Source organism: Crenobacter intestini (assembly GCF_004919095.1).
In the GTDB taxonomy this organism is placed as follows: Bacteria; Pseudomonadota; Gammaproteobacteria; order Burkholderiales; family Chromobacteriaceae; genus Craterilacuibacter; species Craterilacuibacter intestini.
Genome location: NZ_STGJ01000018.1, coordinates 239 through 55,665, shown reverse-complemented (window position 1 = coordinate 55,665; position 55,427 = coordinate 239). Strand labels below are relative to the sequence as shown.

Below are 55,427 nucleotides of genomic sequence, written 5' to 3'. Positions count from 1 at the left end.
TACGAAAACTCGCCACACTGGGCGCTGTTGATCACCCCGCTGGGGCTTGCGCTGTCGGTCTACCTGTCGCGCCACGTGCTGGTCGGCGCCGGCGGCGGCGGTATCCCGCAGAGCATCGCCGCGCTGGAAGCGGACGCCGGCGTGCTGCGCGAACGCTTCCTCACCCTGAAAGTCGCCGTCGGCAAGACCTTCCTCACCCTGCTGGGCATCGGCTCGGGCGCGACCTTCGGCTACGAGGGTCCGATCGTGCAGATCGGCGCCGCGATCAAGTACCGGCTGGGCATCCGCAGCATCGGCGCCGGCGGCTACGGCCGCGGCCTGATCCTGGCCGGCAGCGCGGCGAGCGTCGCCGCCGCCTTCAACGCGCCGCTCGCCGGCATCGTGTTCGCGATCGAGGAGATGGGGCGCACCTTCAACCAGAAGGCAAGCTCGACCATCCTGCTCTCGGTGATCATCGCCGGCCTCACCGCCTACGCCTTCCTCGGCAACTACAGCTACTTCGGCACCGCGTCGGTCTCCATCCACTACCTGCGCGGCTGGACGGCGATCCTGGCCACTGGGCTTGCCGGCGGCGTCGCCGGCGGGCTGACCGCCCGCTTGATCCTGGCAATGAGCAGCGCGCTGCCCGGCCCGCTGGAAAAATTCCGCCGTTCGATGCCCATCCTGTTCGCCGCCGCCTGCGGCCTCGCCATCGCCGTCATCGGCATCAGCAACGACGGCGTCACCTTCGGCACCGGCTACTTCCGCGCGCGTGACATCATCGAAGGCCATACCGAGGGCCTGGAAAACTACGGCCTGCTCAAGCTCTCGACCCTGCTCCTGAGCTACCTGTCCGGCGCGACCGGCGGCATCTTCGCGCCGGCGCTGTCGGTCGGCGCCGGCATCGGCCTGAACGTGGCCGCGTGGCTACCCTCGCAACCGGAAACCGCGGTGGTGCTGCTGGGCATGGTCGCCTTCTTCGCCGGCATGACGCGCGCGCCGGTGACCGGCTTCGTGATCGTGATGGAGATGACCGACTCGTCGACCATGCTGATCCCGCTGATGGCCAGCGCGCTGATCGCCGCCGCAGTGTCGCGCCTCTTCAACCGGCACTCGCTGTACGACGCGCAGGCGCGCATGCTGCTGCGCACGCTGCGCGCGGCGCGCGTTCCGGCAAATTGACCCGGATGCCATGGCAAGGCTAGAATTTCCAACCGATGAGCTCGGGTATTCGGGCGTCAGACCACAATAAAGGGAACACCATGAACATCCAGGACACCATCCGCGACACCGTCACCCAGAACCCGGTCGTGCTCTACATGAAAGGCTCGCCGACCTTCCCGCAGTGCGGCTTCTCGGCGCGCGCGGTACAGATCCTCAAGGCGTGCGGCGTCGCCGACTTCAAGGCGGTCGACGTGCTGCTCGATGCGGAAGTGCGTCAGGGCATCAAGGAGTACGCAAGCTGGCCGACCATCCCGCAGCTCTATATCGGCGGCGAGTTCGTCGGCGGCTCGGACATCATGACCGAGCTCTACCAGAACGGCGAACTGCAACAGATGCTGGAAGCGCTCGCCAAGCGACCCGCCTGACATCGCGCGCGTCTGCTACCAAATCCATATGGATTTTGGCAGGCAAGGTGCGCTAGAATACGCCCCATTCGACCGGTTGCGCCCTGCGCAGCCGGTTTTGCACATCGAAAGCTGCTGATCCCGCCCCTCTGACGGCGCTGGAGACGCAGCTTTTTCACAAGGGCACGCCATGAACATCACCGTCGTCAAACACCCGCTGGTTCAGCACAAGCTCGGTCTGCTGCGCGAGGGCGACATCAGCACCATGAAGTTCCGCCAGCTCACCCACGAACTCGCGCGCCTGCTCGCCTACGAGGCGACCCGCGACTTCGAGCTGGAATCCGTCACCATCGACGGCTGGTGCGGCCCGATCGACATCGAACAGATCAAGGGCAAGAAGGTCACCGTGGTGCCCATCCTGCGCGCCGGCATCGGCATGCTGGACGGCGTGCTCGACCTGGTGCCGTCGGCCAAGATCAGCGTGGTCGGCCTCTACCGCAACGAAGAGACGCTGGAGCCGGTACCCTACTTCGACAAGTTCGTCGACAGCCTCGACGAGCGCATCGCGATCGTGATCGACCCGATGCTCGCCACCGGCGGCTCGATGAACGCGACCATCGAACTCTTGAAGCGCAAGGGCTGCAAGCAGATCAAGGCGGTGGTGATGGTCGCCGCCCCCGAAGGCGTGAAGGCCGTCAACGACGCGCACCCGGACGTCGAGATCGTTACCGCTTCGCTGGACAGCCACCTCAACGAGAACGGCTACATCATCCCGGGCCTGGGCGACGCCGGCGACAAGATCTTCGGCACCAAGCACGCCTGACCGCAAGAGATGCATATCAAACGCCGCCCGCTTCGCAGGCGGCGTTTTTTTGAGAACCACCATTTACAACACAAGGGGAAAACCATGTTTCAACACGTGAAACAGGCGGTGTCGGGGGCACAGATCCTGTTCGTCGCCTTCGGCGCGCTGGTGCTGGTGCCGCTACTCACCGGGCTCAACCCGGCGATGGCGCTGCTGGGCGCAGGCGTCGGCACGCTGCTGTTCCAGCTGATCACCGGCTTCTCGGTGCCGATCTTCCTGGGCTCGAGCTTCGCCTTCATCGGCCCGATCATCTACTCGATGCAGACCTGGGGCATGGGCGCGACCATGTTCGGCCTGTTTTGCGCAGGCTTCATGTACTTCGTGGTCGCCGCCATCGTGCGCTGGCGCGGCATGGCGCTGGTCAACCGCCTGCTGCCGCCGGTGGTGATCGGCCCGGTGATCATGATCATCGGCCTGTCGGTCGCCGGCGCCGCGTCGAACATGGCGATGGGCCGGGCCGGCGGCGCGCAGGTGATGCCGTACGAGAGCTCGCTCCTGTTGGCGGCTATCTCGCTGACCACCACCATCGTGGTGTCGATCTTCGCGCGCGGCATGTTCCGCCTGGTGCCGATCCTGGCCGGCGTCACCGTCGGCTACATCGCCGCCGCCTTCATGGGTGCGGTCGACTTCGCCAAGATCGCCAACGCGCCGTGGTTCGCCATCCCCGAATTCCACTCGCCCGAGGTGAACTGGGCGGCGGCCATGTTCATGCTGCCGGTGGCGATCGCCCCGGCCATCGAGCATATCGGCGGCGTGATGGCGATCGGCGGCGTGACCGGCAAGGACTACACCAAGACACCGGGCCTGCACCGCACGCTGGCCGGCGATGGCCTGGGCGTATGCTTCGCCGGCCTGGTCGGCGGCCCGCCGGTGACCACCTACGCCGAAGTGACCGGCGCGGTGATGATCACCCGCAACTTCAACCCGCGCATCATGACGTGGGCAGCCCTGTTCGCCATCTGCATGGCGTTCTTCGGCAAGTTCAACGCGCTGTTGCAGTCGATCCCGATGCCGGTGATGGGCGGCATCATGGTGCTGTTGTTCGGCACCATCGCGTCGATCGGCCTGAAGACCCTGATCGAGTCGAAGGTCGACCTGATGGAGCCGCGCAACCTGGTGATCATCTCGGTGGTGCTGACCGCCGGCATCGGCGCGCTCGAACTGAAGATCGGCTCGTTCAGCCTGGTCGGCGTCGGCCTGTGCTCGGTGCTCGCCATCGCGCTGAACCTGATCCTGCCGATGAAATCGGCCGCGCACGAAGGCATCGTCGAAGGCCAGGACGTCTAAGCCTTTGCCCTGCATGGCCGGCGGATCCGGCCGCGCAGGGCCATGTCGCGCCGCTGGCCGCCGATGTCGGCAATGAGAAAGACAAACGCCTGTTTTAAAAAGACAATCCCTCCATCACAGGAGAGATAAAATGACGACTCTGGTCGCGTGCGCGCTGGTCTACTTTTTCGTGCTGCCGATTGTCGGCGGCGCACTGGCTTACCTGAGGGGCGACGTCGCCGCCGAGTTCAAACAGGCTGGCGAAGCCGAGCGGGTGCCACTGTTCAACCCCTTCTACAGCAAGTCGCCGTTCAACCTCAGCTGAACGGCCCTCGCCAAAAAGGCAGACGCGCCGCGTCTGCCTTTTTTGTGCCTGCAAACTCAGCGGCTACGAGCGTCGCCACGGGGAACCCAGGCCCCTCAGGTCAACGGCAGGCCCTGGATGGCTGGCGGCGGGGATCCCCACGGCACCGATGCAGGGCCCGCTTCACGCCCGGCTAGCTTGGGTACGCGCGCTACAGGGGCGCGGGGTTTGCGACATCAGGCGTGCAGCCGGACTTCACGACTACTGCCGGATTGCCCGACACCACCGAATAGGGAGGGACGCTGTCCGTGACGAATGCGCCGCCGGCAATCCTGCTCCCGCGGCCAATGGTCACGCCACCGACAATGGTCGCATGCGGGCCTATCCATACTTCGTCTTCAATGACGGGATATTCCGTCAAGCGGGCGCCGTCGGCGGCAATGCGGTCACGCTGCCCGAGCGTGACCCCGTGAAACAGCGTGACGTTCCTGCCAATGACTGTACGCGGACTCAAGACGATGCACCATCCATGTGTCAGCGCGACCCCCTCCCCTATCCTGGTCTGCCACGAAAAATCCATCGCGGCCAAATGCGTCGCCACACTATGCAGCACCCGGAATGGAAAAAGCATCAAACGCAAAGGGCCCCGCGACGCCGCGGCGGCTTGGCATAAGCGCATGGTGACGACCACGCGGAAAGTTCTCCGCACGAGCGCCCCCTTGATCACAAGCCCCCAGCTGAACTCACCGTATTGCCGATGCGTATCGGCCCGCAGATGACGCCATTCCATCCTTCACCCTCGCTACAACGCGTTTGCTTTCCTCCGCATCCATACGCATTCCAATACGCATAGACCTGCCAGCTCTTGTTATACCGTATGGCTTACCGGATTTCAGGCGCTGTTCGGACCTGATCCGGCACCGCCACCCAGCCGTCGTGACCAGTCCATCCGCCGTGTCCCAGGAGCGCACCGCTGCGCCCTCATTGACCGGACGAGTAGCATCCGGCTTTATTGGGCGCCGTTCGCCTTCGCGCGTGTCGCGCGGTCGACCAGTACCATCAGGTGGCGGTAGCTCAGGCCCGAATGCTCGGCGAGGCCGACCTCGCAGGTCGCGCTGTTGCTAAAGCCGGCCGAGCAGCCGGCCACCTCTTCCTTGAGGGTGGCGAGCGCCGACGCGTTGAGCTCGGGGTGGCTGAAGCCCTTGTCGCCGGCAAAGCCGCAGCAGGTGACGCCGGCCGGCTCGACCACCTCGCGCGCGCAGCGCCGTGCCAGCGCGTTCAGCACGCCGGCGTGGCCGGTGCGCCGCATCGAACACACCACGTGCAGGGCGACCTTCTCGTCCTGCGGCTCGAAGACGAGCCACTCGGACGCCACCTCGTGTACGAAGCGCGTCACGTCGTACACCTTGAGCCTGGCGTCGGCGAGACCGTCGAGCAGCGCCGCCGTGCACACACCGTTGTCGACGACAATCGGCCAGCGCCCGCCCTCGCTCGCGTCAAACAGCGCGGCCGACAGCGCGGCGAGCTTGTCCGCGGCGACCGCAGCCGCCCCCTTCGACTTGAACGGCGTGCCACAGCACAGCCCGGACAGATCCTGCGGGTAGATCACAGCGTAGCCCGCCTTGGCGAGCACCGACGTCACCGCGTCGCCGACCGTGCGCGCGCCGGCGTCGCCCGGCGCCATCGCGCGGGTCAGGCAGGACGGCAGGTAGACCACCTTGCGCGCGCTGCCCGCCACGCCCGTGCGCGGCTCGAAATGCCCGACGCGCGGGAAGGACGGCGAGAAATGCGCCACCTTGCGGCCAAGCAGCGTGCGTGCGCCGGCAAACAGGCGGCCGGTGGCCTTGTCCCCCGCCACCGTGCGCAGCGCCGAGACCGCGCCCAGCGCGCCGCGCGCGACGCCAAGTGCGGCGCCGTAGTGGCGGGCGAGGCTTCCGGCAGCGCGCGTGCCGCCCTCGCCCAGTTGCTCGCCGCGCAACTTGAGCGTCAGCTCGCCGGTATTGATGCCGACCGGGCACACCGTCGCGCACAGCCCGCACGCGGCGCACGTCTCCTCGCCGGCGTATACGTAGTCCGCCTCAAGGCGGGCGAGGCGTGCCGGGTCTTCGCCGTCGCCCTCCAGCCGCGCGATCTCGCGGCGGGCGACGATGCGCTGGCGCGGCGTCAGCGTCAGCGCGCGGCTCGGGCACTGCCCCTCGCAGAAGCCGCACTCGATGCAGCGGTCGACGATGGCGTCGGTCGCCGGCAGCGCCTTCAGGTGTTTCATGTGCAAGCGGGGGTCCCCGCTCAGGATCACGTCGGGGTTGAGCAGGCCCTGCGGGTCGAACAGCGCCTTGATCTCGCGCATCACCTGGTACGCGTCGCGCCCCCACTCCATCTCGACAAACGGCGCCATATTGCGCCCGGTACCGTGCTCGGCCTTGACCGCCCCCTCGTATTCGACCGCTACCAGGTGGCAGACATCATTCAGGAAGGCCTCGTAGCGCGCGGCGCTGTCGCCCTTCGCGAAGTCCGGCGTGAACACGAAGTGCAGGTTGCCCTCCAGCGCGTGCCCGAAGATGATCGCGTCCCGGTAGCCGTGCTTGTCGAACAGCGCTTGCAGGGCCAGCGTGCCGTCGGCCAGCGCGTCGATCGGGAACACCACGTCCTCGATGATCACCGTGGTGCCGATCTCCCGCATGGCGCCGACGCTGGGGAACATCCCCTTGCGGATCGCCCACAACCGCGCGCTCTCGGCCGCGTCGTCGGTGAACGCCACTTCGCCCAGCACCGCCTCGCTGGCAAGCCAGCCGCTGACCTCGGCAAGCTGGCCGGCAAGCGCTGACGCATCGGCGGCGCGCGTCTCGACCAGCAAGGCGGCGGCACCGTCCGGCAAGCGGGCGATGTCCGCGGGCACGCCCGCCTTGTTTTCGACCGAACGCAGGCTCGCGCGGTCGAGCAGTTCGGCGGCGGCGACCACGTCCTTGTGGCCGGCCAGCCGCGCGACCACCCGGCACGCGGCGTGGATGTCCGGGTAGCACACCAGCGCGCTCGCCTTGCACGGCAACTCCTCGACCGTGCGGTACACCACCTCGCTGACAAAGCCCAGCGTCCCTTCGCTACCTATCATCAGCCGCAGCAACATCTGCAGCGGGTCGTCAAAATCGACCAGCGCGTTCAGGCTGTAGCCGGTGGTGTTCTTCATCTTGTACTTGCGCCGGATGCGCGCCGACAGCGCCGCATCGCTGCGTACCCGCGCCGACAGCGCGGCAAGCCCATCCAGCAGGCCCGCGTGGTGCTCGCGGAATTCGTCGACGCTGCCCTCGTCGGCGGTGTCGAGCAGGCTGCCGTCGGCAAGGATCAGCCGCAGGCTCTCGACGGTGCGGTAGCTGTTCTGCGCGGTGCCGCAGCACATTCCGCTCGAATTGTTGGCGACGATGCCGCCGATCATCGCCGCGCCGATAGTCGCCGGGTCCGGCCCGATCTTGCGCCCGTATGGCGCGAGCGCCGCGTTGGCGACCGCGCCGACCACCCCCGGCTGCAGGCGGATGCGCGCGCCGTCGTCCAAAACTTCACAGTCTTTCCAGCCGTCGGTCGCGACCATCAGGATCGAGTCGCTCACCGCCTGGCCGGACAACGAGGTACCCGCCGCGCGGAAGGTCACCGGCAGCGACAAGTCGCGCGCCGCCGCAAGCACCATCTGTACCTCGGCGTCACTGCGCACCCGCACCACCACCTGCGGGTTCAGGCGGTAGCACGACGCGTCGGTGCCGTAGGCCAGCGTGGAGAGCGGGTCGGTATGGATACGCCGCGCGTCGAGGTGGCCGGCAAGGCGGCGGACGAATTCGCGGTAAGCTTCGGACAGCATCGGACAGCCCCTGTGTCGCGGAATGACCGCACCATTATGACACCGGGGGCAGGTACACACCGTTAGGGGATGCCCCCAAAGCCGGCACGGGCTATGCTAGGCAAATAACGAGGAGAAACCCATGCTGATGAACCGAGCCCGCGCCACCTTGCTGGTGGTCGACGTCCAGGAAAAACTGCTGCCGGCGATCGACGGCGCCGAAGCGCTCGCCGCGCGCCTCGCCTGGCTGGTCGAGGCCGCCAACGACTGCGACCTGCCGGTGGTGTTCTCCGAGCAGTACCCGCAGGGGCTAGGGCCGACCATCGCCGCGCTCAAGGCGCTCGCACCGGCCGCGCAGACTGTCGACAAGCTGCATTTTTCCTGCACCGCCGCCGGCTGCCTGCCCGCCGGTCTGTTGGCACGCAAGCAGGTGATCGTGTGCGGGATGGAAACCCATGTCTGCGTGCTGCAGACCGTGCTGGGCCTGCTGCAACTGGGCAAGCAGGTGTTCGTGGTCGCCGACGCGGTCGGCAGCCGTGCGGACAGCGACAAGGCGCTCGGCCTGCAAAGAATGCGGGACGCGGGTGCCGTGCTGGTCAGCCGCGAGATGGTGCTGTTCGAGATGCTGGAAAAATCCGGCAGCGAGCACTTCAAGGCGATGAGCAGGAAATACCTGCAGGGCGCGCGCCCGGCCTGAATGCATGCCTGAGCCAGCCATGCTCCGGATCCGCCCCGCACGGGTAAACGACGCCAAGGCGCTGGTCGCCCTGCACTACGCGGCCGTCCACGCAGTTAGCCCCGGCCATTACACGCCAGCGCAGCTTGCCGCATGGTCGCCCCTCCCCGACGCCGCTCGCCACGCCTGGCTGCGCGGCGTGATCTGCACCCCCACGCTGCGGGTACTGGTCGGCGAGGTCGATGGCCAACCCTGCGGCTTCGCGATCGCCGACCTTGCCGAGGGCCGCGTGAACGCACTCTACGTAGCGCCCGCCCACGCCGGCTGCGGACTCGGGCGCGCGCTGCTGGCCGCGTGCGAACACGCCCTGCAGGCACAGGGGCACGCGCAGGGCACTGTCAGGGCGTCGCTGAACGCCGAGGCTTTCTACGCCGCTGCCGGCTACCGGGCGCTCGGGCCAGCCCTGCAGCCGCTCGCCGACGGTAGCGCGCTGCCTTGCGTCGAAATGTCGAGGCCTCTTATCTGAGCGCACCTGCTGCCCCTAAGCCATCAGGCTGCCACCCGCCCACCGGTCAGGCTCACCTGCAGCTTGCAGGAGCCAGCGAGGCGCGATTGATCTACAAACGCGTCCGCCGGGACACAAGACACCCGCGGCACAATGTAAAAGGGCGCCCGATCCGGGCGCCCCTGTCACTAGCAAGTCTGGCTCAGTCGAGCGCGACCATGCGAGCATTGCGGAAGTAGATGAAGCGGTCGTACGACAGCGGACGGGTGTTCGCGTACAGATACATCCCCATCGACCAGTTGTACGGGTTGGTCGCACCGGCCTGCACGGTTGGCATCGGTTGGTCGAATAGCACCTGCCCGTTGACCGTGATCTTCAGGAAGCCACGGCCGCCCTGCGCTGCCGTGCGCTCGTCGAGGTAGGTCTCGATCCGTACATCCTGCTCGACGTTCGGGTCGAGGTTACCGATCTGCGTGAGACGCTTGCCACCTTGCGACGGGTCGATACGCGCATCGAAGTGAAGCTGGACCCTATTCGGGTTGTTCGGATCGGTGTCGACCACCATTCCCAACGCCGGACCGAAACCGATGGTCTTAAGCTGCCAGATGGTCGCCGGCGACTCGCCAGCCGGTGCCATATGCCAGGGCTGACCGAGGCGGCGGCCGCCCAGGCGGAACTGCATCTGCCATTCGTAGTGCTTGCGGGTCGAGAACTGGAACGCGTTGACCTGTGTACGCAGCTTTTCCTCGACAATGCCGTCGCCCGCCACCACGCCGATCGCGGTGAAGTCGCCATCCTTAAATACGCGGTCCTTAACGCCCTCGTTGCTCAGGCTGTGGCCCATCACGTTCTGCGCCGACTGGGTCTGCGGGTTCCACACGTTGATGGTGATGATGTCCGAACGGCCGATTTCCGGGTTGAAGAACGGGACGCTGCCGCCGAAGTCATGCGTGATCTTGCTCGCGCCCAGATCGACCGGCAGCTGCGTGTTGCCGATGGTCGCCTGATAGGGCGCGTAAGCCACATAGGCGCTGCCGTTGAGCGGCGGCGGAGGCGGCATCACCCCACCATCCCCACCACCGCTGTCACCATCACCGCCAAGGTCGACCAGACGTGCGGTCCGGAAGTAGATGAAACGGTCGTACGACAGCGGACGGGTGTTCGCGTACAGATACATCCCCATCGACCAGTTGTACGGGTTGGTCGCACCAGCCTGCACGGTTGGCATCGGTTGGTCGAATAGCACCTGCCCGTTGACCGTGATCTTCAGGAAGCCACGGCCGCCTTGCGCTGCCGTGCGCTCGTCCAGGTAGGTCTCGATCCGTACATCCTGCTCGGCGTTCGGGTCGAGGTTACCGATCTGCGTGAGACGCTTGCCACCTTGCGACGGGTCGATACGCGCATCGAAGTGAAGCTGGACCTTGTTCGGGTTGTTCGGATCGGTGTCGACCACCATTCCCAACGCGGGACCGAAACCGATGGTCTTAAGCTGCCAGATGGTCGCCGGCGACTCGCCCGCCGGTGCCATATGCCAGGGCTGACCGAGGCGGCGGCCGCCCAGGCGGAACTGCAGCTGCCATTCGTAGTGCTTGCGGGTCGAGAACTGGAACGCGTTGACCTGTGTACGCAGTTTTTCCTCGACAATGCCGTCACCCGCCACCACGCCGATCGCGGTGAAGTCGCCATCCTTGAACACGCGGTCCTTGACGCCCTCGTTGCTCAGGCTGTGCCCCATCACGTTCTGGGCCGACTGGGTCTGCGGGTTCCACACGTTGATGGTGATGATGTCCGAGCGGCCGATTTCCGGGTTGAAGAACGGGACGCTGCCGCTGAAGTCGTGGGTGATCTTGCTAGCCCCCAGATCGACCGGCACCTGATGGTTGCCGACGGTCGCAAGATAAGGCGCATGTGCGACATAGGCATCCCCACTCGGCGGCACCAGCCCGCCATCGCCGACGCCACCTCCGGAGCCGCCACCGCTTGACTCAACAGCCATCAGGCGTGCGGTCTTGAAGTAGGCAAAGCGGTCGCCCTTGCTGGCAAGCGTATTCATGCCAACCGACCAACCGTACGGGTTATACGCGCCAGCCTGCACGGTCGGCCCCTGCTGCTCGTGCACCACACGTCCGTTAACGCTGATCCTGAGGAAGCCTTGCCCCCCCTGCTCGGCCGTCCGCTCATCGAGGAAGGCCTCGATACGCACATCCTGCTCTGCGGCGGGGTCTAGCCCACCTGCTTCGAGCACTCGCTTGGCGCCCTGGGCCGGGTCAATGCGGGAATCGAAATTCAGGCTCAGGCGGTTGCCATTGCTCGGGTCAGTGTCGACCCCCATCACGAGCGCAGGGGCTAAACCTGCGCTTTGTAATGACCACAGGGTGGCCGGTGCTTCACCGGGACGGGTTCTCTTCCATTGCTGCGATAGGCTACTGCCAGCCAGGCGGAATTTCAGTTGCCATTCGAAGTGCCGGCGGGTCGGGATCTGGAACGCGTTAACCCGGGTGTACTGCGTACCATCGACCAGACCATCGCGCTTGCGTACACCGATCGCGGTATAGCCGTTCTGCTTGAACACATACCCAGGCACGCCCACATCGGTCAGGCTGTGGCCAACCACATTGTGCTGGCTGCCGGTCTGCGGGTTCCAGACGTTGACCGTCAGGATATCGGAGCGGCCGATCTCTTGGTTGAAGAACGGCACGTTGCCGCTGAAATCGTGGGTAATTCTGTCTGCACCGAGGTCGACAGGCACGCTGTTCTCTCCGATCGTCGCGGCGTAAGGCGCCTTCGCGACAAACACTTCGCGCGTGACACTGGCGGTGCGCAGCATTCTCCCGCTGGCAGCATCCCCTTGCGACACCATGGGGGTAGCTCCCTCGTCAGCCTGACCAGTCCCGCTGCCTATACAGCCGGTCAGCATGGCCCCAAGCAGCGCCGGGAGAACAAGTTTCAATCTATTCATCGAAGCAACCAAATGCAATTCACAAAAAATTAATGCCCCCGGTCATTCGTCGATAGATTCGTCTGACAGAAGGCAAGCAGGCGCACACTATCCTACGACAACAGTTAATTGTAAATAATTGATTCGATTGAATTTTCTATAGCAACCACTTAATCAATGGAATGCCGCCGGCTGGCAGTCATGCCTGAAAAGGCTTCAGAACATACGCATGGGAAGTATCAAGAAATATTCAACGCAATAGGGATTGGCCAAAAGAGCGCAATACTCAATTGGCATAATGAATTGCAGTTGGAATACTGCACTACAGAAGAAAAAAAGCGAAATTTCTCAGTGTTTCAAGGCACCGTCGACCAGCCGCACCTGCCGCTCGCAGGTGTCGGCCAGGCGCGCGTCGTGGGTGACGATCAGGAAGGTGGTGCCGTCGATGCGGTTGATCTCGCGCATGAGCGCGAACACGTCGGCGGCGGTCTGGGTGTCGAGGTTGCCGGTCGGCTCGTCTGCGAGCACCAGCCGCGGGCGCGCCATCAGCGCGCGCACGATGGCGACGCGTTGCTGCTGGCCGCCGGAGAGTTGCACCGGCTGCTTGTACGCGTGCGCGGCGAGGCCGACCCGCTCGAGCAGTTCGGCGGCGCGCGCGCGGTCGGCTGCGTCGACGCGGCCGCGCCCGGCGAACACCGGCATCAGCACGTTCTCGAGCGCCGAAAATGCCGGCAACAGGTGGTGGAACTGGAAGATGAAGCCGAGGTAGCGGTTACGCAGCCGGGTACGCGCGTCGTCCCCCAGGTCGTGCGCGGCTTCGCCGGCGATGATAAGCCGCCCCTCGCTCGGCGGCTCGAGCAGGCCCATGATGTTGAGCAGGGTCGACTTGCCCGAGCCGGACGGCCCGATCAGCGCGGCGAACTCCCCTTCGGCGAGCGCAAGGTCGATGCCGTGCAGCACCTCGACCAGCGGCGCCTTGCCGCCGCCGTAGCGCTTGCGGATGCCGGAGAGGGTGAGCACGTCAGCCACGGATCGCCTCCACCGGATCCAGTCGCGCCGCGCGGCGGGCCGGCGCCCACGCCGCGAGCACACCGACCAGCGTTGCGATCATGGCAGTCACGGCAAACAGCGAAGGAGTGACCACCACCGGGAACAGGGGCGAGCCGTCGGTGTTGCGCGCGATACGGGTAAAACCCAGCGCCAGCGCGGCGCCCAGCATCGAACCTAACAAGGAACCCGCCAGGCCGTACAGCGCGCCCTGCAGCAGGAATACCGCGCGGATGCGCGCCGCCGGCGTGCCCATCGCGCGCAGGATGCCGATCTCGCGCTGCTTCTGCACCACCGACACCACCAGCACCGACGCGATGCCCAGCGCGACGGCCAGCGTGACGAACACCTTGATCATATTGCTCGACGCGCTCTGGCTCCTGAGCGCGGTCACCAGCTGCGAGTTTGTCTCCTGCCAGCTGTCGGCGTCGAGCCCGGTACGCGCGGCGGCGGCGGCGGCCAGCGCCTCGGCGTCGAACAGGTCGTCGGCGCGCAGGTAGATCTCGCTGACGTCGAGCCGGTAGCCCAGCTGGTTCTGCGCGCTGCGCAGCGGCATGAGCAGCCAGCGCCGCGACAAGTCCTTCAGGCCGAAGTCGAGCAAGGCGCCGATGGTGTAGGTCTCTGCGCTACCGGTGGCGGTGACCACCCGCAGGCGGTCGCCGACCTTGAGCCCCAGCTCGCGCGCAAGCTCGGTGCCTATCATCACGTCGCCGCTGGCCAGGCGCAGCCGGCCGGCGCGCAGCTTGGTCTCCAGCGGCACGATCTTCTGGTAGTCGGTAAGCTCGACCCCCATCAGCACCACCGACTTGCGCACGCCGCCCTTGATGACGAAGCCGGGCCCACTGGCGAGCGCGGCGCTGGCGGCGACGCCGGGCACGCCGTCGGCGGCGGCCTTCAGCCGCTGCCAGTTGGCAATGGTGTTCTCGCGCTGGGTGCGCGTCTCGACTTCGGCGAGCAGGGTCTCGCCGGCTGGCACCGTGATCTGGCGCAGGTTGACGTCCTCACGCGGCTTGAGCGTCACGTGCGCCTGCGTCGACAGCGTCTTGTCGATGATGTTCGCCTGCAGGCCGCTGACGATGGCGGTGATGTAGACGACGACGGCGACGCCCAGCGTCACCCCGGCCAGGATCAGCCAGCTCTGGAAGCGGCCCTCGCGCATCAGCCGCCAGGCGACGGTCGGCACGAACATCAGCGGGACGCCCTGGCGCGCGCGCGCATGCCCGGCGCCGCGTCCTGCCCCGGCAGCACCAAGAGATCCCCCGGCGCCAGCCCGGACAGCACCTCGACGCGGCCGTCAGCCTCGACGCCGGTGCGCACCGGCACCACCTCGACGCGGCCGCTGGCGAGCCTGAGCGCGTGGCGGCCGCCCGCGCCGTCGCGCAGCGCGCCGGCGGGCACCGTCAGCGCCGAGCCCTTGCGCGCGGCGACCACCTCGGCCGACACCGTCATGTTGTGGGTCAGGAAGGCCGGCGGCGCGTCGGGCACGAGCGTCACCTCGACCGTGCCGCGCTCGGCGTCGACGCGCGGCGCGATCTTGGTGAGCTTGGCGTCGAACGGCGCGTCGGGGCGCGCGTCCGCCGCCACCCGCGCACGCTGGCCGGGCGAGAGCCTGGCGAGGTAGCGCTCGTCGACGTCCAGGCGGATCTCGCGCCCGGCGCCGGCGGCAAACAGCAGCACCGGCTTGCCGGCGGTGACGAGGTCGCCGACTTCGACGTCGCGCGCGAGCAGCACGCCGTCGTGCGGCGCGCGCACCGACAACTGCGAGAGGCGCGCCTGCGCGGCGGCGACCGACCCTTGCGCCGCCCCGGCGCGCGCGCGCGCGAGCCTGACCTTCTTGTCCTCGGCGTCGAGCGCGGCGCGGCTGATGAAGCCCTGCGCGAACAGGCCCTGCTGGCGCGCGTACTGGCGGTCTGCCTCGGCCTGCGTCGCGGCCGCCTCCTCGGCGGCGGCCCCGGCCTGCGCGAGCTGCGCGGCGACTTCATCCGACTCGAGCGAGAGCAGCAAGCTGCCGGCAGCGACCCGCGCGCCTTCTTCCACAGGCGTCGCGCGCACGCGTGCGGTCAGCGTCGCGCCCAACGCGCTCTCGCTCTGCCCGGCTACCCGCCCGCTGGCGACCACGGTTAGCGTCAGCGGCCGCGCGGCGAGGCGCTCGACGGTTAGCAGCGGGCCGTACAGCACGCGCGGCAGCACGAACCACGCGGCGGCGGCGAGCAGGACAAGCGTCAGGGCGATATAGAGCAGACGGCGGCGCGACATGGCGAAGCCCGATAAAATGACATCCACCTTTTTACCACAGGGCCGACACCGCCATGAACAGCTTCCAGCAACAACTCGCCGCACTGCCCGCCTGCGAGCACCTCGCCGCGGTCGAACTGGCCGACCCGCAGGGCCGCGTGCTCGCGCGCATCGAAAACGCGCCGGGCAGCGCGGGTTCCTTGCGCGTCTACCACGCGCTCGCCACGCGCTTCGGCGCGATCACGCCCGAGGCGGCCGAGGCCGGCCTCGCCATCTTCGCCGAGCATACCGCGCACGCGCAGGGCCACCCGGGCAGTCACCCAAATATCGACCGCCTGCTTGCCGTCGTCTCGGGTGAGCTTCCCGTGCTGACCGTCTGCGAAGTCGCGCGCTAGCGCGCGCGCCGGTACAGCCTGAGTGCGGGCTCGCCTGGGTATACCTCGCGGTAACCGTCCCAGACGAAGCCGAGCTTCACCAGCAGCGCCTGCGAGGCGGTATTGGCGTCGTCGGTGATGCCCAACAGTTCGCGGATACCCGCCTCGCCTTGCAGGTAGTCGACGCACGCCTGGCCCGCCTCGAAACCGTAGCCCTGCCCCGAGTAGGCGGGCAACAGCGCGAAGCCGAGGTCGGGCGCCGGCAGTTGCGGCCGGAACACCGGCCCGCAGATGCCGATCGGCGTGTCGCAGCCGGCTAAGCCCACCCGCCACAGCCCCGCGCCATGCTGGCGGTAGCTGGCACCGGGCCCGGTGTCGAGGTAGCGCAAGGCGCCCGCCGCGTCGCGCACGCCCTTGTCGCCGATATGTTGCAGGAAGGTCGGGCTGTTCAGGAGTTCGACCAGGAAATCCGCGTCATCGGCGGACAGTTCGCGCAGGGTCAGCCGCGCGGTGGCAAGTTGGACGGTCATCGTCGGGTCCCCAAAAAAAAACAGGCCGCCCGCAGGCGGCCTTGGCAGGCGAAGGCGGACGGCTTACTTGTAACGCGGCGCCAGCAGCAGCGCCGGCACCTCGCGCTTGTCGCCCGGACGGCGGCGGCGGCCCGGGATGCGCGGGGAATCCGGACGGCCGTCATCTTCGGCCGGACGGTTGTCCTGCGGGTAGCGGTCGACGCGGATCACCTTGCGCTCGGCGGCCTTGTCGGCGCGCTCGTGGCGGTCGCCGCGCGGCGCACGGTCGGCACGCTCGTAACGCTCGGGCTTGTCGCGGCGCTCCTGGCGGTCGCCCCGCTCTTGGCGCTCACCCCGGTCGCCACGCTCGGCCCGCTCGCCCTTGTCGTGGCGCGCGTCGCGCTCGGCACGGCCGCGCGGCGCGTCGGCGCTCGGTTCGGCCGCACGGCCCGGTGCGAAGCCCTCGGCCTGCTGCGGCGTCAGCTTCTGCCGCGTCAGCTTCTCGATCTGCTCGTGGAACTTGGTCTCGGACGGCGACATCAGCGAGATGGCCACACCGCTCGCGCCGGCACGGCCGGTACGGCCGATGCGGTGCACGTAGTCTTCCGGCGAGTGCGGCAGCTCGTAGTTGACGACGAAGGGCAGTTCGGAAATGTCGAGACCGCGTGCAGCGACGTCGGTCGCGACCAGCACCTTGACCTCACCCGACTTGAACGCGGAGAGCGTTTCCAGGCGCGCGCTCTGCGCCTTGTCGCCGTGGATCGCCTCGGCGGCCAGGCCTTCACGCTGCAGCTCGCGGGTCAGGCGGTCGGCGGTGAGCTTGGTGTTGCAGAACACGATCACCTGGCTCATGTCGCGCTGGCGGATCAGGCGGGAAAGGAGCGCACGCTTGCGGTAGGCGTCGACCTCGTACACCAGCTGCTCGACGTCGGCGTTGGTCGAGTTCTGGCGGGCGACCTCGACCGTCTGCGGGTCGCGCATGAACTCGGCGGCCAGCTTCTTGATCTCCGGCGAGAAGGTCGCGGAGAACAGCAGCGTCTGCCGCGTCTTCGGCAACAGCGCGACGATCTTGCGGATGTCGGGGATGAAGCCCATGTCGAGCATGCGGTCGGCTTCGTCGAGCACCAGGATGTCGACCTTGTTCAGCATCACCGTCTTCTGGCCGACATGGTCGAGCAGGCGGCCCGGGGTCGCGATCAGGATCTCGACGCCGCGGCGCAGCTCGGCGGTCTGCGGGTCCATGTTGACGCCGCCGTACACGGTCGTCGTGCGCAGCGGCAGGTACTTGGTGTAGCGCGCGGCGTTCTCGCCGACCTGGTCGGCCAGTTCGCGGGTCGGGGTCAAGATCAGCGCGCGCACCGGGTGCATCGCGGGCGACGCGCTGGCGCTGGCGAACTTCTTCAGGCGCTCGAGCAGCGGCAGCACGAAGGCGGCGGTCTTGCCGGTCCCGGTCTGCGCGGCGGCCATCAAATCGGTACCGCTGGTCACCAGCGGGATCGCGCGCGCCTGGATAGGCGTGGGCTCGGTATAGCCCAGCTCGTCGATGGCCCTCTGGATTTCGGGCGAGAGGCCAAGCTCGGCAAATGTCATGTCTTGCTCCGGCGGCCCGCGCTGGCAGGCCGCGTATCAATGTTCATAAAACGACGACGCCGCCCCCTGTGCCGGGGCGGCGCGACGGGCGGCCTTCAGCCGCCGAAGGATCAGGCAAACAGGCCGGCGACCGAGAGCAGCAGCAGGAAGCCCAGCCACAGCAGCACCGAGCGCCAGACCAGGCCGACCGCGCTCTTCAGGAAGGCAGGGTCGGCCTCATCGCCGGTCCCCAGTTCCGGGCGGATCTTCAGCCCGTAGTCCTGCCGGAGCGGGTCACCCAGCCGCACACCGATGGCGCCGGCGGCCGATGCCAGCAGGATGCCGGCCGTGTAGTTGCCCCAGGTTCTCGCCTGCGAGCGCCAGCAGTAGACGGCATCCTCGAAGTCACCCACCACCGCGAAGCTCGCCGCGGTCAGCCTAGCCGGCAGCCAGTCCAGCCACAGGCCGGCACGCTCGGCGAAACGGCCGAACGGGTCTTCGTCGAGGTTGCGCTCGCCCCACTTCTGCGCGAGCACGCTGGCGAGCCGGTACAGCAAGGCGCCGGCCGGGCCGGGCAACACCACGAACCAGAACATGGTGCCGAACACGTGGCGGTAGCTGTCGAGCACGCCCTGCTCGATCGCCAGGCGCGACACCTCGTTCACCGACAAGTCGGACGCCGGCGTACCCAGCCACTGGCCGAGCGCGCCGCGCGCGTCGTGCTCGCGGCCTTCGGAGAGCGCCAGCGAGATTTCGGAGAAGGCACCGGAGAAGTGGCGAAAGCCCATCGTCAGGTAGAGGACGAACACGTTCCACACGAAGGCCAGCGCCGGGCTCAACTGGCCGAGCAGCCAGTAGACGCCAAGCGCGATCGCCACCGCAGGCACGATGGCGGCCAGCCAGGCGATGGCGCCGTGGCGGACGGAGCCTGCGTTGAAGTTGCGCTCCAGATGGTTGGCGTAGCGGATGAACAGCAGCCAGACCCGGTTACGGTTACCGAGGGGCCGGATCTGTTCGAGCGCCAGCGCGGCGATCAGGGCGAGCAAGGTCATGGCTGCATGCGAAGAAGTGGTCAAACCCGCCCCGAAGATAACACAAAGCGCATCGGCATGGCGCGCCGGCGTCAGGCGCTACCGAGCTTGCGGCCACTGCCGGCCGGGGTGGCCTGCGCGCCCGAGCGGTCGTAACCGGCCTCGCGGCGCAGGGTGTCGCGGATCTCGGAGAGCAGGGACTCGGCCATCGTCGCGCGTTCGCGGCTGGTCTGGGCGTTGGCGTCGTTGAGGGTGCGCGCGCGCATCAGCGCGGTCTCAAGCCTAAGCCACGCGTCGCGCACGGCGGCATCCTGCGCGGGCAACCAGCGCGCGATGTCGTCCGGCGTCGTCAGTGCAGCGTCGCGGCACAGCAGCCGCCGCTCCTTGCCCTGTTCGGCGAGTTCGGCCAGCAACGCTTCCTTGTCGCGGGCGATCGCGATCAGCGGCGCACCGTCCAGACGCAACAGCGCGCGCTGTTCGTCGGCCAGCAACGACGCGAGGCGCTCGAGCAGCGCACGCTCGGCGTCGCAGGCGGCGACAAAACGCGCGTCAAAAGACTGCATCGTCACGGGCGGCCGATCAGGTCGCGGGCGGTGGCGATCAGGCCGTCGGCGATCGCGTCGGCGTTGACCCGATACTCGCCGGCGCTGATCGCCGCGCGGATCGCGTCGACCTTGGCCGCGTCGAACGCGGGCTCGGCGGCGGCGGCCTGCAACTGGCCGGAGAGCGGGTTGATCGCGACCTTCTCGCCACTACCCTCTGCACGCGCGGGCTCGTCACGGCGCGCGGCCTTGGCCTGAGGCGCATACGCGGCAGACGCCTTGCTCGCTGCATCGATTTTCATGGTCATTCCTCTACGGCAAAAAGCTGCCTGCTTATTTATCGACCGTTGCGCCGGTTTCTTTAAGCCAATCAGGGCAGGCTGACGACAACGCTGCCGTCGGCGCGTGCGACGCCCTGCACCACGCGGCCGGACGGCATCCTCACCGTCACCGGCTCGCCCACCGCCGCGTTGTTGTTGGCGAAGCCCTCGGCGCCCACACTCACCCCGTCGTATTCGACCAGCGCGCGCACCGGCGAGCGCATGCGCACGACAAACGGCGCGCGCAGCGCGGTCGGGCGCAACACCGTCCCCGGTGGGATCTGCGCACGCGCGGCCTTGCCCAGCAGCAACGAGGCGTCGTCCACGCCCTGGCGCGCCAGCGTCGCGTTGCCGACGTCGGCAAGCTTGATGTCCGCCGCGGTCAGCACCTGCCCCGTTGCGATCAGGCCGCTGGCGACAAACACGCGACGGGCAGCGCGCACCTGTTCGACAGGCAGGCCCAGCGACCAGCCCAGCGACGGGCAGCGCACCAGCACCTGCCCTGCCGGGCGGCCGTCCGGCCACGCGGCGTCCAGCGTGTCGCACGCGGGCAGGAACACCCGCGCGTCGGGCGCGCCGACCCGCTGCGCGGGCAGGCTATGACGCCCGGCCTCGGCGTCGACAAAGCGCTGCGCGCGCTCACGCAACTGCGCGAGGTCCTGCCCGGCCGGCGCACTAGCCGCGCCTCCCGCCACCAGCAGCGCGCAAAGTGTCGCGAAAAAACGTCTGCACATGGCCGCATTCTAACCGTTGTCGCCGGACTGTCCCAAGCCGCAGTTGACGTCCGCCCTTGCATTTAGAATATTTGCTTCATGCGGAAATTTCATTCGCATGACACACCATAAAAAACAGAGGGGCATTCCATGCAAGCATCCACCCTGCGCCGCGGCAGCGCCGCCGTCGCCTTCGCACTCGCCACCGGCTTCGCGCCGGCCGCCACCTTCAGCCAGGCCTGGTTCTTCGGCGACAGCCTGACCGATAGCGGCGCCTTCTCGGGCGTCGGTGGCCTGCCCGACGGCAGTCGCTGGACCACCAACAACGCGCCCAACCACGCCGACGTGCTGGCCACCGCACTCGGCCTCAAGGCCAGTGCGACCAATCCGCTAACCGGCTACAACCCGGCCGGCAACAACTACGCGCAAGGTGGTGCCCAGTCGGTCGAAACCGCCAACCCGGGACCTGGCGGCAAGGAAATCCGCGACCTGCCGACCCAGATTTCCGATTACTTCAAGCGCAGTGGTGGCAAGGCTGACCCCAACGCGCTCTATTTCGTGTGGACCGGCGGCAACGACATCCCGGCGGCCGCAGCCGCTTCGGCGAGCGGCGGGACCAGTGCGGCCCAGGCGAGTATCGCACAAGCGGCAGGTTCGTTAGCCGGGCAACTGGGTGCGCTCAAGGCCGCGGGCGCAAAGCTGATCATCGCGCCCAACCTGCCTGCATTCGGCAATACGCCGGCGGCGCTGTACGCGGTTTTGCAAGGAGCAACCGGTTACCGTACCGACATGCCTGATTCACAGCAAAACGCCCAAGTCGTCGGCCTCTACCGGCAACTCGAGGCCGCAGCCAGACAGGGGCTCAGCGCCAGCGCTGCTGCAGATGCCGCCAGCCAGAAAGCTGTCGTCAACAATGTCCTCACTCAACTGGCGCCTGAGCTGGCCAAGGCCGGCATTGCCCAGCAGGTGACAACAGCCGTCACCGCGGCCATTACCCAACAAGTTAAAGCGGCCTTACCGGCAGGTACTCCACAGGACATCATTGACGCCCAAGTCGCCGCCGCATTGAAAGCCAACCTAGCAACCCAAGTGAATGCCCAACTGCCGGGAGCAATCTCGGCCAATCTGGCCAGTGCAACGGCATCTGCCCTGCAAAAGCTGAACGAAGGCTACGCCAGCGCCCAAGGCAGCCTCAACCAGCTGACCCAGTTGTTCAATGCGTCGGTCGACGCCGGCATCGCGCAAAGCGGCGCCAACGTGGTACGCCCGGACGTGGCCGGCCTGTTCGCAGCGGTACTCGCCAACCCGAAAGCGTTCGGCGTCGACAACGTCACCGGCAGCCAGTGCGCCGGCACGGCCCTGACCTGCTCGACGCTGACGCCCAGCGCAACGACCCTGCTGGCCGCGCCAAGCTTCCTGTTCGCCGACGACCGTCACCCGACCCCGCTCACCCACCAGGTGCTCGGCGACTACTTCGCCAACATCCTCGCCGCGCCGGCGTTCGCCGACGCGCTGGGCCAGGTGCCGCTCGCCTCGCGCCAGGTGATCCGCGACACCCTGCACGCGCACGCGCGCGCACTGGACGCTGCGCCGCGCGCGGTACGCAGCGTCGGCGCCATCGTCGGCGGCGGCTTCGGGCGCGACCATGTCGAAGCGGGCACGCTCAAGCCCGAGGCGATCGGCACGCTGGGCTTCGACTACCAGGCTACCCCCGAACTTGCGCTCGGCGTCGCTTTCAGCGGTGGCAAGACCCGCGCCGACATCGGCTCGCTCGGCAGTTACAAGGGCGACACCCGCAGCCTGTCGGCGATCGGCAACTGGCGGGCGGCGCCGCTGTGGGTCGACGGCGAGGTCTTCCTCGGCAACACCGACCTCGACACCCGCCGCAACATCAAGCTGGGGCCGACCTACCGCGCGGTGCAGACGGCCTCGACCCGCGCGACCCAGATGGGCTTCGACGTGAACGGCGGCTACCGGATGCAGTGGGGCAAGCTCAGCACCGGCCCGCAAGCCGGCCTGCGCTACGAGCACGTGAAAGTCGGCGCGCTGATCGAGGACACGCTCGACTTCAGCGCGATGCGCTTTGGCGAGCAGAAGGTCAAGTCGCTGGTCGGCTCGCTCGGCTGGAACGTCGCCACGACCGCCGGCCGCTTCTCGCCGTACGCGAGGGTCGGCTACTACCACGAGTTCAAGGGCGACGCGCGCGACATCGAGGCGGGGCTCTTGAGCACGGCCGGCAACTTCACGGTCGAGGGGCAGGCGCTGCCGAAGAACTGGGGCGAACTGGGGGTGGGCAGCGCGCTCAATGTCGCCCCGGGCGTCACCGCGTTCGCGCAGGCCACCGGCAGCTTCGCGCGCGACGACGGCAACTTCTGGGGTGTCAACGTCGGCCTGAACGCGACGTTCTGAGCGGTTTTCCCCAAGGCAAACACCCCGCGGTACGCCGCGGGGTGTTTTTCGTTCAGCGCTGGAAGGGGTAGACGCTGCCGAGCGACAGGATGCCCGTCAGCTCGTCGAGCGCCTGCTGGCTCTCGGCAAGCAGCGCCGGGTCGGCCAGGTCCGCGGCCGACAGGCGGTCGCGGTAGTGGCGGCCGACCCAGCCGGTGAGCCGTGCGTAGAGCGCGTCGTCCATCCACACCGCGGGGTTGACCGCGGCCGCCTCGGCCTCGGTCAGCGCGACGCGCAGGCGCAGGCAGGCCGGCCCGCCGCCGTTCTGCATCGATTGCTTGAGGTCGAACACCCGCACCTCGGCGATCGGGCCGCCGCTTGCGAGCAGCCGGTCGAGGTAGGCCGACACCCGCGGGTTGACGCGGCACTCCTCGGGGACCACCAGCAGCATGCGACCGTCGGAGCGGCGCAACAGCTGGCTGTTGAACAGATAGCTGTGCACCGCGTCCTCGAGGCTGACCTCGTCGGCCGGCACCTCGACCGCCTCGAAGGCGACGCCTTGCGCGGCGAGCTTGGCGGACAGTTCGGCGAGCACCGCGGCCTGGTCGGCGAACGCCAGCTCGTGATGGAAGGAGACGTGGCCGTTGCCGACCGCGATCACGTCGTTGTGGAACACGCCCGCGTCGATGGCGTCGGCGTTCTGCCGCGCGTACACCACGCACTCGGGCGCGAGGCCGTGCAGGCGGGCAATCGCCTCGCTCGCTTCCAGCGTCTGGCGCGCCGGGTAGCGGCTCGGCCCTGGCGCACCGGCGGCGAACGCTGCGCGACCGTACACGAAGAATTCGACGCCGCGCGCGCCGTAGTCGCCGCAAAAGCGGGTGTGGTTGGCCGCGCCCTCGTCGCCGAAGTGCATCTGCGCGGGCAGTGCCGCGTGGTGCGCGAAGCGGTTTTCGTCGGCGAACATCGCCTTGAGCAGGCGGCCGGTCTGTTCGTGCTCGAGCGAGCGGTGGAACTTGTTGTTGAGGTTGGCCGGCGTGAAGTGCACGCGGCCATCATGGGTGTCGGCCGACGGGCTGACCGTCGCCGCGTTGGCGGTCCACATCGGCGAGGCCGAGCTGACCGCGGCGAGGATGGCCGGCGCTTCCTTGGCAGCGCGCGCGAGCACCGCCGCGTCGTTGCCGGCAAAGCCCAGCTTGCGCAGCGCCTGCGTGTCCGGCCGGGCGTGCGGGGCGAGCACGCCCTGCTTGAAGCCCATGTCAGCCAGCGCCTTCATCTTGGCGAGGCCCTGCAGCGCCGCCTCCTTCGGGTTGGCGAGCCCGTGGGCGTTGCCGGTGGAGGCGACGTTGCCGTGCGACAGCCCGGCGTAGTTGTGGGTCGGGCCGACCAGCCCGTCGAAGTTCGCTTCAAACGCTTGCATCGGGGTTTGCTCCGTGAACGGCCCTCCTCTACGGGGAGGGCTCTGCAGGATTAAACCATCGCGGACGGCGCCGGCATTCCGCCCACGCGACGGCTATTTACACAAACATCATTGCACGTCCAGCAAGAAGGCAGCCCGCAGGCTGCCTTGCCGTGGTCTTGCGAAAGGCAAATCAGGCCAGCGCGTGCGCGATGAGCGACTTGACGGTGGCGGCGTCGGCGTCGACTTCGACCACCCGCTGTGGCAAGTCCTCGATGCCGTCGAAGCCGGCCGGACGCGGCGGTTCTCGATCCAGCGCCTCGCGTATGGTCTCGGCAAACTTTGCCGGCAGCGCGGTCTCCAGGCAGAGCACCGTCTCGCCAGGGATGCGCACTTCGCGCGCGACCTTCACGCCGTCGGCGGTGTGCGGGTCGAGCACCACGCTGTCTTCGGCGTCGATCTGGCGGATGGTCGCCAAACGGTCGGCGTGGCTGCTGGCGCCGGAGACGAAGCCGAAGCGCTCGCGCACGTCGGCCAGGCGCGCCGACAAGTCGAAGCCGACGCCCGCGTCGACCGCGCGCCACAGGCGGGCCACTTCGGCGCCGTCGCGGCCGACCAGGTCGAACACGAAGCGCTCGAAGTTGGACGCCTTGGAGATGTCCATCGACGGGCTGGAGGTGACGAAGGTCTCGGCGGTGCTGCGCGGGCGGTAGACGCCAGTGCGGAAGAATTCGTCGAGCACGTCGTTCTCGTTGGTGGCGACGATCAGGCGGTCGATCGGCAGGCCCATCTGGCGCGCGATATGGCCGGCGCACACGTTGCCGAAGTTGCCGGACGGCACGCAGAAGCTGAGCTTCTCGTCGTTGTTCGCGGTCGCGTTAAAGTAACCGGCGAAGTAGTACACCACCTGCGCGACCACCCGCGCCCAGTTGATCGAGTTGACGGTGCCGATGCGGTACGCCTCTTTGAAGGCGTGGTCGTTCTGCACCGCCTTCACGATGTCCTGGCAATCGTCGAACATGCCGCGCACGGCGATGTTGTGGATGTTCTCGTCGGTGAGGCTGTACATCTGCGCGCGCTGGAACACGCTCATCTTGCCGGCCGGCGACAGCATGAACACGTTGACGTTCGCCTTGCCGCGCAGCGCGTACTCTGCGGCCGAGCCGGTGTCGCCCGAGGTGGCGCCGAGGATGTTCAGCCGCTCGCCGCGCTTTTGCAGCACGTACTCGAACAGGTTGCCGAGCAGCTGCATCGCCATGTCCTTGAAGGCGAGCGTCGGGCCGTTGGAGAGCTCGAGGATCTTCACGCCGTCGTGCAGCGTCTTGACCGGGGTGATCGCCGCACTGCCGAACACCGCCGCGGTGTAGGTGCGTGTGGTCAGTGCCTTGAGGTCATCCTCGGGAATGTCGGTCGCGTAGAGGCGCAGGATCTCGAACGCAAGTTCCGGGTACGGCAGCGCGCGCCAGGCATCCAGCGTCGCGCGGTCGACCTGCGGGTAGCGCTCGGGCAGCGCGAGGCCGCCATCGGGGGCAAGCCCCATCAGGACGGTGTCGGAGAATTCGAGCGGCGCCATCGCGCCGCGGGTGCTGATGTACTTCATCGGTTTCTCTTTTAGTCTTGTGTAAGGTGCTTGCCGAGCATCAGGAGGTCACGCCGCACGCAATCGAGTTCCGCCACCTGCGGCAGCTCGCCCCAGCGCGCGTAGCCCGCGCGCGAAAACAGCGCGACCGACGGCGCGTTGTGGCCGAACACCAGCGCGACCAGGTTGCGCACGCCAAGCGCCGGGCACGCCACCTCGACAAAGCGCAGGAAGGCCGCGCCCAGGCCGCGGCCGCGGGTGTCCGGCGCGAGGTAGACGCTCACTTCGGCGGTCGCGTCATAGGCGGCGCGGCTGTGGAAGGCCGACAGGCTGGCCCAGCCGACCACCCGGGAGCCGGCCTCGGCGACCCACAGCGGGTGGCGCTCGCCGTGCGCGGCGAACCACGGTTCGCGGTCTGCCACGCTGACCGGCTCGAGGTCGGCGGTGACCATGCGCGAGGCGATGGTCGAGTTGTAGATGTCGACGATCGCCTCAAGGTCGTCCCGCGTCGCCCGGCGGACGCTGATGCCGGGCACAAGCTCAGCCATTGAGTTCTTCCATGCGCAGGCGTACCACCGGGCAGGTGACGCTGGCCAGGGCCTCGATCGCGGCGATCGCCGCGTTGGCCTGGCGCTCCTTCACGCGGTGGGTCAACAGCACCACCTCGGCCGTGCCCTCGGACAACGAGCCCTTCTGGATCAGCGCCTCGATCGAGATGTCGTTCTCGGCGAGCAGACGGGTGATCTCGGCCAGCACGCCGGCGCGGTCGGTCACGCTGATGCGCAGGTAGTAGGAGCTGACCACCTCGTCCATCGGCAGCAGCGGCAGGTCCTTGAGCTGGTCCGGCTGGAACGCGAGGTGCGGCACGCGGTGCTCGGGGTCGGCCGTCATCAGGCGGGCGACGTCGACGATGTCGGCGACCACCGCCGACGCGGTCGGCAGGGCACCGGCGCCCGCGCCGTAGTAGAGGGTCGGGCCGATCGCGTCGCCCTTGGCCAGCACCGCGTTCATCACGCCGTTCACGTTGGCGATCAGGCGGCCCTCGGGGATCAGCGTCGGATGCACGCGCAGTTCGACCCCGTCTTCGGTGCAGCGGGTCAGGCCCAGCAGCTTCACGCGGTAGCCCAGTTCCTCGGCGTAACGGATGTCGCGGCCGTCGAGGCGGCTGATGCCCTCGAGGTAGCACGCGCCGAAGTTCATCGGGATGCCGAACGCGATGGCCGCCATGATGGTCAGTTTGTGGCCGGCGTCGTGGCCTTCGACGTCGAAGGTCGGGTCGGCTTCGGCGTAACCCAGGCGCTGCGCCTCGGCCAGCACGTCGGCGAAGCTTGCGCCCTTCTCGCGCATCTCGGTCAGGATGAAGTTGGAGGTGCCGTTGATGATGCCGGCGATCCACTCGATGCGGTTGGCGCTCAGGCCCTCGCGCAGCGCCTTGATGATCGGGATGCCGCCGGCGACCGCCGCCTCGAAGGCGACCATCACGCCCTTCTCCTGCGCGCGCGCGAAGATCTCGTTGCCGTGCAGCGCCAGCAGCTTCTTGTTGGCGGTCACCACATGCTTGCCGTTGGCGATCGCACGCAGCACCAGTTCCTTGGCGACGGTGTCGCCGCCGATCAGCTCGACCACGATGTCGACGTCCGGGTGGTCGACGACCGCGAAGGCGTCGGCCACAATGGCGACTTCCTCGCCGACCAGCTCGCGCGCCTGCTCGACATTGCGGCGCGCAGCGATGGTCAGGCGGATGTCGCGGCCGGCACGCCGGCTGATTTCTTCAGCATTTCGCTTCAATACGGTGGCGACACCGCCACCGACCGTCCCAACCCCCATCAGGCCAATATTGATCGGCTTCATGCTCGTGCTCCTGGTTTTATACGCGTGTTCGCTGCAAAGAAGGGACCGCGCACGGTCCCTTGTGTTGGCCTGCCGCGGCCTAGTTGGTGCCGTGGCGCAGGCGGTAGTTTTCGAGGAAGTGCCCGACCCGGCCGAGCGCCTCGGCGAGGTCGTCCGTATTCGGAAGGAATACCACGCGGAAGTGATCCGGTGCAATCCAGTTAAACCCCGTCCCCTGCACCAGCAATACCTTCTCCTGCTGCAGCAGCTCGAGGATGAACTGCTGGTCGTCGGCGATCGGGTACACCTCGGGGTCGAGGCGCGGGAACATGTAGAGCGCGCCCTTGGGCTTCACGCAGGAGACGCCGGGCATCGCACTCAGCATCTCGTACGCTAGGTCGCGCTGGCGGGCGAGGCGGCCGCTGGGGGCGACCAGGTCGTTGATGCTCTGGTAGCCGCCCAGCGCGGTCTGGATCGCGTACTGGCCGGGCACGTTGGCGCACAGGCGCATCGAGGCGAGCATGTTCAGCCCCTCGATATAGTCGCGCGCGTGGCGCTTCTCGCCGGACACCGACATCCAGCCGGCGCGGTAGCCACAGGCGCGGTAGTTCTTGGAGAGGCCATTCATCGTCACGCACAGCACGTCCGGCGCCAGGCTGGCGATCGACACATGGTGCTCGCTGTCGTACAGCACCTTGTCGTAGATCTCGTCGGCGTAGATGATCAGCTGGTGCTTGCGCGCCAGTTCGACGATCTGCTCGAGCAGGGGTTGCGGGTAGACCGCGCCGGTCGGGTTGTTCGGGTTGATCACCACGATCGCGCGCGTGTTCGGCGTGATCTTGGCCTCGATGTCGGCGATGTCGGGGAACCAGCCTTGCGCCTCGTCGCACACATAGTGCACCGCACGGCCACCGGCCAGGCTGACCGCCGCCGTCCACAGGGGATAGTCCGGCGCCGGCACCAGCACCTCGTCACCGTTATCGAGCAGCGCCTGCATCGCCATCACGATCAGCTCGGAGACGCCGTTGCCGACGTAAATGTCCTCCAGCCCGACGCCGGGGATGTTCTTCTCCTGCGTGTAGTGCATGATCGCCTTGCGCGCGGCAAACAGGCCCTTGGAGTCGGCGTAGCCGGAGGCCGCCGGCAGGTTGGCAATCATGTCGGCGGTGATCTCGTCCGGCGCGTAAAAGCCGAACGGCGCCGGGTTGCCGATATTGAGCTTGATGATGCGATGGCCTTCTTCTTCCATCTTCTTCGCGTGCTCGAGCACCGGTCCGCGGATGTCGTAGCAGACGTTGGCGAGCTTCTGCGATTTGCGCACGGGTTGCATGGGGCAGAATCCTTCTGGCGGGCCGCGCCCGCGTAGGTGAGGTCAGGCCGGCGCGGCTCGCGCGTAGCCACCTGAGTGTCATTACAGTCGGCTATAATCCTATCCCATCCGCTGCTGCGCTGCACTAGCCAGCGGCGCCCCCCTCGCGCAAGGAAACCCGCCCATGAAACTGCACCAGTCCGAGCTCGCCGGCCACCAGTTGTTCAGCGGCTACGGCGACGGCTATTTCCAGCTCGGCCAGACCCGTTACAGCCACCCGCTCGTGGTGTGCGGCGAACACGCCGCGCAATGGAGCGCGACCTCGTTCGACGCGCTCGCGCCCGAGCACTTCGCCGAGCTCGCCCGCTTCGAGCCGGAGGTGGTGCTGGTCGGCTGCGGCAAGGTGCAGCGCCTGCTGCACCCGCGCCTGTACGCCGCGCTGTCGGCCGCGCACGTCGGCGTCGAGGTAATGGACAGCGCCGCCGCCTGCCGCACCTACAACATCCTGCACGCCGAGGGCCGCAAAGTGCTCGCCGCGCTGCTGCCCGCCTGACGCACAAACGCCCCGCATCCCTGAGGGGACGCGGGGCGTCAGCCTTGCCTTTTCTACAGCGCTACGCTCGCTTTACAGCGGGCTGGCCTCCGCACCGGCCGGCTGCAGCGCGCGCTCGCCGCCGAAGCTCTCGTACGCCATCAGCGCCTCGGCCGCCGTCATCAGCGACGGGCCGCCGCCCATGTACACCGCAACCTGCAGCATCTCGAGGAATTCGGCACGGGTGCAGCCCAGCTCGACAAGCGCCTTGGCGTGGAAGGCGAGGCAGCCCTGGCAGCGGCCGGCGATGCCGATGGCGATCGCGATCAGCTCCTTCTGCTTGTTATCCAGCGCGCCGTTGGCGTGCGCTGCACGGTTCATCTGGCCGAAGCCCTTCATCGTCTCGGGGATCTCGCGGCGCAGCTCGGCGACCTTGGCGCCGAGGGCGGCGGCCAGTTCCTGGTAGTTGTGGCTCATGGTGGCTCCTTCGTTAACGGCACACATATTATGTCTTTTTATATATCAAATGACAAGCCCCTGCCTGATCCTGGCGCAAAAAGGCCCGCGATGACGGCGGGCCTTTGAATGAATCCGACAGGCGGATGTTTTCCTTGCCGCTTCCGCGCGGCAGACGGGGCCATTGCTTTTGTCTCGCCAAAAGAAATGGTCGAAAGAAAAAGCGACCCGAATCCGCAGCGAAACTCCGCGTCAAAGCCGCCCACCAAGGCTCCGCCCGACTCGCAATTTGCTAGCGTCAAATTGCTCGAACAAAGGGCGACTTAAAACCTTGGCGACCGGCTTCGCCGCGGCTTGCGGCTACGGGACTCGGGGTGGCTCCCCATAAGGTTGGCGACTCCGCACGCGAGTTAGCCGCTGACTGAGCGCGGCTAGCGAAGCGGCGCGAAGGAATGGGCGGCGTAACCCACCACCTACAGCAAATCCTTCAACAGCAGTGCGCCCAATAGCAGCGCGATCAGCGCGAGCAGGAAGTTCTGCCGCTTCTGTTCGCGCATCAGCTGCAGATAGCCCGCCACCATCAGCTCGGACGACTTGCCGGACAAGGCTTCGTTCAGCTTGCGAGGCAGGGTCGGCAGGGTGGTCGCCCATTGCGGCGCCTCGTCCTTCAGGGTGCACAGCAAGCCGCGCCAGCCGATCTGCTCGTTCATCCACTTGGTGAGGAAGGGCTTGGCGGTGTCCCACAGGTTGAGGTCGGGGTCGAGCTGGCGGCCCAGGCCCTCGATATTGAGCAGCGTCTTTTGCAGCAGCACCAGCTGCGGCTGGATCTCGACGTTGAAGCGGCGGCTGGTTTCAAACAGGCGCAGCAGCACCATGCCGAAGGAGATCTGGCTTAAGGGCTTGTCGAAGAAGGGTTCGCACACGGTGCGTACCGCCGCTTCCAGCTCTTCCGGGCGGGTGTCGGCCGGCACCCAGCCCGACTCGATATGCGCGGTGGCGACGCGGTGATAATCGCGGTTGAAGAAGGCGAGGAAGTTGATCGCCAGGTAGTGCTTGTCCTTCTCGGTCAGGCTGCCGACGATGCCGAAGTCGAGCGCGATATAGCGGCCGTCCGGTGCGACGAAGATGTTGCCCGGGTGCATGTCGGCGTGGAAGAAGCCGTGGCGGAACACCTGGGTGAAGAATATCTCGACGCCGAAGCGCGACAACTGCTTCAAATCGACGCCTGCCGCGCGCAATTCTTCGATGCGGCCAACCGGCACGCCGCGCATCCATTCGAGCGTCAGTACGTCGGTGCTGGTCGCCTCGTAGAACACCTCGGGCACCACCAGCATGTCGGAGCCTTCGAAGTTACGCCGCAGCTGCGAGGCGTTGCCCGCCTCGTGCATCATGTCCAGCTCGTCGTGCAGGTGGCGGTCGAATTCGGCGACCACCTCGCGCGGCTTCAGCCGCTTGCCGTCGGCGAACAGCCGCTCGACCCAGCCTGCCAGCATCTTCATCAACGCGAGATCCTGCTCGATCACCGGCGCGATGCCCGGGCGCAGCACCTTGACCGCGACTTCGCGGCCACGGCTGTCGTCCGCCTCGCGCAGCCACGCGCGGTGCACCTGCGCGACCGACGCGCTGGCCACCGGCTGCGTCTCGAAGTCGACGTAGATGTCGTCGACGCGACGGTTAAGGCTCTGCTCGATCACCCGCCGCGCCAGTTCGCCGTCGAACGGCGCGACGCGGTCCTGCAAGTGGGCGAGCGCCTCGGCGTAGTCGTGCGGCAACAAGTCGCGGCGGGTGGACAACAGCTGGCCGAACTTGACGAAGATCGGCCCCAGGCTCTCCAGCGCGAGGCGCACCCGCTCGGGGCGCGACCGCGTCAGGTCGCGCGGGATGGGTAACCAGCGCAGCAGGCTGTGCACGAAACCCAGCCGCGAGTGGCCGGCGAAGAATTCATCAAGACCGTAGCGGTAGAAGGTGGAGACGATGCGGGTAAAACGCTTCAGGCGCATGAGGCCCCTTGCTTGGCAGTGGATGAAGGCCCGGCGGCGGTTTCCAGCCGCGCGAGCCGCTTGGCGAGGCGCTCGGCGTCGTCGCGCAGCGCGTCAACGTCAGCGACGAAGCGCTCGACGTCTCGCCGGTGCGCGACGAGCGGCGCCTCGTCGCGGAGATGCTCGACCCAGCCCTCCAGCAGGCGCCCGCCGATCTCGCCCTTCAGGCCGAATGCGCGGCGCACGAAGCGGCCCAGCCGGTGCGCGGCGGCGTCGCCCAGCACGCGCGAGACGTCTTCCTCTGCGTCCCAGGACAAGCGGGTGAGCACCGCGAGCACGGCACCGGCCAGCGCGGCGTCGCCGCTGGTCTTCACTTCCCGCATGTCGGGCGTGCCGCCGGCCAGCGAGGCGAGCACCAGGCCGTGGCCCAGCCGCACCGTCGCCTCGGGCTCGCCCGGACAGCGCGCGAGGTAGCCCTCGTCGGTGACGACACCGGCGACGCTGAACGGCGCGAGCGCGACGGCGACGCGGCGGCCGTGCCAGCGCGCGAGTTCGGCGCGCAGTTCGGGCTGCTGCCCGAGCAGGTGGTTGAACACGGCCAGCGTCAGCATCACGTTTTACTCCGGCTAGTGGCCACGCATGGCCAGGCTCAACATCAGGGTGCCGGCGACAATCAGCACGATGCCACCGACCTTGGCGAGCGTCACCGCCTCGCCGTATACCAGCACGCCGACCAGCGCGACGGCGGCCATGCCGACTCCGCACCAGATCGCGTAGACGACGCCGACGTCGACCCGCTGCACCACCTGCGCGAGCAGGCTGAGCGACAGCGCGTAACCACACAGCACCAGCACGGTCGGCAGCGGCCGCGTGAAGCCTTCGGTCAGCTTCATCGAGCTCGTCGCGCTCACCTCGGCCAGGATCGCCAGCGCGAGCATCAGCCAGGTGGGCACCTTGGCAAGCGCGCCCATCAGAACTTGAAGCCCTTGTGCAGCGCGACGACACCGGCGGACAGGTTGTGGTAGTCGACCTTGCCGAAACCCGCGTCCAGCATCAGCTGCTTGAGGGTTTCCTGGTCCGGGTGCATGCGGATCGACTCGGCGAGGTACTGGTAGCTATCCGCGTCGTTCGCGACCAGCTTGCCCATCACCGGCAGCGCTTTGAACGAGTAGAAGTCGTACACCGGAGAGAGCGGCTTCCACACCTTGGAGAACTCGAGCACCAGAAGCTTGCCGCCGGGTTTGAGTACGCGGTACATCTCGGCGAGCGCGGCGTCCTTGTGCGTCATGTTGCGCAGGCCGAAGGCGACCGACACCAGGTTAAAGTAGTTGTCCGGGAACGGCAGCTTCTCGGCGTCGGCCAGCGACACCGGCAGCATCAGCCCCTCGTCGAGCAGGCGATCGCGGCCGACGGTCAGCATCGACGAGTTGATGTCGGTCAGCCACACCTCGCCTTCCTTGCCGACCCGCTTGGCCCAGCCGCGCGCCAAATCGCCGGTGCCCCCGGCGATGTCGAGCACCTTGTCGCCGCGGCGCACGCCGGCGGTGTTCAGCGTGAAGTGCTTCCAGATGCGGTGCAGGCCGCCCGACATCAGGTCGTTCATCACGTCGTACTTCTGCGCGACCGAGTGGAACACCTCGGCAACCTTGCCCGCCTTTTCGCTTTCGGCGACGCTCTTGAAGCCGAAGTGGGTCGTTTTGTCCATGTTTACTCCCTGCTTGCGCCGGCACGCGCCAGCCTGTCCAGATAATCCTGCCAGTTCCTGTCGTAATCGGCGCCCAGCCGGTACAGGTAGTCCCAGCTGAAGAGCCCGCTGTCGTGGCCGTCGTCGAACACGATCTTCAGCGCGTAGTGGCCGACCGGCTCGAGCGCGGTGATCGCCACCTGCCGCTTGCCGACCTGCAGCACTTCCTGCCCGGCACCGTGGCCGCGCACCTCGGCCGACGGCGAGTACACCCTGAGGTACTCGGCCGGGAGGCTGAAACGCGCGCCGTCGTCGAAGGAAATCTCCAGCCGGCGAGATTCGGTCAGCAGGCGGATTTCCAGCGGGTGCGGCGTGTCCGGGGTCAGCCCTGACATGCGGCCTCCTTGCGTTCGAGCAGCATCGCGTCGCCGTAGCTGAAGAAGCGGTACTCGGCGGCGACCGCGTGCGCGTACGCCGCACGCATCTCGTCGTAGCCGGCGAACGCCGACACCAGCATCAACAGCGTCGACTTGGGCAGGTGGAAGTTGGTCAGCAGGCGGTCGACCACGTTGAAGCGGAAACCCGGCGTGATGAAGATGTCGGTCTCGCCGCGGCCGGCGGCGAGCACGCCGCCGCGCGCGGCCGATTCGAGCGCGCGCATGCTGGTGGTGCCGACGGCGACCACGCGGCGGCCGGCCGCGTGCGCGGCCTCGATCACGTCGACCGTCGCCTGGCTGATCTCGTAGCGTTCGCTGTGCATCTTGTGCTCGGCGATATTGTCGACGCGTACCGGCTGGAAGGTGCCGGCGCCGACATGCAGCGTGACGTAGGCGAGCTTGACGCCGGCGCCCTCAAGCATCGTCAGCATGTCTTCGGTGAAGTGCAGGCCGGCGGTCGGCGCGGCGACCGCGCCCTTCTCCCGCGCGTAAACGGTCTGGTAGCGCTCGTCGTCGTCGCCCTCGGTGTCGCGCGCGATATACGGCGGCAGCGGCAGCTTGCCCGAAGCCTCGAGGATGTCGAACAGGTTCTCGTCGTCGAGGAAACGCAGGCGGAACAGCTCGCCGACCCGCTCGACCATCTCGGCCTGCCAGCGGCCGGCGAAAAGGATGCGGGTGCCGGGCTTGGGCGACTTGGACGCGCGCACATGCGCGAGCGCCTCGTGCTCGTTCTCCACGCGCTCGATCAGCGCCTCGACCTTGCCGCCGCTGTCCTTCTCGCCGAACAGGCGCGCCTTGATCACGCGGGTGTCGTTGAACACCAGCACGTCGCCCGCCTGCAGGAAGGCCGGCAGGTCGGAAAACAGGCGGTCTTCCAGATGCAGTCCGTCGACGTGCAACAGGCGGCTGCCGCCGCGCTGCTTCGGCGGATGCTGGGCGATCAGGTGCTCCGGCAGGTGGTAATCGAAGTCGGAGAGTTGCATGGCGCGATGGGTCCGCAAAAAATGATGACGATTATACCCCGCCACCCGCGGCTCGGCACGCACCCGGCATGCATGGTGCGGCACGGCGCAAAGCCGCGCCGCAGCTAGTGCGGATGCTCTATTCAAGGCGATCGACTGATTGTGACGTTCGTTTGAAATGCCGGCATATGCTGGACTTCTTGCCGGCAATTGCGGCAAACTTGCCGGCATGATGAAAGATGAACCGGCAGGCGCGGCACCCCGCATCCTGGTGCTGCACGGCCCGAACCTGAATCTCCTGGGCGTACGCGAACCCGACCACTACGGCCGCGACACGCTGGACGACATCAACCGCCGCCTCGAAACGCAGGCGCAGGCCGCCGGCTGCGAGCTCTCCACGCTGCAGAGCAACGCCGAGCATGTGCTCATCGAGCGCGTGCACGCGTGCCTGACCGACGGCACCGGTTTCATCCTGATCAACCCGGCCGCCTTCACCCACACCAGCGTCGCGCTGCGCGACGCGATCTCCGCGGTGAAGGTGCCGTTCATCGAAGTGCACCTGTCCAACGTGCACGCGCGCGAACCCTTCCGCCAGCACTCCTACTTCTCGGACCTCGCCGTCGGCGTGATCTGCGGACTGGGCGCGCAAGGCTACGAACTCGCGCTGGCGCATGCCCTCACCCGGCTTGCGGCCCGGCGCTGACACCCCACTCCCGTCAAGTACATCACAGGATCAGTAATGGACCTCAGAAAACTCAAAAAACTGATCGACCTCGTTGAAGAGTCCGGCATCGCCGAGCTCGAAGTCACCGAAGGCGAAGAGAAAGTCCGTATTACCCGTGTCTCGGCGCAGGCTGCCTTCAGCCAGCCGGTCCACTACCAGTTGCCGATGGGCGCGCCGATGGCTGCCGCCCCGGCAGCGGCACCGGCCGCCGCGCCGGCCGAAGCCGCGCCGGCGCCGGCCAGCGACAAGAACGCCGTCAAGTCGCCGATGGTCGGTACCTTCTACCGTTCGTCGAGCCCGGGCGCCAAGGCGTTCGCCGAAGTCGGCCAGAGCGTCGCGGTCGGCGACACCCTGTGCATCATCGAGGCGATGAAGCTGATGAACGAGATCGAAGCGGACCGCGCCGGCGTGATCAAGGCGATCCTGGCCGAAGACGGCCAGCCGGTCGAATACGGCGAGCCGCTGTTCGTCATCGAGTAAGGCACAGCACCCGCACAAGGAGGAGCAAGACGCGGATCGCCCGGCGGTCGGCCTCTTGCTCCTTGCCGTTCAGGCACACGCCTGGGGGGCAAGGCTAAAGCTTAGGCGGCGGGGTACGCCCCGCCGCGGAGAAACGACAGATGTTTGAGAAGATCCTGATCGCCAACCGCGGGGAAATCGCCCTGCGCATCCAGCGTGCCTGCCGTGAAATGGGCATCAAGACCGTGGTCGTCCACTCGGAAGCCGACCGCGAAGCCAAGTACGTGAAACTCGCCGACGAGTCGGTGTGCATCGGCCCCGCCCCGTCGGCCAAGAGCTACCTGCACGTGCCGGCGATCATCGCCGCCGCCGAAGTGACCGACGCGCAGGCGATCCACCCCGGTTACGGCTTTTTGTCGGAGAACGCCGACTTCGCCGAGCGCGTCGAGGAATCCGGCTTCGTGTTCATCGGACCGCGTCCGGACACCATCCGCCAGATGGGCGACAAGGTCGCCGCCAAGAACGCGATGATCGAGGCCGGCGTGCCCTGCGTGCCCGGCTCCGAGGGCGCGCTGCCGGACGACGGCGAAGAGATCATCCGGATCGCCGCACGCATCGGCTACCCGGTGATCATCAAGGCCGCCGGTGGTGGTGGCGGCCGCGGCATGCGCGTGGTGCACACCGAGGCCGCGCTCCTGAACGCGGTCGACATGACGCGTACCGAAGCGGGCGCCGCCTTCGGCAACCCGACCGTGTACATGGAAAAGTACCTGCAGCTGCCGCGCCACATCGAGATCCAGGTGCTGGCCGACGAGTACGGCAACGCGATCTACCTGGGCGAGCGCGACTGCTCGATGCAGCGCCGCCACCAGAAGATCATCGAGGAAGCGCCGGCACCGGGCATCACCGACGAAGAGCGCCAGCGCATCGGCGAGGCATGTGCCGAAGCGTGCCGCCGCATCGGCTACCGCGGCGCGGGCACCTTCGAGTTCCTCTACGAGAACGGCGAGTTCTACTTCATCGAGATGAACACCCGCGTGCAGGTCGAGCACCCGGTGACCGAGATGATCACCGGCATCGACATCGTGCAGGAACAGATCCGCATCGCCGCCGGCGAGAAGCTGCGCTACACGCAGGACGACGTGAAGCTCTCCGGCCACGCGATCGAATGCCGGATCAACGCCGAAGACCCGTTCACCTTCGTGCCGAGCCCGGGCAAGATCGACGGCTACCACCCGGCCGGCGGCCCGGGCATCCGCATCGACTCGCACATCTATCAGGGCTACACTGTTCCGCCTAACTACGATTCGATGGTCGGCAAGGTGATCGCGTACGGCGATACCCGCGACCAGGCGCTCGCCCGGATGCGCATCGCGCTGTCCGAAATGGCGATTTCCGGCATCAAGACCAACATCCCGCTGCACCAGGAGTTGCTGCTCGACAGCGCGTTCATCCGCGGCGGCACCAGCATCCACTACCTGGAAGAGCGGCTGGCCCAGAAGAAGGAACACTGAGACATGGCCTGGCAACAAGCCACCATCGCCACCGATTCGTCGGTGGCGGAAGCATTTGCCGACGCGCTGATGGACGCGGGCTGCCTGTCCGCGGCCATCGAGGACGCGCTGGCCGGCACCGACGCCGAACAGCCGATCTTCGGCGAGCCGGGCGAACCGGTCGAACAGATGTGGCAGCAGAGCAAGATCATCGCGCTGTTCGAGGAGGACTGCGACCTCGCGCTGATCGTCGCCGCCGCCGCGACCGCCTGCGAGATCGCGCTGCCGCGCTACACCGTCGAGCGCGTCGAGGAACAGGACTGGGTGCGGCTGACGCAGAGCCAGTTCGAGCCGATCCGCATCTCGGACAGGCTGTGGATCACGCCGACCTGGCACGAGGCGCCCGACGAGAACGCGATCAACCTCGAGCTCGACCCGGGCCTGGCCTTCGGCACCGGCAGCCACCCGACCACCCGCCTGTGCCTGCAATGGCTGGACGCGCACGTGACGCCGGGCGTCAGCGTGCTCGACTACGGCTGCGGCTCGGGCATCCTCGCCATCGCCGCCAAGAAGCTGGGCGCAGGCGACGTGCTCGGCGTCGACATCGACCCGCAGGCGGTACGCGCCAGCGTCGACAACGCCGAGCAGAACCGCGTCGACGCGGCGTTCTGCCTGCCCGACGCCACGCCGGCCGAGACCTTCGACGTCGTGGTCGCCAACATCCTCGCCAATCCGCTGCGCGTGCTGGGCGACATGCTCGCCAGCCACGTGAAGCCGGGCGGCCGCATCGTGCTCTCGGGCATCCTCGAGACGCAGGCGGACGAACTGAGCGCGATCTACGCGCAGTGGTTCGAAATGGACGAGCCGGTATTCGACGAAGGCTGGACCCGCCTGAGCGGGCGTCGCCGCGGGTAAGCCATGCTGACCGCACAGTGCCCGCAGTGCCAGACCCGCTTCAAGGTCAGCGACGCCCAGCTGGACGTCGCCGACGGCTTCGTGCGCTGCGGCCGCTGCGCGCATGTGTTCAACGCGCGCGAGGTGCTCTCGCCGCTCGCCGTCCCCGCTCCGGCTGCCCAGCCGGCCGTGCCGGCGGACAGGGGCGAGATCGAGGACTTCGAGCTCGAGCTGCCCGACTTCGACGCGCCAGCGCCCCAGCCCGCGACACAGGCCACGCCCCCCGCACCGGAGCCTGAACCGGTAAGGACGCTCGCGCCCGAGCCCGAGCCTGACCCCGTAGCCGGGAGCGCTCCGGAAGCGCCGGCCGTGCCCGACCCGGAACTGGCGGCCTTCCAGCAGGCGCTGTCCGACGCGCTGCGCGCGCCGCGCCCGGCTTCGCGCCCGATCGAACCCCTGGAGAGCGCGCCGGCGCCCGAAGCGCTGATCGGCGACCCGTTCGGTGAGATCGATGCCGGCCCCGAGGAGGCGCTGCCCGACGTGCTGCGCAGCCAGCGCGGCCGCGAACCGGTCGCGGAAGCGCCGGCTGCCGAGGCGCAGGCGACGGAGGAGGCGGAGCAGGAAGCCGCGCCCGCCGCGCCGGAAGACGACGCGCCGGCACGCCCAAGCCGCCTACCGGCCGTGCTGTTCGCGCTGGGCGGCGTGCTGGGCCTCTTCTTGCTCGCCGGGCAGCTGGTCTACCTGAACCGCACGCGCATCGCCGCCGAAGTACCCGAGCTGCGTCCGACGCTCGAGGCCGCGTGCCAGAGCCTGGGCTGCACGGTGCCGCTGGCGGGCGACCGCGCCTTGCTGCGCACCGAATGGTCGGAGCTCTCCCGCGTGCCGGACCACCCCGGCCTCGTGCAGTTCACCGCGATCCTGAAGAACCACGCGCGCTACATGCAGGCGTGGCCGGCCATGGAGCTGACGCTGACCGACAGCGACGACCGCGTGCTGGTGCGCAAGGTGTTCCCGCCCAAGGACTGGCTGCCGGTGGCCGAGCGTGCGCAACGCGGCATCGCCGCCGGCGCGCAGGTGCGCAGCCAGCTGCAGCTGGACACCGCAGCGCTTGGCGCCAAACAGAGCAGCATCGGCTACAGCGTCAACTGGCTGTATCCCTGAGCGGCGTTTGACGGCGCAAAAAAAGGCTGCCCGCGGGCAGCCTTTGTCTTGCCTGGCCGGCGCTCAATCCGGGAATTCGAGCTTGGGCGAGCGCTCGAGCAGACGGCCGACGACGTCGCCCGCCGCCTCGCCGTCGTAGAGCAGCGCGCACACCGCCTCGGTGATCGGCATCTCGACGCCCAGCTTGCGGGAGAGCGCGCGCACCTCGCGTGCGGTCGGCACGCCTTCGGCGACGTGACCGAGTTCGTCGAGGATGGTTTGCAGCGGCTTGCCCTCGGCCAGCTTCAGGCCGACCTGCCGGTTGCGCGAGAGCGCGCCGGTGCAGGTGAGGATCAAGTCGCCGATGCCGGCGAGCCCGAGCATGCTCTGCTCGCGCGCCCCCAGCGCCACCGCCAGGCGGGTGATCTCGGCGAGGCCGCGGGTGATCAGCGCGGCGCGGCTGTTCATGCCCAGCCCCAGCCCGTCGCACACGCCGGTGGCGATCGCCATCACGTTCTTCACCGCGCCGCCGACCTCGACGCCGGTCAGGTCGTCGTGCGCGTAGATGCGCAACAGCGGGCTGTGCAGGCGCGCCGCGAAATCGGCGGCGAACGCCGCGTCGCTGGCGGCGAGGGTCACCGCCGAGGGCAGGCCGAGCGCGACTTCGCGCGCGAAGCTCGGCCCAGACAAGGCGCCGACGCGGGCAAAGCCCGGGCACGCCTCGGCCGCCACCTGGTGCGGCAACAGGCCGCTACCCGCCTCGAAGCCCTTGCACGCCCACAGCACCGGCACGTCGCCGCGCGCGCGCGCGAGCCGCTCCAGGCTCGGGCGCAGGCCGACGATGGGGGTGGCGACCAGCACCAGCTCGGCGTCGGCGACCACCGCCTCGAAGTCGTCGCTGACCGCGAGGCTGTCCGGCAGCGGGCAGTCCGGCAGGAACTGGCGGTTGACGCGGTCGCGGTTCAGCGCGGCAGACAGTTCCGCCTCGCGCGCCCACAGCTTGACCTGATGGCGCGGCGCGAAGGCGATCGCCAGTGCGGTGCCCCAGGCGCCGGCACCGAGTACCGCGATACGCAGTGGTTGGCTCTGCATCACAACCCCCAGACTTCGCCGATACGCACGAAACCGGCCGCGCCGTCGCGGTGGCGCACCGGCGCCCAGCCGCCCTCGACCTGCCCGGTCAGCTCGACCACGGCGTTCTTCGGCAGCCGGTAGGCGAGCGGCGCGCCCGCCGACGCGGCACGATGTACGGCGGCTTCCGGCGCGGTCACCAACAGCATGCGCTGCACCGACAGCGCCGCTGCCGGGATCCACGCCACGCCGCCACTGGCGTCGCGCACGCGCGCCCATTCCTTCTGCTGCGACAGCACTTCAACCGGGTAGTAGCGGCTGACCACAAACAGCCGCTTGGCCGTCAGCGACGGCGCGTCGTACAGCGAAACGCCGGTTTCCTTGACCGAACGGAATTCCAGCGCGCTGGCGTGGCCGGCGAGGCCCAGCGCCAACAGCGCCGTCACGAGACGCAGTTTCATGCCCTTACGCGTTCCCGGCCTCGGCCATCTGCGCGCGCTGCTGCATGTACAGCGCCTCGAAGTTGATCGGCGCGAGCAGCACCGGCGGGAAGCCGGCGCGGTTGATGATGCTCGACACCGTCTCGCGCGCGTACGGGAACAGGATGTTCGGGCAGGCGACGCCGAGGATGGGGTCGACGTCGTCGGCCGGGATGTTCGCGATGCGGAAGATGCCCGCCTGCGCGACTTCGCACAGGAACATGGTCTTCTCGGTCAGCTTGGCGGTCACGGTGACGGTCAGCGTGCACTCGAAGAAGCCTTCGTCGATCTGGCGGCTCTCGCTGCCCAGCTGCATGTCGATTTCCGGTTGCTGCTGCTCGAGGAAGACCTCGGGCGCGTGCGGCACTTCAAGCGACAGGTCCTTGACGTAGATCTTTTCGATGGAGAAAACCGGCTGTACTTCCTGTTGTTCGCTCATGGGTATTCCGTCAGTTAAGTTGGGTGGATCAGGCCGGACTGGCTGCCGGCCATCATCGCAAAAAGGCGCGCCTGCCGCCAGCCTCAGTCGGCCAGCAGCACGTCGAGCTTGCCGGCTGCCTGCAGCGCCTCGAGATCGTCGCAGCCGCCGACGTGGGTGTCGCCGACGAAGATCTGCGGCACGGTACGGCGGCCGGTCAGCGACATCATCGCGTCGCGCTGGGCCGGGTCGAGGTCGACGCGGATCTCGTTGATCGCCTCGACGCCCTTCGCCTTCAAGAGCTGCTTCGCGCGCACGCAGAACGGGCAGACGGCCGTGGTGTACATGGTGACGGGTTTCATCGCGGTGGATCCTGGCTGAAAACCGCGATTATAGCGTCAAGGCGCGGCGTGCACCTGCCTGAGCGCGGCGTCGACCACCGCGTCGATGCGCGCTGCCGACACGCCGTCACCGTTGGCGATGGCGACCAGCACCAGGGGTTCGCCATCCGGCGCGAGCCAGTAACCGGCCAGCGCCGAAACGCCGTCAAGGGTGCCGGTCTTCAGGCGTAGCCGCGGCCCCCACGCTGCGAGACGCTTCTCGAGCGTGCCGTCGCGGCCGGCCGCCGGCACGCTGGCGACGAACTCGGGGGCAAAGGGCGCGAGCCACGCGGCCGACAGCAACTGCCCCAGCGCGCGCGCGCTGACGCGCTCGCGCCGCGAGAATCCCGCGCCGTTCTCCAGCACCAGTGTCCGCGTATCGACGCCGTGCCGCGCAAGGCTTGCGCGCAGCGCCGCTTCGGCGCCAGCCACCTTACCGGCGCCATGGGGGTGCGCGCGCCCCAGCGTCAGGTAGACCGCGCGCGCCATCGTGTTGTTGCTGTGGAAGTTGGTCGACACCAGCACCTGCGAGAGCGGCGGCGACAGGTGCTCGGCGAGCACGCGCGCCCCGGCAGGGGCCGGGCGCTCGCCGCCGAACGCCGCGCCCTGCCCGTCCAGGCGCGCCCAGCGTGCGGCGAAGGCCTGCGCGGCGAACGCCGGCGCCGACAGCAGGTTCACGAAGCGGCTCGCGCCGTCGCACGCGCGCGGCAGTTCTCCGCTGACCGACAGCGTGTCGCCCTCGCTGGTGATGCTGACAAAGCGGCGCACGTCGCCGCACGCGCCCCCCGTCTCGCCCGCGTCGGAGAGCGACGCCTTGAGCGTCACGCCCGGCAAGGCTGGCACGAGTGCTGCGCGCGCGCCGGCGCCGTCGTTGTAAAAGTGCAGCCACGCGACCTTGTGGCCGACCAGGTGGGTGTCCGGCGCGACGGTGAACACGCGCTGTGCGTCGCGCTCGAAACCGTCGGCGCCGGCGATGCGCGCAAAGGCGCTGCGGTCGAGCAGCAGCTCGCCGCTCACCGCGCGGATGCCGCGCAGGCGCAGCCCGTCCAGCAGCGCGTCAAGCGCGGCCACATCGAACGCCGGGTCGCCCTCGCCTACCCACCACAGATCACCTTGCAGCACGCCGCCCGTCAGCGGCGCGTCGGATCTTAACGAACTCTTCCAGCGATAATCCGGCCCCAGCGTATCGAGCGCGGCAAACGCGGTAACCAGCTTCATGGTCGACGCCGGGTTCATCGGCGCGTCGGCGCGGTTTTCGAGCAGCGTCTCGCCGCTTCTGGCGCAGCCGACCCACAGCGCGACATCGCCCTCCGGGTCGGCGGCGAACGCGCTTGCCGCGGCAGCGCACAGCATCAGGCATGCGATCAGCGCGCGCATCGCTACAGCTCCAGCGGGTCGACGTCGATCGACCACCTGAGCGCGCGGCCTGCCTCGCGCCCGAGGCGGGCGAGCACCGGCTCGGCCGCGGACAGCCACGCGTGCAGGCGGGCGCGCTCGGTGCACTCGATGACCAGCTGCGCACGCTCGCGCCCGGCCAGACGCGCCATCAGCGCAGGCGCCGGGCCGAATACCCGCACCGCTGGGTCGTCCGCGACGAGCGCGAGCAGGCCTTGCAGGAAGGCGGCCGCCGCCGCGCCGTCGGGTGCGTCGGCACGCACCAGCGCCTGGTGCGCTGATGGCGGGAAGCCCGCCTCGCGCCGCTCGGCGAGCAGCGTCTCGGCGTAGCCGTCGAAGTCGTGCCGCGCGAGCGCCTGATACAGCGGATGGTCCGGCCACTGCGTCTGCACCAGTACTTCGCCGGCGACCCCGGCGCGGCCGGCGCGGCCGGCCACCTGCATCAGGGTCGAAAACAGGCGCTCGCCGGCACGAAAATCGGCCGAATAAAGCCCGCCGTCGCAGCCGAGCGCGACGACCAGGCTCAAGGCGCCGAAGTCGTGCCCCTTGGCCAGCATCTGCGTGCCGACCAGGATGTCGACCTCGCCGGCCGACACCCGCCGGTACACCGCGTCCCACGCGTCCTTGCGCGCGGTGGTGTCGCGGTCGATGCGCAGGATGCGCGCCTTCGGCAGCAAGGCGCCCAGCGCCGACTCCAGCCGCTGCGTGCCCTCGCCCAGCGGGCGGATGTCGGCGTTGCCGCAGTCCGGGCACGCGCGCGGCAAGGGTTCGGTGTCGCCGCAGTGGTGGCAGCGCAGCACCCGTGCCTGCAGGTGCACCACCTGCCGGGCCGAGCAGTGTGGGCAGCCCGACGTCCAGCCGCATTGCGGACAGGCAAGCACCGGCGCGTAACCGCGCCGGTTGATGTAGACGAGGCTCAGCTCGCGCCGCGCAAGCGCTCCGGAGAGCGCGTCGACCACCGGCGCGGACAGGCCGTCGGTCAGCTCGGCGCGGCGGGTGTCGATCAGCCGGACCGCCGGCAGGCGCGCTGCCGCGTGCGCGCGGCGGGTCAGCGCGAGACGCCGGTAGCGGCCGGCGTCGGCGTTGGCGACCGACTCGAGGCTGGGCGTCGCGCTGCCCAACAGCACCGGCACGCCCGCGTCGTGCGCGCGCCACACCGCGAGGTCGCGCGCGTGGTAGCGCAGGCCGTCATGCTGCTTGAGCGACGCGTCGTGCTCCTCGTCGACGACGATCAGCGCGAGCCTCGGCAGCGGGGTGAACACCGACAGCCGGGTGCCGATCACGATGTCGGCGCGGCCCTGCCACGCGTCGACCCACGCCTCCAGGCGCTCGCCGTCGGCGAGGTGGCTGTGCAGGCAGGCGATGCGCGCACCGGCAAAGCGCCGCGCGAAGCGCTCGATCAGCTGCGGGGTCAGGCTGATCTCGGGGACGACCACCAGCGCCTGGCGCCCCTCGGCGAGCACGCGGGCGATCAGGCGCAGGTAGACCTCGGTCTTGCCGCTGCCGGTCACCCCCTGCAACAGCCAAGCCTGATAACGGCCCAGGCTTGCGGCGACCGCGTCAACGGCCGCGGCCTGCTCGCCGGTCAATTCAGGCAGCCCGTCTGCCGCCTTCACCTCGCGCGGCGCATCGAAGCGCTCGGCGAGCCCCTGCCCTGCCCACTCGGCCAGCACCCGCGCAGCCTGCGGCGAGACCGCGCGCAAGGCGTCGTCCTCCTGCGGCGAGCCCGCCAGCGCCTGCCACAGCGCGAGCCGTGCACGCTGGCGGGGCGGCGGCGGCGCGAGCCTGCCCGCTTCGGTCAGCCGCCATGGCCGCCGGTCAGGCGGCGCCACGTCGCGCGGCTGGCGCAGCAGGGTCGGCAAGGCAGTGAACAGCGCGGCCCCCGCCGGGTGGTGGTAGTAGCGCGCGGCGAACGCGGCCATCCTCAGCAGCGACCCGGGCAGCGGCGGCAGCGCCGTATAGGCTTCGGCCACCGGCTTGAGCTTGACGCCGGGGGCGGGTCCGTTCATGCCATTTGCAATTACGCCACACAACTCGCGTCCGCCGAAGTTCACGCGCACCCGCGTCCCCACCGGCAGCGGCGTCGCCAGGCGGTAGGTGAAGGTCCCCTGCAGGGGGACGTCGAGCAGCACTTCAACGCAATCGGTGTCGTTCATCGGGAGGCGATCCGCCGCAAATCCGCGTGGCCACTGGCTTTGCGCCAGCTATGCACAAAAGCTGTGGATAAATTTGTGAACAAGCCGTGCGCACGGCAGCGCAAGACAGGCTGCACGGCCGTTCCACTGGATTGCACAAAAAATAAACAAAGCCGCAAACCCTTTTAAATCAAGGCTTTGCGGCTGCACCACAAAAACACGCGGGAGAGGCTTGACAGACGCCCGATCAGCCGACCCGCATGTGAATAACTTGTTGGATCAACAGGCGCCATCCCTGTCAATCCCCGCGTTTTCACGCGTGCAGCGGCCTCGACAAACGGTGTACGGCGTCGATCAGCACGCCTGCGTGCGCCGGGTCGACAAACTGCGAGATGCCGTGGCCGAGGTTGAACACATGGCCGCTGCCGGCGCCGTAAGCCTCAAGCACCCGCCCGGCCTCGCGCTCGATGCCTTCCGGGCTGCCGAACAGCACGTTGGGGTCGAGGTTGCCCTGCAGCGCGACCTTGTCGCCGACGCGGCGGCGGGCGTCGCCGATGTCGGTGGTCCAGTCCAGCCCCAGCGCGTCGGCGCCGGTCTCGGCCATCGCCTCCAGCCACTGGCCGCCGCCCTTGGTGAATAGGATGACCGGCACGCGGCGGCCTTCGTGCTCGCGCTTGAGGCCGGCGACAATCTGCTGCATGTAGGCGAGCGAGAATTCGCGGTAGGCACCCGGGGTCAGCACGCCGCCCCAGGTGTCGAAGATCTGCACCGCCTGCGCGCCGGCCTCGATCTGCGCGTTCAGGTAGTCGATCACCGTGCGCGCGTTGGTCTCGAGGATGTGGTGCAGCAGTTCGGGGCGACCGTACATCATCGCCTTCACGTGGCGGAAATCGCTCGAGCCGCCGCCTTCGATCATGTAGCACGCCAGCGTGAACGGGCTGCCGGAGAAGCCGATCAGCGGCACGCGACCGTCCAGCGCCTGACGGATGCTGGCCACCGCGTCGAACACATACTGGAGCTTGTCTTCCACATGCGGCACCGCTAGGGCGCGGATCGCCGCCTCATCGCGCAGCGGGCGCTCGAACTTCGGGCCCTCGCCCTCGGCGAAGTAGAGGCCGAGCCCCATCGCGTCGGGCACGGTCAGGATGTCGGAGAACAGGATCGCCGCGTCCAGCGGGTAGCGCTCCAAGGGCTGCATGGTCACCTCGGTGGCGTACGCCGGGCTGGTGCACAGGCCCATGAAGTTGCCGGCGCGCGCGCGCGTCGCGCGGTACTCCGGCAGGTAGCGGCCGGCCTGGCGCATCATCCAGACCGGGGTGTAGTCGACGGGCTGCTTGAGCAGCGCGCGCAGGAAGGTATCGTTCTTCAGGGGCGTCATGGCGTCAGTATGTCGTTTGCGTCGGGCGCCATTATACCCGAGCCGGCGCTCAGGCCGGCACCATCAGCCAGGTGCCGGCGACGACGACCAAGAGCCCCACCGCGCACGGCAGCGAGGTGCGCTTGACCAGCTCGAACGGCGAGAGCCTGGCCATCCCCGAACACGCGACGATCACGCCGGCGACCGGCGACACCGTCCGCCCGAGGTTGGACGCCTGCAGCATCGGGATCACCAGGAAGGCCGGGTTGACCCCGGCGTGCAGGGCGAGCTTGGGGATCAGTTCGACAAAGGCGTAGAAGGCGGCGTTGCCCGAGCCGGTGGTGACCGCCGCCAGCGTGGTGATGGCGACCAGCGCCAGCAGCAGCAGGCCGGCGCCGCTGCCCGCGCCCTGTACGAAACCCAGCAAGGCGCTGATGAAGCCGACGCTGGTGAGGCCGTGCGCGAACACGCCGGCGGCGACGATCAGCATCACCACGCCGGTGAACGCCTCGCCCATGCCCTGGTACACCACCTCGACGCCGGAGAACACCGCGCGCGCGTCGCGCAGGCGGGCGAACTCGACCAGCGCGGTGAAGAGGATGCAGACAAGCAGGATGGCCACCACGCCGAGCTTGGGCAGCATGCGCCCGTCGAACAGCAGCACGCCGATGATCGGCGTGAACGGCAGCAAGGCGTAGAAGTGCGGCACCCGCCCCTCGATCTCGTCGCCGACTTCGAGCGCATGGCCTTCGCTGTGCTCGTGGCGGTCGAGGTAACGCTGCCAGAAGAAATGGGTCGCGCCCATCGCGACGATGGCGGCGACCGAGATCGGCAGGGTGATGCGGAAGGCGAAGTCGATCAGCGGCATGCCCGCCGCCTCGGCGGCGACCACCACGTCGCCCGAGGTCGGCGACAGGATCACGGCGACCGCCGACGCGCACACCGCGGTCGCCGCGCCGCGGCTGACCCCCATATTGACCATCAGCGGGAACAGCGTCGCCATCAAGAGCACGCCAAGCCCGGTCGCCGACGACACCGCCAGCGACATCAGGCAGGCGGCGAAATAGCCGGCGACGACCAGCACGTAGGGTGAGCGGATCCTGGAGAGCGGCCGCGCGGCGAGCCGCACCACCATGGCGTTGGCGCCGGTGTGCGTCATGTAGTGCGCGAAGCCGACCAGCACCATCACCATCAGGCCAAGCTCGGCCGCGCGGCTGGAGAGCAGGTCGGCGACGAACACGACGATGTCGGTGAAGCCGCTCTCGCCGGCCTTGTCAGGCGGCAGCAAGGGGTGGCCGAGCAGCACGCTGGCCAGCAGCAAGGCGAGCCCGCCCGTCATCAGCACGCCGGTCGCCGGATAGCCCTTGAACACGTAACGCCCGACCAAGAGCGTCACCACCAGCCCGATCAGCAAGCCCGCCATACCCTTCTCCACACGAAACAATACCGTTCATGGTAGAAGGGCAAGCGCGCGCCCGCCGCGCCACGGGGTCAGACGTCGGTCAGCGCCTGGTCGCCCTTGGCTTCCATCCAGCCGCGCCGGCTCGACGCCTCGCCCTTGCCCATCAGCATGGTGAACATGCGGCGGGTCTCGTCGAGCGCGCCGGCGCGCACCCGCACCTGGCTCAGGCGGCGGGTATCCGGGTGCATGGTGGTGTCCTTCAACTGCTCGGGGTTCATCTCGCCCAGGCCCTTGAAGCGCGAGATCCCCCACGCGCCCTCGCGCACGTTCTCGCTGCGCAGGCGCTCGAGGATGGCTTCGAGTTCGGCCTCGTCCAGCGCGTACAGCTTGCGCGGCGGCCGGCTCTTGCCCGAGCCGGGCACGTCGACACGGTAGAGCGGCGGCTGCGCGATATACACGTGGCCGTCCTCCATCAGGCGCGGGAAGTGCCGATAGAACAGCGTCAGCAGCAGCACCTGGATGTGCGAGCCGTCGACGTCGGCGTCCGACAGGATGGCGATCTTGCCGTAGCGCAGGCCGGCCAGGTCGACGTCGTCGCCCGGCGCGTGCGGGTCGACGCCGATCGCCACCGAGATGTCGTGAATCTCGGCGTTGGAAAACAGCTGGTCGCGGTCGGTTTCCCAGGAGTTGAGCACCTTGCCGCGCAAGGGCAGGATCGCCTGGTATTCCTTGTCGCGCGCGAGCTTGGCCGAACCGCCGGCCGAATCACCCTCGACCAGGAACAGCTCGTTGCGCTCGATGTCCTCGCTCTCGCAGTCGGTCAGCTTGCCCGGCAGCACCGCGACGCCCGACCCCTTCTTCTTCTCGACCTTCTTCACCGAGCGCAGGCGCGACTGCGCCTGGCGGATCGCCAGCTCGGCGATTTTCTTGCCGGCCTCGACGTTCTGGTTCAGCCACAGCTCGACCGGGTCGCGCACCAGCGACGACACCAGCTTGAGCGCGTCGCGGCTGGTCAGCTTGTCCTTGGTCTGCCCCTGGAACTGCGGGTCGAGCACCCGCGCCGACAGCACGAAGCGCACGCGGCCCCACACGTCCTCGGCCATCAGCTTGACGCCGCGCGGCAACAGGTTGTGGTGGTCGACGAAGCTCTTGACCGCCTCGTACACGCCGGCCCTGAGCCCGGCCTCGTGGGTGCCGCCGGACGGGGTCGGGATCAGGTTGACGTAGCTCTCACCGCCGGCGCCCTCCTCGAACCAGGCCAGCGCCCATTGCGCACCCTCGCCCGGCGCGAACTGCTCGTGCTCGTCGCCGATGAAGGCCTCGCCGGCGAACAGCGGCGCGACCGGCTCGTCGCCGCCGCACAGTTCGGCGAGGTAGCTCTTGAGCCCGTGCGGGTACTGCCACAGTTTGACCTCGTCGCCACTGGCCTTCTCGATGGTCAGCGTGACCGCGACGCCGGGCAGCAGCACCGCCTTGGCGCGCAGCAGGCGCTCGAGCTCGGGGATGGAGTAGCGCGGGCTCTCGAAATACTTGCCGTCCGGCCAGATGCGCACGCGGGTGCCGCTGGTGCGCGCGCCGCAGTCGCCGACACGCGTCAGGGGCTCGATGACGTCGCCGCCGGAGAACGCCAGCCGGAACACGCCGCCGTCGCGCTTGACCTCGACTTCGAGCCGGGTCGACAGCGCGTTGGTCACCGACACGCCGACGCCGTGCAGACCGCCGGAGAACGCGTAGGCGCCACCGTCCTTCTTGTTGAACTTGCCGCCGGCGTGCAGGCGGGTGAACACCAGTTCGACCACCGGCACCTGCTCGACCGGGTGCAGGCCGACCGGGATGCCGCGGCCGTCATCCTCGACCGACAGCGAGCCGTCCAGGTGCACGGTGACCGCGATCTTGCGGGCGAAGCCGCCCAGCGCCTCGTCGGCGGCGTTGTCGATCACCTCCTGGCAGATATGCGTGGGGTCGGTGGTCCGGGTATACATGCCCGGGCGCTCCTTGACGGGCTCCAGCCCCTTGAGCACGCGTACCGAGGATTCGTCGTAGTTTTGCGTCATTTCAATGGTGATCCATCTTGGGCGCCGCCAGCGCGGCAATTTCGCGGTCGTGGCGGCGGGAAAGCGTCAGTTGGGCAAGCAAGGCGCCGACCAGGGCGAGGAACATGTCCCACTGGGTGTCCCACACGTCGCCCTGAGTGGCGAGAAAGGCATCGGCGTCGGCGCCGATCGCCAGCGCGACCCACCATTCGATCAGCTCGTAGAAGGCGGAGAAGGCGAGGCAGAAGGCCGTCACCAAGAGGCCCAGCCAGAAGCCCGGCCGCAGCGGCGTCTGCCTGAGCAGCACCTCGCGGGCGAGGATGGCCGGCACGAAGCCCTGCGCGAGGTGGCCCAGCCTGTCGTAAGGATTGCGCGAGAAGCCGAGCAGGTCCTGCAGCCAGAAGCCCGGCGGCGTCAGCGCGTAGGTGTAGTGCGCGCCGACCAGCAGGATCGCGCCGTGCGCGAGCATCAGCCACAGCGCGAGGCGCGTCCACGCGAAGCGCGGCCACAGCCAGAGCACCAAAGGCAGCCCCAGCAGCACCGGCAGCGCCTCGAGCAGCCAGGTGCCCGCGTCGTGCGGCCGGTACGCCGACCAGGCCGCAAGCGGCACGATCAGCGCGAACAGCCGCCACGGCCGCGCGGCGTCAGCCGTGCCCGTGCTCGGCACCGCCCGCGCCGGCGAGCCGCGCGAGGTAGTGCTCGTGCGTCTCCAGCCCCTTCAGGAAGCGCGACAACTCGCCCAGCGCACGCTCGTAGACGCCGCGCTTGAACTCGATCACGCTGTCGATCGGCGCCCAGTAGTCGTTCCAGCGCCAGCCGTCGAATTCGGGGTGGTTGGTCGCGCGCAGGCAGACATCGCTGTCGCGGCCGACCAGCCTGAGCAAGAACCAGATCTGCTTCTGCCCCTTGTAACTGCCCCGCCATTCGCGGCGGACCCAGTTGGTCGGCACCTCGTAGCGCAGCCAGTCGCGGGTGCGTCCGACGATGCGCACGTGGCGCGGCAACAGCCCGACCTCTTCCAGCAATTCGCGGTACATCGCGGCTTCCGGACTCTCGCCGGGCTTGATGCCCCCTTGCGGGAACTGCCATGAGTGCTCTCGCACGCGTTTGCCCCAGAACACCTCATTCTTGTGGTTGATGAGGATGATTCCGACGTTGGGGCGGTATCCGTCCCGGTCCAGCATGCTTAAACCTGCAATTCGTGAGTTGCAGCAATTTTTGCACATTTCACCACACCATGCCATCGAGCCCGGCCAATGCCGGCGTGCAAACGCGCCCTGGCCGCCGCCGGAGGCGTTAAATAAATTTGACGACGGCATGACAATTTCCCAAAGTAAACACAGATTGGCAGCCAAGACTGCCGACGCGAGGAGACCCTTTCATGTTCGTGATGCCCGGCGTACCCGCAAGCGCTGCGCTGCCGCCACACCTGCGCACCCCGCTGCCGGGGCTGACCTGACTTGCCCGTTGCCCGCCCCCCCCTCTTTCCAAAATGCAACGGGAGTCACCGCCATGCAGGCGATCGAACAATGGTTTGCGACGCACGGGATCCGCCGCGTCGAATGTCTGGTACCCGACCTCACCGGCAACGCGCGCGGCAAGCGCGTGCCGCCGCGCCAGTTGAGCGCGGGTACCGAGCTGCGTTTTCCACAGGTAGGACTGATCCAGAGCGTCGCCGGCGAATGCCGGCAGGACCTGGTCAGCGAGACCGACCCCGACATGCTGCTCGCACCCGACTGGCGCACCCTGACGGTGCAGCCCTGGGCCAGCGAGCCGACCGCGCAGCTGATCTGCGACTGCACGGATGAGCAGGGCGCGCCGATCGCCAGCGCGCCGCGCAACGTGCTCAGGCGGGTGCTCGAGCGCTACGCCGCACGCGGACTCACGCCGGTGGTCGCCCCCGAGATGGAGTTCTACCTGGTCGCCCGCGCGCAGGACGGGCACGGCGTGCCGGCCGCCCCGCACGGACGCAGCGGTACGCACGAGACGCAGCGCAGCCCTTACGGGGTGGACGCCGCCGACGAATTCAGCGCGGTGATCGACGACCTCTACCGCTTCTGCGAAGTGCAGGGCATCGGCGCCGCCGCGCTGCTGCACGAGGTCGGCCGCGGCCAGCTCGAGATCAACCTCGACCACGGTGACGCGCTCGCGCTGGCCGACCAGGTATTCCTGTTCAAGCGCAGCGCACGCGAGGCGGCGCGCCGCCACGGCCTGACCGCCACCTTCATGGCCAAGCCGCTCGCAGGCGAAGCCGGCAGCGCGATGCATATCCACCAGAGCCTGCTCGACAGCAAGGGCAACAATGTCTTCAGCACCGCCAGCGGCGCGGCCAGCCAGACCTTCTTCCACTTCATCGGCGGCCTGCAGCGCTACCTGCCCTCGGCACTGGTGCTGTTCGCGCCTTACGTGAACTCGTACCGCCGGCTCGCCCCGTTCAGCGCGGCACCGATCAACGTCGAGTGGGGGCTGGACAACCGCACCTGCGGGCTGCGCGTGCCGAACTCGGCGCCCGCTGCGCGCCGGGTGGAGAACCGCCTGCCCGGCGTCGACGCCAACCCCTACCTGGCGCTGGCCGCATCTTTGGCATGCGGCTTGCTAGGCATTGAGCAGGAACTGAACCCGACACCGCCGCTCGCCGGCAGCGCCTACGGCCGGCCTTACGCTTTCGCGCGCACGCTGGACGACGCCGTCGCCGCGCTAGAGCGCGAGGACGCGCTGACCGAGCTGCTGGGGCCGGGTTTCGTAGAGTGCTACGGCGCGCTCAAGCGCGCCGAGAGCGAGGCGTTCGCCCGCATCGTCACCCCCTGGGAGACGCAGACCCTGCTGGAACATGTTTGACCCGAGACCCGCCGCCGAGCCCCGGCGGCTCCGATCAGGAGAAGACCCATGAAACTGAAACCGCTTGCCCTGCTGTTCACCGCGATTGCCGGCGCCCCCGCGCTCGCCGCGGGCAACCTCAACGTCTACAACTGGTCGGACTATATCGCCGAGGACACCATCCCCAACTTCCAGAAGGAGAGCGGGACCAAGGTCCGCTACGACGTCTACGACAGCAACGAGATCCTGCAGGCCAAGATGCTGACCGGCAAGTCGGGCTACGACATCGTGGTGCCGAGTAACACCTTCCTCGCCAAGCAGATCCAGTCGGGGCTCTACCAGCCGCTCGACAAGAGCAAGCTCAGCAACTACAAGGGGCTGGACCCGGCGGTGATGAAGCTGCTCGCCGAAGTCGACCCGGGCAACAAGTACGCGGTGCCCTACTTCTGGGGCATGAACACGCTGGGCATCAACGTCGACAAGGTGAACAAGGCGCTCGGCGGCAAGTTGCCGGCCAACCAGTGGGACCTGCTCTTCAAGCCCGAGTACGTGTCCAAGCTCAACGGCTGTGGCGTCAGCATCTTCGATTCGCCGTCCGAGGTGTTCCCGATGGCGCTGCACTACCTGGGCAAGGACCCGGCCAGCAAGAACGAAGCCGACTACAAGGCCGCCGCCGCCCTGCTCAAGCAGGTCCGCCCGTATATCACGCGCTTCTCCTCGTCCGGCTACATCAACGAGCTGGCCGGAGGTTCGCTGTGCCTGGTGCTCGGCTACGGCGGCGACCTCAATATCGCCCGCAACCGTGCCATCGAGGCGAAAAACGGCGTGAAGGTGCAGCCGCTGGTGCCCGCGCAGGGCGTCGGCATCTGGATCGACACCATGGTGATCCCCAAGGACGCGAAGAACCTCGACAACGCGTACAAGTTCATCGACTACAACCTGCGCCCGAAGGTCGCGGCAGCCAACTCGAACTACGTGACCTACGCGCCGGGCAGCCTCGAAGCACGCAAGTTCATCGACAAGGAGAACCTGAATAATCCCTCGATCTTCCCGAGCCCTGCCGTCATGGCCAAGAGCTTCATCATGAAGCCGATCGATCCGAAGATCCAACGCGTGACGACCCGCATGTGGACCGAGGTCAAGACCGGCAAATAAGCCGGCCGCGCAAAACGGGACAGGCTGGCCCGCCTGGGCCAGCCGCCAATGCAGGACACCCAGCCGACTGCACACCAAGGGGGATCCGGAACATGCACACCAAGCTTGCCTTGCTTTTCTTTGCCCTGGCCGGCACCGGCGCGCACGCCAGCGGCACCCTCAGCGTGTACAACTGGTCGGACTATATCGCCAGGGACACCCTGCCCGCCTTCCAGAAGGCGACAGGCGTCTCGGTCCGCTACGAGGTCTACGACAGCAACGAAGTCCTGCAGGGCAAGCTGCTGACCGGCCGCTCCGGCTACGACATCGTGGTGCCGACCAACACCTTCCTCGCCAAGCAGATTGACGCCGGCCTCTACCAGCCAATCGACAAGCGCAAGCTCAGCCATTACAAGCAGCTGGACCCCATGCTATTGAGGCTGCTGTCCGAAGTGGACCCGGGCAACCGCTACGCGGTGCCCTACTTCTGGGGCGTGAATACCCTCGCGGTCAATGTCGACCAAGTCGACAAGGCCCTCGCCGGCAAGTTGCCGGCGAAGCAGTGGGATCTGCTGTTCAAGCCCGACGTCGTCGCCAGGTTGAAGGACTGCGGCGTCAGCATCCCCGATTCGCCGTCCGAAGTTTTCCCGCTTGCCCTGCGCTACCTCGGCAAAGACCCGGCCAGCAAGAACGAGGCGGACTATCTGGCGGCCGCGCAACTGCTCAAGCAGATCCGACCGTATATCACGCGCTTTTCGTCGTCAGGCTATATCAACGAATTGTCGTCCGGCAGCCTGTGCCTTGCACTGGGCTTCGGCGGCGATCTCAACATCGCCCGCAAGCGGGCACTCGAAGCCAAAAAAGGCGTGAGGATCCAGCCTCTGGTGCCGGAACAGGGCGTCGGCATCTGGATCGACGCGATGGCCATCCCGGTCGAGTCGAAAAACGCGGAGAACGCGCACAAGTTCATCGAGCACAACCTGCAGCCACAGGTCGCCGCGGCCAACGCCAACTACGTCAACTACGCGCCGGGCAGCCTCGAGGCACGCCGCTTCGTCTCCAGGGAAAACCTGGCCAACCCTTCGATCTTTCCGGGCCCGGCCGTGATGGCCAACAGCTTCATCATGCGGCCGATCGACCCCAAGTTGCAGCGCATCAGCAACCGGTTGTGGGGCGAGATCAAGGCAGGCAAGTAGGTACAGGCATAAGAGGCAAGGGGCGTGTCCGTCAGGACACGCCCCTTTGTCCTTATAGATGCGCGCGGAAGATGTATTGGG

General features: G+C 68.0%; 53 protein-coding genes (1 of these 53 cut by a window edge). 18 read left to right on the top strand and 35 right to left on the bottom strand.

Annotated elements, in window-relative coordinates:
- From E5K04_RS14030 to E5K04_RS16680, 5 genes are all read left to right on the top strand, one after another.
- A protein-coding gene (locus E5K04_RS14030) for a chloride channel protein (protein WP_136555213.1) crosses the window boundary here: on the top strand, window positions 1–1,161 show its 3' portion. It extends 192 nt beyond the left edge of the window; only the last 1,161 of its 1,353 coding nucleotides appear in the window; its start codon lies off the left edge, out of view; the stop codon is at window positions 1,159–1,161.
- An 80-nt stretch (window positions 1,162–1,241) separates the two neighbouring features.
- Window positions 1,242–1,568 (top strand): Grx4 family monothiol glutaredoxin, encoded by a 327-nt coding sequence (gene grxD, locus E5K04_RS14025; RefSeq protein ID WP_136555211.1) that lies wholly within the window; start codon window positions 1,242–1,244, stop codon window positions 1,566–1,568.
- A gap of 169 nt (window positions 1,569–1,737) precedes the next feature.
- Window positions 1,738–2,370 (top strand): uracil phosphoribosyltransferase, encoded by a 633-nt coding sequence (gene upp / locus E5K04_RS14020; protein WP_136555209.1) that lies wholly within the window; start codon window positions 1,738–1,740, stop codon window positions 2,368–2,370.
- Window positions 2,371–2,454: 84 nt separating this feature from the next.
- The gene (locus E5K04_RS14015; RefSeq protein ID WP_136555207.1) at window positions 2,455–3,699 is read left to right on the top strand and encodes a uracil-xanthine permease family protein; all 1,245 of its coding nucleotides are present in this window, start codon (window positions 2,455–2,457) and stop codon (window positions 3,697–3,699) included.
- 130 nt (window positions 3,700–3,829) lie between these two features.
- Window positions 3,830–4,003 (top strand): hypothetical protein, encoded by a 174-nt coding sequence (locus tag E5K04_RS16680; protein ID WP_163317891.1) that lies wholly within the window; start codon window positions 3,830–3,832, stop codon window positions 4,001–4,003.
- A gap of 190 nt (window positions 4,004–4,193) precedes the next feature.
- Here E5K04_RS16680 and E5K04_RS14010 read toward each other — a convergent pair whose 3' ends face one another.
- Together E5K04_RS14010 and E5K04_RS14005 are read right to left on the bottom strand one after the other, a co-directional pair.
- Window positions 4,194–4,772 carry a serine acetyltransferase gene (locus E5K04_RS14010; RefSeq protein WP_136555205.1) on the bottom strand — a complete coding sequence of 193 codons (579 nt, stop codon included), beginning with the start codon at window positions 4,770–4,772 and terminating at the stop codon, window positions 4,194–4,196.
- Between the two features lie 219 nt (window positions 4,773–4,991).
- Window positions 4,992–7,829 (bottom strand): FAD-binding and (Fe-S)-binding domain-containing protein, encoded by a 2,838-nt coding sequence (locus E5K04_RS14005; protein ID WP_136555204.1) that lies wholly within the window; start codon window positions 7,827–7,829, stop codon window positions 4,992–4,994.
- Window positions 7,830–7,950: 121 nt separating this feature from the next.
- Here E5K04_RS14005 and E5K04_RS14000 point away from each other — a divergent pair, with 121 nt between their 5' ends.
- Together E5K04_RS14000 and E5K04_RS13995 are read left to right on the top strand one after the other, a co-directional pair.
- On the top strand, window positions 7,951–8,505 hold the full coding sequence (locus tag E5K04_RS14000; RefSeq protein ID WP_136555202.1) for a hydrolase: 555 nt from the start codon (window positions 7,951–7,953) through the stop codon (window positions 8,503–8,505).
- Between the two features lie 19 nt (window positions 8,506–8,524).
- Window positions 8,525–9,010, top strand: coding sequence for a GNAT family N-acetyltransferase (locus E5K04_RS13995; protein WP_168929238.1), 486 nt, complete (start codon window positions 8,525–8,527; stop codon window positions 9,008–9,010).
- A 181-nt stretch (window positions 9,011–9,191) separates the two neighbouring features.
- Here the strand turns inward: E5K04_RS13995 and E5K04_RS13990 are convergent, their stop codons facing one another.
- The 4 genes from E5K04_RS13990 to E5K04_RS13975 all read right to left on the bottom strand — a co-directional run bounded on the left by E5K04_RS13990 (window position 9,192) and on the right by E5K04_RS13975 (window position 15,230).
- Complete coding sequence (locus tag E5K04_RS13990; protein ID WP_136555198.1) at window positions 9,192–11,849, bottom strand: hypothetical protein; 2,658 nt, start codon at window positions 11,847–11,849, stop codon at window positions 9,192–9,194.
- Window positions 11,850–12,275: 426 nt separating this feature from the next.
- Entirely contained in the window at window positions 12,276–12,956 is a 681-nt protein-coding gene (locus E5K04_RS13985; RefSeq protein WP_136555196.1) for an ABC transporter ATP-binding protein, read from the bottom strand.
- Window positions 12,949–14,163, bottom strand: coding sequence for an ABC transporter permease (locus tag E5K04_RS13980; protein WP_136555194.1), 1,215 nt, complete (start codon window positions 14,161–14,163; stop codon window positions 12,949–12,951). Before E5K04_RS13980 ends, E5K04_RS13985 begins: the two co-directional genes overlap by 8 nt.
- Window positions 14,163–15,230 carry an efflux RND transporter periplasmic adaptor subunit gene (locus E5K04_RS13975; RefSeq protein WP_136555191.1) on the bottom strand — a complete coding sequence of 356 codons (1,068 nt, stop codon included), beginning with the start codon at window positions 15,228–15,230 and terminating at the stop codon, window positions 14,163–14,165. The genes E5K04_RS13980 and E5K04_RS13975 overlap by 1 nt, the downstream gene beginning before the upstream one ends.
- 53 nt (window positions 15,231–15,283) lie before the next feature.
- On the opposite strand from E5K04_RS13975, the gene E5K04_RS13970 reads away from it, so the two are divergent.
- Window positions 15,284–15,604 (top strand): DUF2322 family protein, encoded by a 321-nt coding sequence (locus tag E5K04_RS13970; protein ID WP_136555189.1) that lies wholly within the window; start codon window positions 15,284–15,286, stop codon window positions 15,602–15,604.
- On the opposite strand, the gene E5K04_RS13965 is transcribed toward E5K04_RS13970, so the two are convergent.
- From E5K04_RS13965 to flgA, 6 genes are all read right to left on the bottom strand, one after another.
- The gene (locus E5K04_RS13965) at window positions 15,601–16,113 is read right to left on the bottom strand and encodes a GNAT family N-acetyltransferase (protein ID WP_136555186.1); all 513 of its coding nucleotides are present in this window, start codon (window positions 16,111–16,113) and stop codon (window positions 15,601–15,603) included. The genes E5K04_RS13970 and E5K04_RS13965 overlap by 4 nt on opposite strands.
- A gap of 63 nt (window positions 16,114–16,176) precedes the next feature.
- Window positions 16,177–17,682, bottom strand: coding sequence for a DEAD/DEAH box helicase (locus E5K04_RS13960; RefSeq protein ID WP_136555184.1), 1,506 nt, complete (start codon window positions 17,680–17,682; stop codon window positions 16,177–16,179).
- Window positions 17,683–17,792: 110 nt separating this feature from the next.
- Window positions 17,793–18,713, bottom strand: a complete 921-nt coding sequence (locus E5K04_RS13955; RefSeq protein WP_136555182.1) for a CobD/CbiB family protein — start codon at window positions 18,711–18,713, stop codon at window positions 17,793–17,795.
- Window positions 18,714–18,784: 71 nt separating this feature from the next.
- Window positions 18,785–19,255 carry a flagella synthesis protein FlgN gene (locus E5K04_RS13950; RefSeq protein WP_136555180.1) on the bottom strand — a complete coding sequence of 157 codons (471 nt, stop codon included), beginning with the start codon at window positions 19,253–19,255 and terminating at the stop codon, window positions 18,785–18,787.
- A 2-nt stretch (window positions 19,256–19,257) separates the two neighbouring features.
- Window positions 19,258–19,536: a flagellar biosynthesis anti-sigma factor FlgM gene (gene flgM, locus E5K04_RS13945; protein ID WP_136555178.1), complete on the bottom strand. Its 279-nt coding sequence runs from the start codon at window positions 19,534–19,536 to the stop codon at window positions 19,258–19,260.
- Between the two features lie 68 nt (window positions 19,537–19,604).
- Window positions 19,605–20,288 carry a flagellar basal body P-ring formation chaperone FlgA gene (gene flgA / locus E5K04_RS13940; RefSeq protein ID WP_136555176.1) on the bottom strand — a complete coding sequence of 228 codons (684 nt, stop codon included), beginning with the start codon at window positions 20,286–20,288 and terminating at the stop codon, window positions 19,605–19,607.
- 129 nt (window positions 20,289–20,417) lie between these two features.
- Between flgA and E5K04_RS13935 the strand changes: the two genes are divergently transcribed.
- Window positions 20,418–22,676: an autotransporter domain-containing protein gene (locus E5K04_RS13935; RefSeq protein ID WP_136555174.1), complete on the top strand. Its 2,259-nt coding sequence runs from the start codon at window positions 20,418–20,420 to the stop codon at window positions 22,674–22,676.
- 52 nt (window positions 22,677–22,728) lie between these two features.
- Here E5K04_RS13935 and astB read toward each other — a convergent pair whose 3' ends face one another.
- From astB to E5K04_RS13910, 5 genes are all read right to left on the bottom strand, one after another.
- A complete protein-coding gene (gene astB / locus E5K04_RS13930; RefSeq protein WP_136555172.1) occupies window positions 22,729–24,072 on the bottom strand; it encodes an N-succinylarginine dihydrolase in 1,344 nt (447 codons plus the stop codon).
- 172 nt (window positions 24,073–24,244) lie between these two features.
- A complete protein-coding gene (gene thrC, locus E5K04_RS13925; protein ID WP_136555170.1) occupies window positions 24,245–25,651 on the bottom strand; it encodes a threonine synthase in 1,407 nt (468 codons plus the stop codon).
- Between the two features lie 11 nt (window positions 25,652–25,662).
- Window positions 25,663–26,178, bottom strand: a complete 516-nt coding sequence (locus tag E5K04_RS13920) for a GNAT family N-acetyltransferase (protein ID WP_136555168.1) — start codon at window positions 26,176–26,178, stop codon at window positions 25,663–25,665.
- Window positions 26,171–27,481, bottom strand: coding sequence for a homoserine dehydrogenase (locus E5K04_RS13915; RefSeq protein WP_136555166.1), 1,311 nt, complete (start codon window positions 27,479–27,481; stop codon window positions 26,171–26,173). Before E5K04_RS13915 ends, E5K04_RS13920 begins: the two co-directional genes overlap by 8 nt.
- A 79-nt stretch (window positions 27,482–27,560) precedes the next feature.
- Window positions 27,561–28,790 (bottom strand): pyridoxal phosphate-dependent aminotransferase, encoded by a 1,230-nt coding sequence (locus E5K04_RS13910; RefSeq protein WP_136555164.1) that lies wholly within the window; start codon window positions 28,788–28,790, stop codon window positions 27,561–27,563.
- Between the two features lie 163 nt (window positions 28,791–28,953).
- On the opposite strand from E5K04_RS13910, the gene E5K04_RS13905 reads away from it, so the two are divergent.
- Window positions 28,954–29,322, top strand: a complete 369-nt coding sequence (locus E5K04_RS13905; protein WP_136555162.1) for an Mth938-like domain-containing protein — start codon at window positions 28,954–28,956, stop codon at window positions 29,320–29,322.
- Between the two features lie 72 nt (window positions 29,323–29,394).
- Here the strand turns inward: E5K04_RS13905 and E5K04_RS13900 are convergent, their stop codons facing one another.
- From E5K04_RS13900 to queA, 7 genes are all read right to left on the bottom strand, one after another.
- On the bottom strand, window positions 29,395–29,778 hold the full coding sequence (locus E5K04_RS13900) for a carboxymuconolactone decarboxylase family protein (protein ID WP_136555160.1): 384 nt from the start codon (window positions 29,776–29,778) through the stop codon (window positions 29,395–29,397).
- Between the two features lie 452 nt (window positions 29,779–30,230).
- A complete protein-coding gene (gene ubiB / locus E5K04_RS13895; RefSeq protein WP_136555157.1) occupies window positions 30,231–31,757 on the bottom strand; it encodes a ubiquinone biosynthesis regulatory protein kinase UbiB in 1,527 nt (508 codons plus the stop codon).
- Window positions 31,748–32,347 (bottom strand): ubiquinone biosynthesis accessory factor UbiJ, encoded by a 600-nt coding sequence (locus E5K04_RS13890; RefSeq protein ID WP_235844384.1) that lies wholly within the window; start codon window positions 32,345–32,347, stop codon window positions 31,748–31,750. The genes ubiB and E5K04_RS13890 overlap by 10 nt, the downstream gene beginning before the upstream one ends.
- Before the next feature lie 15 nt (window positions 32,348–32,362).
- Entirely contained in the window at window positions 32,363–32,707 is a 345-nt protein-coding gene (locus E5K04_RS13885) for a DMT family transporter (protein WP_136555153.1), read from the bottom strand.
- Window positions 32,707–33,441, bottom strand: coding sequence for a bifunctional demethylmenaquinone methyltransferase/2-methoxy-6-polyprenyl-1,4-benzoquinol methylase UbiE (gene ubiE, locus E5K04_RS13880; RefSeq protein ID WP_136555151.1), 735 nt, complete (start codon window positions 33,439–33,441; stop codon window positions 32,707–32,709). Before ubiE ends, E5K04_RS13885 begins: the two co-directional genes overlap by 1 nt.
- Window positions 33,442–33,443: 2 nt before the next feature.
- The gene (locus E5K04_RS13875; protein WP_136555149.1) at window positions 33,444–33,815 is read right to left on the bottom strand and encodes a gamma-butyrobetaine hydroxylase-like domain-containing protein; all 372 of its coding nucleotides are present in this window, start codon (window positions 33,813–33,815) and stop codon (window positions 33,444–33,446) included.
- Entirely contained in the window at window positions 33,803–34,840 is a 1,038-nt protein-coding gene (gene queA / locus E5K04_RS13870) for a tRNA preQ1(34) S-adenosylmethionine ribosyltransferase-isomerase QueA (RefSeq protein ID WP_136555147.1), read from the bottom strand. Before queA ends, E5K04_RS13875 begins: the two co-directional genes overlap by 13 nt.
- Before the next feature lie 211 nt (window positions 34,841–35,051).
- Between queA and aroQ the strand changes: the two genes are divergently transcribed.
- The 5 genes from aroQ to E5K04_RS13845 all read left to right on the top strand — a co-directional run bounded on the left by aroQ (window position 35,052) and on the right by E5K04_RS13845 (window position 39,550).
- Window positions 35,052–35,522: a type II 3-dehydroquinate dehydratase gene (aroQ, locus tag E5K04_RS13865; RefSeq protein ID WP_136555247.1), complete on the top strand. Its 471-nt coding sequence runs from the start codon at window positions 35,052–35,054 to the stop codon at window positions 35,520–35,522.
- A gap of 36 nt (window positions 35,523–35,558) precedes the next feature.
- Entirely contained in the window at window positions 35,559–36,023 is a 465-nt protein-coding gene (gene accB / locus E5K04_RS13860) for an acetyl-CoA carboxylase biotin carboxyl carrier protein (protein WP_136555145.1), read from the top strand.
- A gap of 140 nt (window positions 36,024–36,163) precedes the next feature.
- Entirely contained in the window at window positions 36,164–37,516 is a 1,353-nt protein-coding gene (gene accC, locus E5K04_RS13855; protein ID WP_136555143.1) for an acetyl-CoA carboxylase biotin carboxylase subunit, read from the top strand.
- Window positions 37,517–37,519: 3 nt separating this feature from the next.
- A complete protein-coding gene (gene prmA, locus E5K04_RS13850) occupies window positions 37,520–38,410 on the top strand; it encodes a 50S ribosomal protein L11 methyltransferase (protein ID WP_136555140.1) in 891 nt (296 codons plus the stop codon).
- A gap of 3 nt (window positions 38,411–38,413) precedes the next feature.
- On the top strand, window positions 38,414–39,550 hold the full coding sequence (locus tag E5K04_RS13845) for a DUF3426 domain-containing protein (protein WP_136555139.1): 1,137 nt from the start codon (window positions 38,414–38,416) through the stop codon (window positions 39,548–39,550).
- 63 nt (window positions 39,551–39,613) lie between these two features.
- Here E5K04_RS13845 and E5K04_RS13840 read toward each other — a convergent pair whose 3' ends face one another.
- From E5K04_RS13840 to E5K04_RS13790, 11 genes are all read right to left on the bottom strand, one after another.
- On the bottom strand, window positions 39,614–40,606 hold the full coding sequence (locus E5K04_RS13840; RefSeq protein ID WP_136555245.1) for an NAD(P)H-dependent glycerol-3-phosphate dehydrogenase: 993 nt from the start codon (window positions 40,604–40,606) through the stop codon (window positions 39,614–39,616).
- Window positions 40,607–40,620: 14 nt separating this feature from the next.
- Window positions 40,621–41,061, bottom strand: coding sequence for an SH3 domain-containing protein (locus E5K04_RS13835; RefSeq protein WP_136555137.1), 441 nt, complete (start codon window positions 41,059–41,061; stop codon window positions 40,621–40,623).
- A gap of 4 nt (window positions 41,062–41,065) precedes the next feature.
- Window positions 41,066–41,518: a protein-export chaperone SecB gene (gene secB, locus E5K04_RS13830; protein WP_136555135.1), complete on the bottom strand. Its 453-nt coding sequence runs from the start codon at window positions 41,516–41,518 to the stop codon at window positions 41,066–41,068.
- 83 nt (window positions 41,519–41,601) lie between these two features.
- A complete protein-coding gene (gene grxC, locus E5K04_RS13825; protein ID WP_136555133.1) occupies window positions 41,602–41,859 on the bottom strand; it encodes a glutaredoxin 3 in 258 nt (85 codons plus the stop codon).
- Window positions 41,860–41,895: 36 nt separating this feature from the next.
- Window positions 41,896–43,254, bottom strand: a complete 1,359-nt coding sequence (dacB, locus tag E5K04_RS13820) for a D-alanyl-D-alanine carboxypeptidase/D-alanyl-D-alanine endopeptidase (RefSeq protein ID WP_136555132.1) — start codon at window positions 43,252–43,254, stop codon at window positions 41,896–41,898.
- Between the two features lie 2 nt (window positions 43,255–43,256).
- Window positions 43,257–45,428, bottom strand: coding sequence for a primosomal protein N' (locus tag E5K04_RS13815; RefSeq protein WP_136555129.1), 2,172 nt, complete (start codon window positions 45,426–45,428; stop codon window positions 43,257–43,259).
- 292 nt (window positions 45,429–45,720) lie between these two features.
- Window positions 45,721–46,785, bottom strand: a complete 1,065-nt coding sequence (gene hemE, locus E5K04_RS13810) for a uroporphyrinogen decarboxylase (RefSeq protein WP_136555127.1) — start codon at window positions 46,783–46,785, stop codon at window positions 45,721–45,723.
- Between the two features lie 49 nt (window positions 46,786–46,834).
- Window positions 46,835–48,187, bottom strand: coding sequence for an anaerobic C4-dicarboxylate transporter DcuC (gene dcuC / locus E5K04_RS13805; RefSeq protein ID WP_136555125.1), 1,353 nt, complete (start codon window positions 48,185–48,187; stop codon window positions 46,835–46,837).
- Window positions 48,188–48,255: 68 nt separating this feature from the next.
- Window positions 48,256–50,220, bottom strand: a complete 1,965-nt coding sequence (gene parE, locus E5K04_RS13800) for a DNA topoisomerase IV subunit B (RefSeq protein ID WP_136555122.1) — start codon at window positions 50,218–50,220, stop codon at window positions 48,256–48,258.
- A gap of 1 nt (window position 50,221) precedes the next feature.
- Window positions 50,222–50,866: a DUF2238 domain-containing protein gene (locus E5K04_RS13795; protein ID WP_205700379.1), complete on the bottom strand. Its 645-nt coding sequence runs from the start codon at window positions 50,864–50,866 to the stop codon at window positions 50,222–50,224.
- Window positions 50,844–51,383, bottom strand: coding sequence for an RNA pyrophosphohydrolase (locus E5K04_RS13790; protein WP_136555120.1), 540 nt, complete (start codon window positions 51,381–51,383; stop codon window positions 50,844–50,846). The genes E5K04_RS13795 and E5K04_RS13790 overlap by 23 nt, the downstream gene beginning before the upstream one ends.
- 328 nt (window positions 51,384–51,711) lie before the next feature.
- On the opposite strand from E5K04_RS13790, the gene E5K04_RS13785 reads away from it, so the two are divergent.
- The 3 genes from E5K04_RS13785 to E5K04_RS13775 all read left to right on the top strand — a co-directional run bounded on the left by E5K04_RS13785 (window position 51,712) and on the right by E5K04_RS13775 (window position 55,346).
- Complete coding sequence (locus E5K04_RS13785) at window positions 51,712–53,037, top strand: glutamine synthetase family protein (protein WP_136555119.1); 1,326 nt, start codon at window positions 51,712–51,714, stop codon at window positions 53,035–53,037.
- 48 nt (window positions 53,038–53,085) lie between these two features.
- Entirely contained in the window at window positions 53,086–54,171 is a 1,086-nt protein-coding gene (locus tag E5K04_RS13780) for a polyamine ABC transporter substrate-binding protein (RefSeq protein WP_136555117.1), read from the top strand.
- Between the two features lie 92 nt (window positions 54,172–54,263).
- Complete coding sequence (locus E5K04_RS13775) at window positions 54,264–55,346, top strand: polyamine ABC transporter substrate-binding protein (RefSeq protein ID WP_136555115.1); 1,083 nt, start codon at window positions 54,264–54,266, stop codon at window positions 55,344–55,346.
- The last annotated feature ends 81 nt before the right edge of the window (window positions 55,347–55,427 follow it).

Bases quoted from the DNA above. Each gene is read 5' to 3' on its own strand.
- grxD (WP_136555211.1), top strand. From the start codon at position 1,242: ATGAACATCCAGGACACCATCCGCGACACCGTCACCCAGAACCCGGTC.
- upp (WP_136555209.1), top strand. From the start codon at position 1,738: ATGAACATCACCGTCGTCAAACACCCGCTGGTTCAGCACAAGCTCGGT.
- E5K04_RS14015 (WP_136555207.1), top strand. From the start codon at position 2,455: ATGTTTCAACACGTGAAACAGGCGGTGTCGGGGGCACAGATCCTGTTC.
- E5K04_RS16680 (WP_163317891.1), top strand. From the start codon at position 3,830: ATGACGACTCTGGTCGCGTGCGCGCTGGTCTACTTTTTCGTGCTGCCG.
- E5K04_RS14010 (WP_136555205.1), bottom strand. From the start codon at position 4,772: ATGGAATGGCGTCATCTGCGGGCCGATACGCATCGGCAATACGGTGAG.
- E5K04_RS14005 (WP_136555204.1), bottom strand. From the start codon at position 7,829: ATGCTGTCCGAAGCTTACCGCGAATTCGTCCGCCGCCTTGCCGGCCAC.
- E5K04_RS14000 (WP_136555202.1), top strand. From the start codon at position 7,951: ATGCTGATGAACCGAGCCCGCGCCACCTTGCTGGTGGTCGACGTCCAG.
- E5K04_RS13995 (WP_168929238.1), top strand. From the start codon at position 8,525: ATGCTCCGGATCCGCCCCGCACGGGTAAACGACGCCAAGGCGCTGGTC.
- E5K04_RS13990 (WP_136555198.1), bottom strand. From the start codon at position 11,849: ATGGTGTCGCAAGGGGATGCTGCCAGCGGGAGAATGCTGCGCACCGCC.
- E5K04_RS13980 (WP_136555194.1), bottom strand. From the start codon at position 14,163: ATGTTCGTGCCGACCGTCGCCTGGCGGCTGATGCGCGAGGGCCGCTTC.
- E5K04_RS13975 (WP_136555191.1), bottom strand. From the start codon at position 15,230: ATGTCGCGCCGCCGTCTGCTCTATATCGCCCTGACGCTTGTCCTGCTC.
- E5K04_RS13970 (WP_136555189.1), top strand. From the start codon at position 15,284: ATGAACAGCTTCCAGCAACAACTCGCCGCACTGCCCGCCTGCGAGCAC.
- E5K04_RS13965 (WP_136555186.1), bottom strand. From the start codon at position 16,113: ATGACCGTCCAACTTGCCACCGCGCGGCTGACCCTGCGCGAACTGTCC.
- E5K04_RS13960 (WP_136555184.1), bottom strand. From the start codon at position 17,682: ATGACATTTGCCGAGCTTGGCCTCTCGCCCGAAATCCAGAGGGCCATC.
- E5K04_RS13955 (WP_136555182.1), bottom strand. From the start codon at position 18,713: ATGACCTTGCTCGCCCTGATCGCCGCGCTGGCGCTCGAACAGATCCGG.
- E5K04_RS13950 (WP_136555180.1), bottom strand. From the start codon at position 19,255: ATGCAGTCTTTTGACGCGCGTTTTGTCGCCGCCTGCGACGCCGAGCGT.
- flgM (WP_136555178.1), bottom strand. From the start codon at position 19,536: ATGAAAATCGATGCAGCGAGCAAGGCGTCTGCCGCGTATGCGCCTCAG.
- flgA (WP_136555176.1), bottom strand. From the start codon at position 20,288: ATGTGCAGACGTTTTTTCGCGACACTTTGCGCGCTGCTGGTGGCGGGA.
- E5K04_RS13935 (WP_136555174.1), top strand. From the start codon at position 20,418: ATGCAAGCATCCACCCTGCGCCGCGGCAGCGCCGCCGTCGCCTTCGCA.
- astB (WP_136555172.1), bottom strand. From the start codon at position 24,072: ATGCAAGCGTTTGAAGCGAACTTCGACGGGCTGGTCGGCCCGACCCAC.
- thrC (WP_136555170.1), bottom strand. From the start codon at position 25,651: ATGAAGTACATCAGCACCCGCGGCGCGATGGCGCCGCTCGAATTCTCC.
- E5K04_RS13920 (WP_136555168.1), bottom strand. From the start codon at position 26,178: ATGGCTGAGCTTGTGCCCGGCATCAGCGTCCGCCGGGCGACGCGGGAC.
- E5K04_RS13915 (WP_136555166.1), bottom strand. From the start codon at position 27,481: ATGAAGCCGATCAATATTGGCCTGATGGGGGTTGGGACGGTCGGTGGC.
- E5K04_RS13910 (WP_136555164.1), bottom strand. From the start codon at position 28,790: ATGCAACCCGTGCGCAAATCGCAGAAGCTCGCCAACGTCTGCTACGAC.
- E5K04_RS13905 (WP_136555162.1), top strand. From the start codon at position 28,954: ATGAAACTGCACCAGTCCGAGCTCGCCGGCCACCAGTTGTTCAGCGGC.
- E5K04_RS13900 (WP_136555160.1), bottom strand. From the start codon at position 29,778: ATGAGCCACAACTACCAGGAACTGGCCGCCGCCCTCGGCGCCAAGGTC.
- ubiB (WP_136555157.1), bottom strand. From the start codon at position 31,757: ATGCGCCTGAAGCGTTTTACCCGCATCGTCTCCACCTTCTACCGCTAC.
- E5K04_RS13890 (WP_235844384.1), bottom strand. From the start codon at position 32,347: ATGCTGACGCTGGCCGTGTTCAACCACCTGCTCGGGCAGCAGCCCGAA.
- E5K04_RS13885 (WP_136555153.1), bottom strand. From the start codon at position 32,707: ATGGGCGCGCTTGCCAAGGTGCCCACCTGGCTGATGCTCGCGCTGGCG.
- ubiE (WP_136555151.1), bottom strand. From the start codon at position 33,441: ATGGACAAAACGACCCACTTCGGCTTCAAGAGCGTCGCCGAAAGCGAA.
- E5K04_RS13875 (WP_136555149.1), bottom strand. From the start codon at position 33,815: ATGTCAGGGCTGACCCCGGACACGCCGCACCCGCTGGAAATCCGCCTG.
- queA (WP_136555147.1), bottom strand. From the start codon at position 34,840: ATGCAACTCTCCGACTTCGATTACCACCTGCCGGAGCACCTGATCGCC.
- aroQ (WP_136555247.1), top strand. From the start codon at position 35,052: ATGAAAGATGAACCGGCAGGCGCGGCACCCCGCATCCTGGTGCTGCAC.
- accB (WP_136555145.1), top strand. From the start codon at position 35,559: ATGGACCTCAGAAAACTCAAAAAACTGATCGACCTCGTTGAAGAGTCC.
- accC (WP_136555143.1), top strand. From the start codon at position 36,164: ATGTTTGAGAAGATCCTGATCGCCAACCGCGGGGAAATCGCCCTGCGC.
- prmA (WP_136555140.1), top strand. From the start codon at position 37,520: ATGGCCTGGCAACAAGCCACCATCGCCACCGATTCGTCGGTGGCGGAA.
- E5K04_RS13845 (WP_136555139.1), top strand. From the start codon at position 38,414: ATGCTGACCGCACAGTGCCCGCAGTGCCAGACCCGCTTCAAGGTCAGC.
- E5K04_RS13835 (WP_136555137.1), bottom strand. From the start codon at position 41,061: ATGAAACTGCGTCTCGTGACGGCGCTGTTGGCGCTGGGCCTCGCCGGC.
- secB (WP_136555135.1), bottom strand. From the start codon at position 41,518: ATGAGCGAACAACAGGAAGTACAGCCGGTTTTCTCCATCGAAAAGATC.
- grxC (WP_136555133.1), bottom strand. From the start codon at position 41,859: ATGAAACCCGTCACCATGTACACCACGGCCGTCTGCCCGTTCTGCGTG.
- dacB (WP_136555132.1), bottom strand. From the start codon at position 43,254: ATGCGCGCGCTGATCGCATGCCTGATGCTGTGCGCTGCCGCGGCAAGC.
- E5K04_RS13815 (WP_136555129.1), bottom strand. From the start codon at position 45,428: ATGAACGACACCGATTGCGTTGAAGTGCTGCTCGACGTCCCCCTGCAG.
- hemE (WP_136555127.1), bottom strand. From the start codon at position 46,785: ATGACGCCCCTGAAGAACGATACCTTCCTGCGCGCGCTGCTCAAGCAG.
- dcuC (WP_136555125.1), bottom strand. From the start codon at position 48,187: ATGGCGGGCTTGCTGATCGGGCTGGTGGTGACGCTCTTGGTCGGGCGT.
- parE (WP_136555122.1), bottom strand. From the start codon at position 50,220: ATGACGCAAAACTACGACGAATCCTCGGTACGCGTGCTCAAGGGGCTG.
- E5K04_RS13790 (WP_136555120.1), bottom strand. From the start codon at position 51,383: ATGCTGGACCGGGACGGATACCGCCCCAACGTCGGAATCATCCTCATC.
- E5K04_RS13785 (WP_136555119.1), top strand. From the start codon at position 51,712: ATGCAGGCGATCGAACAATGGTTTGCGACGCACGGGATCCGCCGCGTC.
- E5K04_RS13780 (WP_136555117.1), top strand. From the start codon at position 53,086: ATGAAACTGAAACCGCTTGCCCTGCTGTTCACCGCGATTGCCGGCGCC.
- E5K04_RS13775 (WP_136555115.1), top strand. From the start codon at position 54,264: ATGCACACCAAGCTTGCCTTGCTTTTCTTTGCCCTGGCCGGCACCGGC.